The sequence below is a fragment of the Streptomyces sp. NPDC046197 genome, assembly GCF_040646295.1.
Lineage (GTDB): Bacteria > Actinomycetota > Actinomycetes > Streptomycetales > Streptomycetaceae > Streptomyces.
The window spans coordinates 123538-166647 of record NZ_JBEYZY010000010.1 but is presented as its reverse complement, the minus strand read 5'-3'; the positions used below and the strand labels follow the sequence as shown (position 1 = coordinate 166647).

General features: G+C 71.6%; 37 protein-coding genes and 2 pseudogenes. 17 read left to right on the top strand and 22 right to left on the bottom strand.

The annotated features are described in order from the left end of the window. Positions 1-388: 388 nt before the first annotated feature. A pseudogene (locus tag AB0A61_RS16740) lies at positions 389-988 on the top strand (beta-galactosidase domain 4-containing protein); the annotation flags it as partial. Between the two features lie 241 nt (positions 989-1229). After that, entirely contained in the window at positions 1230-1481 is a 252-nt protein-coding gene (locus tag AB0A61_RS16735) for a hypothetical protein (RefSeq protein WP_361292270.1), read from the top strand. An 88-nt stretch (positions 1482-1569) separates the two neighbouring features. Here AB0A61_RS16735 and AB0A61_RS16730 read toward each other — a convergent pair whose 3' ends face one another. Continuing rightward, positions 1570-2865 carry a lipase family protein gene (locus tag AB0A61_RS16730; RefSeq protein ID WP_361292268.1) on the bottom strand — a complete coding sequence of 432 codons (1296 nt, stop codon included), beginning with the start codon at positions 2863-2865 and terminating at the stop codon, positions 1570-1572. Between the two features lie 412 nt (positions 2866-3277). Here AB0A61_RS16730 and AB0A61_RS16725 point away from each other — a divergent pair, with 412 nt between their 5' ends. Further along, on the top strand, positions 3278-4693 hold the full coding sequence (locus AB0A61_RS16725) for a glycoside hydrolase family 16 protein (protein ID WP_361292266.1): 1416 nt from the start codon (positions 3278-3280) through the stop codon (positions 4691-4693). 143 nt (positions 4694-4836) lie between these two features. Here the strand turns inward: AB0A61_RS16725 and AB0A61_RS16720 are convergent, their stop codons facing one another. Then, on the bottom strand, positions 4837-5769 hold the full coding sequence (locus AB0A61_RS16720) for an AraC family transcriptional regulator (protein WP_361292264.1): 933 nt from the start codon (positions 5767-5769) through the stop codon (positions 4837-4839). A 163-nt stretch (positions 5770-5932) separates the two neighbouring features. Between AB0A61_RS16720 and tkt the strand changes: the two genes are divergently transcribed. From tkt to AB0A61_RS16685, 7 genes are read left to right on the top strand one after another with little or no spacing between them, the layout of a single operon-like run. Then, positions 5933-8008: a transketolase gene (gene tkt, locus AB0A61_RS16715; protein ID WP_361292262.1), complete on the top strand. Its 2076-nt coding sequence runs from the start codon at positions 5933-5935 to the stop codon at positions 8006-8008. Between the two features lie 19 nt (positions 8009-8027). Beyond that, positions 8028-9197, top strand: a complete 1170-nt coding sequence (tal, locus tag AB0A61_RS16710; RefSeq protein ID WP_361292260.1) for a transaldolase — start codon at positions 8028-8030, stop codon at positions 9195-9197. Beyond that, entirely contained in the window at positions 9194-10990 is a 1797-nt protein-coding gene (zwf, locus tag AB0A61_RS16705) for a glucose-6-phosphate dehydrogenase (protein WP_361292258.1), read from the top strand. Before tal ends, zwf begins: the two co-directional genes overlap by 4 nt. Further along, positions 10987-11913: a glucose-6-phosphate dehydrogenase assembly protein OpcA gene (gene opcA / locus AB0A61_RS16700; RefSeq protein ID WP_361292256.1), complete on the top strand. Its 927-nt coding sequence runs from the start codon at positions 10987-10989 to the stop codon at positions 11911-11913. Before zwf ends, opcA begins: the two co-directional genes overlap by 4 nt. 1 nt (position 11914) lies before the next feature. Further along, on the top strand, positions 11915-13564 hold the full coding sequence (gene pgi, locus AB0A61_RS16695; RefSeq protein WP_361292254.1) for a glucose-6-phosphate isomerase: 1650 nt from the start codon (positions 11915-11917) through the stop codon (positions 13562-13564). A gap of 6 nt (positions 13565-13570) precedes the next feature. Next, complete coding sequence (gene gnd, locus AB0A61_RS16690; protein WP_361292252.1) at positions 13571-14455, top strand: phosphogluconate dehydrogenase (NAD(+)-dependent, decarboxylating); 885 nt, start codon at positions 13571-13573, stop codon at positions 14453-14455. A 6-nt stretch (positions 14456-14461) separates the two neighbouring features. Continuing rightward, positions 14462-15055 (top strand): histidine phosphatase family protein, encoded by a 594-nt coding sequence (locus AB0A61_RS16685; protein WP_361292250.1) that lies wholly within the window; start codon positions 14462-14464, stop codon positions 15053-15055. A 15-nt stretch (positions 15056-15070) separates the two neighbouring features. On the opposite strand, the gene AB0A61_RS16680 is transcribed toward AB0A61_RS16685, so the two are convergent. From AB0A61_RS16680 to AB0A61_RS16665, 4 genes are all read right to left on the bottom strand, one after another. After that, positions 15071-16993, bottom strand: coding sequence for a glycosyltransferase family 39 protein (locus AB0A61_RS16680; protein ID WP_361292248.1), 1923 nt, complete (start codon positions 16991-16993; stop codon positions 15071-15073). 221 nt (positions 16994-17214) lie between these two features. Beyond that, positions 17215-17556: a VOC family protein gene (locus AB0A61_RS16675; protein ID WP_361292246.1), complete on the bottom strand. Its 342-nt coding sequence runs from the start codon at positions 17554-17556 to the stop codon at positions 17215-17217. 59 nt (positions 17557-17615) lie between these two features. Beyond that, the gene (locus AB0A61_RS16670; protein WP_361292244.1) at positions 17616-18026 is read right to left on the bottom strand and encodes a VOC family protein; all 411 of its coding nucleotides are present in this window, start codon (positions 18024-18026) and stop codon (positions 17616-17618) included. 400 nt (positions 18027-18426) lie between these two features. Then, positions 18427-19023: a TetR/AcrR family transcriptional regulator gene (locus tag AB0A61_RS16665; protein WP_361292242.1), complete on the bottom strand. Its 597-nt coding sequence runs from the start codon at positions 19021-19023 to the stop codon at positions 18427-18429. A gap of 149 nt (positions 19024-19172) precedes the next feature. Between AB0A61_RS16665 and AB0A61_RS16660 the strand changes: the two genes are divergently transcribed. Continuing rightward, on the top strand, positions 19173-20075 hold the full coding sequence (locus tag AB0A61_RS16660) for an NAD(P)-dependent oxidoreductase (protein ID WP_361292240.1): 903 nt from the start codon (positions 19173-19175) through the stop codon (positions 20073-20075). A gap of 6 nt (positions 20076-20081) precedes the next feature. Here the strand turns inward: AB0A61_RS16660 and AB0A61_RS16655 are convergent, their stop codons facing one another. Continuing rightward, the gene (locus AB0A61_RS16655; protein WP_361292238.1) at positions 20082-20543 is read right to left on the bottom strand and encodes a PPOX class F420-dependent oxidoreductase; all 462 of its coding nucleotides are present in this window, start codon (positions 20541-20543) and stop codon (positions 20082-20084) included. A 168-nt stretch (positions 20544-20711) separates the two neighbouring features. Here AB0A61_RS16655 and AB0A61_RS16650 point away from each other — a divergent pair, with 168 nt between their 5' ends. Next, entirely contained in the window at positions 20712-21938 is a 1227-nt protein-coding gene (locus AB0A61_RS16650; RefSeq protein WP_361292236.1) for a serine hydrolase domain-containing protein, read from the top strand. A gap of 102 nt (positions 21939-22040) precedes the next feature. Here AB0A61_RS16650 and ribA read toward each other — a convergent pair whose 3' ends face one another. Further along, on the bottom strand, positions 22041-22700 hold the full coding sequence (gene ribA / locus AB0A61_RS16645; protein ID WP_361292234.1) for a GTP cyclohydrolase II: 660 nt from the start codon (positions 22698-22700) through the stop codon (positions 22041-22043). Positions 22701-22738: 38 nt separating this feature from the next. On the opposite strand from ribA, the gene AB0A61_RS16640 reads away from it, so the two are divergent. Next, positions 22739-23536: a creatininase family protein gene (locus tag AB0A61_RS16640; RefSeq protein ID WP_361292232.1), complete on the top strand. Its 798-nt coding sequence runs from the start codon at positions 22739-22741 to the stop codon at positions 23534-23536. 104 nt (positions 23537-23640) lie between these two features. Here AB0A61_RS16640 and AB0A61_RS16635 read toward each other — a convergent pair. The 5 genes and pseudogenes from AB0A61_RS16635 to AB0A61_RS16615 form a co-directional block, all read right to left on the bottom strand. Further along, a pseudogene (locus AB0A61_RS16635) lies at positions 23641-24600 on the bottom strand (lysylphosphatidylglycerol synthase transmembrane domain-containing protein); the annotation flags it as partial. Between the two features lie 11 nt (positions 24601-24611). Then, entirely contained in the window at positions 24612-25625 is a 1014-nt protein-coding gene (locus AB0A61_RS16630; protein ID WP_361292231.1) for a trans-aconitate methyltransferase, read from the bottom strand. Further along, entirely contained in the window at positions 25622-26806 is a 1185-nt protein-coding gene (locus AB0A61_RS16625; RefSeq protein WP_361292229.1) for a glycosyltransferase family 4 protein, read from the bottom strand. The genes AB0A61_RS16630 and AB0A61_RS16625 overlap by 4 nt, the downstream gene beginning before the upstream one ends. Beyond that, positions 26803-27201: a 6-carboxytetrahydropterin synthase gene (locus AB0A61_RS16620; protein ID WP_019985263.1), complete on the bottom strand. Its 399-nt coding sequence runs from the start codon at positions 27199-27201 to the stop codon at positions 26803-26805. The genes AB0A61_RS16625 and AB0A61_RS16620 overlap by 4 nt, the downstream gene beginning before the upstream one ends. Before the next feature lie 179 nt (positions 27202-27380). Then, entirely contained in the window at positions 27381-28355 is a 975-nt protein-coding gene (locus AB0A61_RS16615) for a zinc-binding alcohol dehydrogenase (RefSeq protein WP_361292226.1), read from the bottom strand. Positions 28356-28464: 109 nt separating this feature from the next. On the opposite strand from AB0A61_RS16615, the gene AB0A61_RS16610 reads away from it, so the two are divergent. Beyond that, positions 28465-29313: a CDP-alcohol phosphatidyltransferase family protein gene (locus tag AB0A61_RS16610; protein ID WP_361292224.1), complete on the top strand. Its 849-nt coding sequence runs from the start codon at positions 28465-28467 to the stop codon at positions 29311-29313. A 72-nt stretch (positions 29314-29385) separates the two neighbouring features. Here AB0A61_RS16610 and AB0A61_RS16605 read toward each other — a convergent pair whose 3' ends face one another. Further along, entirely contained in the window at positions 29386-30117 is a 732-nt protein-coding gene (locus AB0A61_RS16605) for a YcnI family protein (protein ID WP_361292222.1), read from the bottom strand. A gap of 38 nt (positions 30118-30155) precedes the next feature. Next, the gene (locus tag AB0A61_RS16600; protein ID WP_361292220.1) at positions 30156-30851 is read right to left on the bottom strand and encodes a hypothetical protein; all 696 of its coding nucleotides are present in this window, start codon (positions 30849-30851) and stop codon (positions 30156-30158) included. Between the two features lie 194 nt (positions 30852-31045). On the opposite strand from AB0A61_RS16600, the gene AB0A61_RS16595 reads away from it, so the two are divergent. Both AB0A61_RS16595 and AB0A61_RS16590 read left to right on the top strand, forming a co-directional pair. Beyond that, positions 31046-31567 (top strand): restriction endonuclease fold toxin-2 domain-containing protein, encoded by a 522-nt coding sequence (locus AB0A61_RS16595; protein ID WP_361292218.1) that lies wholly within the window; start codon positions 31046-31048, stop codon positions 31565-31567. Between the two features lie 13 nt (positions 31568-31580). Further along, complete coding sequence (locus AB0A61_RS16590) at positions 31581-32036, top strand: hypothetical protein (RefSeq protein WP_361292216.1); 456 nt, start codon at positions 31581-31583, stop codon at positions 32034-32036. 62 nt (positions 32037-32098) lie between these two features. Here the strand turns inward: AB0A61_RS16590 and AB0A61_RS16585 are convergent, their stop codons facing one another. The 5 genes from AB0A61_RS16585 to AB0A61_RS16565 form a co-directional block, all read right to left on the bottom strand. Continuing rightward, positions 32099-32221, bottom strand: a complete 123-nt coding sequence (locus AB0A61_RS16585) for a hypothetical protein (protein ID WP_361292215.1) — start codon at positions 32219-32221, stop codon at positions 32099-32101. Between the two features lie 113 nt (positions 32222-32334). After that, positions 32335-33699, bottom strand: coding sequence for a GH1 family beta-glucosidase (locus tag AB0A61_RS16580; RefSeq protein ID WP_361292213.1), 1365 nt, complete (start codon positions 33697-33699; stop codon positions 32335-32337). A 29-nt stretch (positions 33700-33728) separates the two neighbouring features. Then, positions 33729-34628: a carbohydrate ABC transporter permease gene (locus tag AB0A61_RS16575; protein ID WP_361292211.1), complete on the bottom strand. Its 900-nt coding sequence runs from the start codon at positions 34626-34628 to the stop codon at positions 33729-33731. After that, on the bottom strand, positions 34621-35619 hold the full coding sequence (locus AB0A61_RS16570) for a sugar ABC transporter permease (RefSeq protein WP_361292209.1): 999 nt from the start codon (positions 35617-35619) through the stop codon (positions 34621-34623). Before AB0A61_RS16570 ends, AB0A61_RS16575 begins: the two co-directional genes overlap by 8 nt. A 14-nt stretch (positions 35620-35633) precedes the next feature. After that, positions 35634-36950 (bottom strand): sugar ABC transporter substrate-binding protein, encoded by a 1317-nt coding sequence (locus tag AB0A61_RS16565; RefSeq protein ID WP_361292207.1) that lies wholly within the window; start codon positions 36948-36950, stop codon positions 35634-35636. A gap of 458 nt (positions 36951-37408) precedes the next feature. Between AB0A61_RS16565 and AB0A61_RS16560 the strand changes: the two genes are divergently transcribed. Then, entirely contained in the window at positions 37409-39226 is a 1818-nt protein-coding gene (locus AB0A61_RS16560; protein ID WP_361292205.1) for a coagulation factor 5/8 type domain-containing protein, read from the top strand. A 93-nt stretch (positions 39227-39319) separates the two neighbouring features. Here AB0A61_RS16560 and fusA read toward each other — a convergent pair whose 3' ends face one another. Both fusA and manD read right to left on the bottom strand, forming a co-directional pair. Then, complete coding sequence (gene fusA / locus AB0A61_RS16555; protein WP_361292203.1) at positions 39320-41401, bottom strand: elongation factor G; 2082 nt, start codon at positions 41399-41401, stop codon at positions 39320-39322. Positions 41402-41787: 386 nt separating this feature from the next. Continuing rightward, positions 41788-43032: a D-mannonate dehydratase ManD gene (gene manD / locus AB0A61_RS16550; protein ID WP_361292201.1), complete on the bottom strand. Its 1245-nt coding sequence runs from the start codon at positions 43030-43032 to the stop codon at positions 41788-41790. Positions 43033-43110 lie beyond the last annotated feature (78 nt).

Genomic DNA, 43110 nt, shown 5'->3' with positions numbered 1-43110 from the left:
CGCGGGCGCATCGCCACACCCACCTCAACACGGCACCCACAGCGCGGGCGCATCGCCACACCCACCTCAACACGGCACCCACAGCGCGGGCGCATCGCCACACCCACCTCAACACGGCACCCACAGCGCGGGCGCATCGTCGCGGCCACCGGCGCGCCGGTCACCACGGGGCCGACGTACACGTCGGGGCCGCCCGGTCCGCGGGCCCTCACCGAGCCCGCGCCCGGGGCTTTCGCCGTCCCCGAGCCCGAGACCTTCGCCGGGCCGGCGAGCAGGACCGCGCGGTCACTCGTCCTCGCCCCGATCATGGCCCGCACGACCGGCGGCGCCTCGACGGCGGCGCCGCCGTGCACCTCGCCGGGCGGGCCGTCCGCCCGGAGCCCACGGAGCGGACGGCACCGTCGCGGACCACTGGCCTGCCATCGAGTCCACCCCGGGGCTTCAGGGCGGCTTCATCCGGGAGTTCTGGGACCACGGCATCCTCCAGCGCGTGAGCGACGGCAGAGCGCCCGGGCGTGTGAGCTCCGGGCGGTACGCAAGTGGTGTCGCCGCGCCCGGTCACCGGTGGGCGTACGGCGGCGGCTTCGGCGAGGTGGTCCACGGCGGCGCGTTCGTCGCGGACGGCGTGGTCTTCCCCGACCGCCCGCCGGAGCGCGCGCCGTACGCGCGCCGGGAGATCGCCGCCCCGGTGCGGATCCGGTGCTACCGGCACGAGGGCATCGTGCTCGCCAACCACCAGCACGTGCACGGCCTGGACTGGCTGGCGGGCGAATGGGAGCTGTCCCTCGCCGACGGCCGTACGCTGACGGCCCCGGCCGACCTGCCCGATCTGCGGCCGGGGCAGACGGAGGCGGTGCCCCTGCCCTTCGCGGTGCCCCGTGACGGCGGCGAGGCGTGGCTGACGGTGCGCGTGACCACGGCGGAGCACCTGCCCTGGGCAGCACCGGGTACCCGGGTGTGCGTCTCGCGGGTGCGGCTACGCCCCGCCGCCGCACCCACGCCGACCACCGACACAACCACCCCCACGACCACCCACGGACCCGACCTCACGGCCTCCCCCGGTCCCGACATCGTGGCCTCCCGCACCCCGGCCCCCTCAGCTCCCCGCCCCACCCCCGCAGGCGTCCCGCGCCGGAGTCGGCCACTGCGCGTCGTCTGACTTCCCCACGCCTCCTCGCCCACGTCGCCCCCGTCGCCCGTGTCGCCCCTGCCCCCTTCACGGAGCCCACGTGTGCACTTCAGCCGACCACCCCGAGGACCACACCGCCCAGGCCGGTGCCGGAAGACGCGGCTTCCTCAGGGCCACCGCGCTGCTCGGCGCCGCGGCCACCGCCGGGGGCGGGACGCCACGCGCTGCCGGGCGTCGCCGAGGCGGCACCCGGCAGCGCGTGCGGGGCGCCTCCCTGGACGGCAACGGTGACCCGTGGGCGGACACGTGGTTCTATTCCAACCCCGTGTTCGTCGACGTCGTATCCACCTGATGTGACGTCACCTCTTGGCTCTCACCGGATTACTGGGGGTTTCCGGTCCCCGCGCCGTGGTGGCGCGGCGCGGGGACCTTCAGACCCTTCAGCAGGTGCCGGAGGCGGGCTTGCCCGCGAAGCGGTCGCCGAGCCAGGCGACCGAGTCGTTGACCGCCTGCCCGTCGCCGAGGAGGTGGTCCGCCGGGTACGAGGTCCACGTGGTGTCGACGCCCGCGGCGCAGTAGGCGCGGCGGGCGGCGTCGGCGACCTCGGCGGGGATCACCTCGTCCAGGGCGCCGCGGTACTGCAGGACCGGGAAGCCGATCTCGTAGCGGGCCCCGGAGCCCGGCCGGCCGACGTCGACGCCGAGCCGGTTGGCGTCGACGGCCTGCCCCCAGGTGGTGCCGTCCGGCCCGCTGAGCGCGAGGATCTGCTTCATGGTGAGCCGGTCCTTGGTGTACTGCTGGAACTGGGTGCCCACGAAGCGCGCGACGGTGCCGACCGCGCACAGCGACTCGGCGTCCTGGAAGGCCTTGCGGCCCTGGTCGTCGAGGAGATCGGGCAGCGGCATCTCCGGGTGGGTGAGGATCATGCCGATCACCGCGTCCACCAGGAATCCGGCGAACGCCCCGCCGTCGAGGTGGAGTGCCTCCGCCCGCAGGTCGGCGGGTATCCCCCCGGACGCCGAGCCGACCACCTTCAGCTCCGGGGCGTAGGACCGGGCCAGTTGCGCGGCCCACAGGCTTCCGGCACCGCCTTCGGAGTAGCCCCAGATGCCGACGGGCGCCTCGGGGCTCACCCCGCTGCCCGGCACCCGGGACGCGGCGCGTGCCATGTCGAGGACGGCGTGTCCGGCGTCGGGCCCGGAGACGTACGGGTGCACCTGGCCGTCGAGGTAGCCGGCGCCGTCGGTGGCGGCGACGGCGTAACCGGCCTTGAGCAGCGCGGAGATGTTCGGGCCCTCGTAGGCGTCCTGGTACTGGCCGGCGAGTTGTTTGGAGAAGGCGCACTGCGGTCCGATGCCCAGGGTGCCGGGCACGAACGCGACCAGCGGCCGCTGTCCGGGTCCGGGCCACGGGGCGCGCGGTACGACGACGGTGCCGGCCACGGCGATCCGCCGGCCCCGTGCGTCGGTCGACCCGTACTGCACCTTCCAGGCGGTCAGCGGGGTGCCGTTGCCGACCATCGGCAGGGAGTCGGCCTCGCGGCAGGCGACGACCTCGCCCGGTGCGGCGGTCGCGGGGAGGGGGGCCTGGTAGATCGCGGCGTCCGGGGCGGAGCAGACGGGCTGCTCACCGGCCGACGCGGTCACGGTGGGCACGGTCAGCAGACCGGAGATCAGGGCGCCGGTGCCGAGCAGGGCGGCTCTTGTCGGCAGCGGCTTCCTCGACGGGTGTGACATCGACTCAGACGTCCCTTCTGAGTTCAGCGGTGGGGGGGGATGAACCTACGGCCGCGTAGGTTACGGATGAGTAGGTAGACGCGCATAGTCAACCGCGGACGAAGTGCGGGCACTCGAACCGCACGCCGATGACAACGCCCACGGCGGTCGCGCAGAAGCCCACCGCGACCATGCGCCGGGCGAGAAACGCACCCCGCACGGAGATCCCGGAAATCTCCCCTTCAAGCGCTGAACTCGCCTGCCGACAAAGGAGTTTGTATTGTTTCAAGGCTTGACGACCGGAGGGGCTGAGAGCACATTGGCGGGCGCACCAACCGCGTGAGAGCGCTCCCATGACTGCTCTCACAACCCCAGCGGGCGCACTGGAGCGGCCCACCCCGCGCATCCCCTCCGTACCCGAGAGGCACCCCCCATGAGTGAACCCTTCGGCACCCCCTCCCCCACCCGTCACAGACGGCGTCCCCTCCGGCGGGCGCTGGTCGCGGTTCTCGGCACGCTCGCTCTCGCGGCGGCCGCCGCCACGGCGGCGACACCGCCCGCGAGCGCCTCCGCGCCCACGCCGCCGTCCGGCTGGACGCAGGTCTTCCTGGACGACTTCAACGGCCCCGCCGGTTCCGGCGTCGACACGGCCGACTGGCAGTACGACACCGGCACGTCGTATCCCGGCGGTGCGGCCAACTGGGGCACCGGCGAGGTCGAGACGATGACCGCCGGCACCAGCAACGTCGCGCTCGACGGCAACGGAGACCTGCTCATCACCCCGCGCCGCGACGCGGGCGGCAACTGGACCTCGGGCCGTATCGAGACCAACCGCACCGACTTCCGGCCCCCGGTCGGCGGCAAGCTCCGTGTCGAGGCCCGCATCCAGATGCCCAACGTGACCGGCGCCGCCGCCAAGGGATACTGGCCGGCGTTCTGGATGCTGGGGGCGCCCTATCGCGGCAACTACCAGAACTGGCCGGGCGTCGGCGAGCTGGACATCATGGAGAACGTCCAGGGCCTCAACACCGACTGGGCCACCATGCACTGCGGCACCAACCCCGGCGGCCCCTGCAACGAGACGTCGGGCATCGGCAGTTCGACGTCCTGCACCGGCACCACCTGTCAGTCCGGCTTCCACACCTACGCCATGGAATGGGACCGCTCGACCAGCCCCGAGGAGATCCGGTTCTCCCTCGACGGCGTCGACTTCCACACCGTGAAGGCCAACCAGGTCGACGCGACGACCTGGGCGAACGCCACCGACCACGGCTTCTTCGTGATCCTGAACGTGGCGATGGGCGGCGGCTTCCCGGCGGCGTTCGGCGGCGGCCCGGACGGCGGCACCGAGCCCGGCCACCCGATGGTGGTGGACTACGTGCAGGTGCTGCAGTCCTCGGGCGGTGGCGGCGGCACCACGCCTCCGCCCTCCGGCAACCGCGACGCCTACGGCGCCATCCAGGCCGAGTCGTACGACGGCCAGTCCGGCGTGATTCCCGAGACCACCACGGACACCGGCGGCGGCCAGGACATCGGCTCCCTCGCCAACGGCGACTGGGCCCTGTACAGGGGCGTCGACTTCGGCTCCACGGCGGCGCACCAGTTCTACGCCCGAGTCGCCAGCGGCGCGGCGAACGGGGTCAGCGGACTGGTCGAAATACGCCTGGACAGTCGTTCCAACGCCCCCGTCGGCAGCTTCGCGGTGGCCAACACGGGCGGCTGGCAGTCGTGGCGGACGGTTCCGGCGAACATCGGGCCGGTGACCGGCACCCACGATGTGTACCTCACCTTCACCAGCGGCCAGTCGGCGGACTTCGTGAACGTCAACTGGTTCAACTTCGGCCACTGAATCCAGCCGGAGGAGCGGACCGTGGTCCTAGTGCCCAGGATGCGCGACTCGCTCGTGGGGCGCATGCCCTGGCCGGCGCAGCGGCAGCGGCAGCCGCAGCCGCAGCCGTCGTAGGGTCTGCCCGGCGGATTGGGGCCTGAGGGTCAGCGCAGCTCCGAGCGGAACGTCACCGGCGTCCGGCCCGTGCGGAGTTGGAAGAACTTGGAGAAGTTGGCCGCGTCGGCGAAGCCCACCGCGGCGCCGACGCGGCCTATGGGCAGGTCCGTGTGGGCCAGCAGACGCTTGGCCTCCAGGACGACGCGTTTGTCGATGAAGCCCTTGGGCGTCTCGCCGGTGGCGGCGCGGACCGCGCGGACGAGGGTGCGGCGGGAGTAACCGAGGGCGTCGGCGTAGGCGCTGACGCTGTGGTTGGTGGTGAAGCCCTGCTCGACCGCGTCGCGGAAGAGGGTGAAGGGCGTCTCGTCCCGGCGCCGCTCCGCCTCCGCCGAGCTCGCCGCGAGATGGGCCAGGCGCAGCAGGAATGCGGTGAGCGAGTGGCGCAGCACCGCGGTGTGCAGGCTCAGCGGCAGCGTCTCGGTGTCCTCGTACTCGCGTTGCAGTTGGGCGAGTGCGGCCCTCAGGCCGTCGCGCTGGGCGTCGCCGGGGTGCAGCAGGGGCGGGAGGTCGTAGCGGTACAGGCCGGTGGCCTCGACGGTGGCGCGGGGCAGGAAGCCGGGCTGCATGGTCAGGACGGTTCCGCGGTACTCGCTGGTCTTCGAGAAGCGGTGGACCTGTCCCGGGCGGATCCACAGCACGTCGTCGGCCAAGGCCTCGTACTCGGCGAAGTCGACCATGTGCCGTACGGGGCCGTGACTGAAGAGCATGACCACGTGGAAGTCGATGCGGTGGACGCGGTGCAGGGGCGCCTCGGCGTGCCAGGTGCGATCGATGCCCATCGGGCCGATCTGCATGCCGACACCGCAGACGCTGAGGTCGACCGGGAAGGGGAAGGTTCTGATCCCGTCACCGTCACCGTTGCCGTCGCCGCCCGGGGCGCCGTCCGCTCCTTGGACGGTTCTGTCCGCTGTGTCCTGCATGTTCTTCTCGTGCCGCCTCGATCGCCCGCCGGGCCGTATGGGCCATCAGTGTGTCCCAGTTTCACCACAGGCTGACGCACGACGACCTTCCCGAAGAAAAGTCAGACTTTTAAGTTCGAACACATCCGGCGCCAACACCGCTTCCTTTGAGGACTTCTTGAAGATGAGCACGCAGACACCAGACCGCTTCGAGTGGACCGACCTCGACCGGCGTGCCGTCGACACCGCCCGTCTGCTGGCGGCCGATGCCGTGCAAAAGGTGGGCAACGGACACCCGGGCACCGCGATGAGCCTGGCCCCGGCCGCGTACACGATCTTTCAGAAGGTGATGCGTCACGACCCGGCCGATCCGGAGTGGACGGGCCGCGACCGTTTCGTCCTGTCCCCCGGCCACACCTCGCTCACCCTGTACACACAGCTGTACCTGGCGGGGTACGAGCTGGAGCTGGACGACCTGAGGGCGTTCCGCACGAACGGTTCGAAGACGCCCGGTCATCCCGAGTACGGTCACACCGCGGGTGTGGAGACCACCACCGGCCCGCTCGGCCAGGGCGTCGCCAACGCCGTCGGCATGGCGATGGCCGCCCGCTACGAGCGCGGTCTGTTCGACCCGGACGCGCCCGAGGGCGAGTCCCCGTTCGACCACACCATCTGGGCGATCGTCTCCGACGGCGACCTGGAGGAGGGCGTCTCCGCCGAGGCCTCCTCGATGGCCGGCCACCAAAGGCTCGGCAACCTGGTCTTCCTCTACGACGACAACCACATCTCCATCGAGGGCGACACGGCCACCGCCTTCTCCGAGGACGTGCTGAAGCGCTACGAGGCCTACGGCTGGCACGTGCAGCGGATCCTGCCCGCGGAGAACGGCGACATCGACGTGGCGGCGCTCTTCACGGCGCTGAAGGCGGCACAGGCCGAGACCGGGCGCCCCTCGATCATCGCGATGCGCACCATCATCGCCTGGCCCGCCCCGCACGCTCAGAACACCGAGGCCGCCCACGGCTCGGCCCTCGGCGAGGACGAGGTCGCAGCCACCAAGCGCCTCCTCGGTTTCGACCCGGAGCGGGCCTTCCAGGTGGACGACGAGGTCCTCGCCCACGCCCGGCGGGCCCTGGACCGGGGTGCCGAGGCACACGCCGCCTGGGACAAGCGGATCGACAAGTGGCGCGGCGCCAACCCGGAGCGGGCCGGGCTGTTCGACCGGGTCGTGACGGGCAGGCTGCCCGAGGGCTGGGAGGACGTCCTGCCGGTCTTCGAGGAGGGCAAGGCCCTGGCCACCCGCGCCGCCTCCGGCAAGGTGCTGCAGGCGCTCGGCGAGGTCCTCCCCGAGCTGTGGGGCGGCTCCGCCGACCTGGCCGGCTCGAACAACACCACGATCGACAAGACGTCGTCCTTCCTGCCCGAGGGCAACCCGCTGCCGGAGGCCAACCCCTACGGCCGCACCGTCCACTTCGGCATCCGCGAGTTCTCCATGGCCGCGGAGATGAACGGCATCGCCCTGCACGGCAACACCCGCATCTACGGCGGCACCTTCCTGGTGTTCTCCGACTACATGCGCAACGCGGTGCGCATGTCGGCCCTGATGCAGCTGCCGGTGACGTACGTGTGGACGCACGACTCCATCGGCCTGGGCGAGGACGGCCCCACCCACCAGCCGGTCGAGCACCTGGCCTCGCTGCGCGCCGTCCCGGGCCTGAACGTCGTCCGCCCGGCCGACGCCAACGAGACGGCGATCGTGTGGGCCGAGATCCTGAAGCGGCACACCACCCGGCCGGCCCCGCACGGCCTCGCGCTCACCCGCCAGGGTGTGCCGACCTACGCGCCGAACCCGGACGCGGCCAGGGGCGGCTACGTCCTGCGCGAGTCCTCCACACCGGTGCCGGAGCTGATCCTGATCGCCACCGGGTCCGAGGTGCAGCTCGCCGTGGCCGCGCGGGAGCGGCTGGAGGCCGAGGGCGTCGGCACCCGGGTGGTGTCGATGCCGTCGGTGGAGTGGTTCGAGGAGCAGCCGCGCGAGTACCGCGACGGCGTGCTGCCGCCGTCCGTCAGGGCACGCGTCGCCGTGGAGGCCGGCATCGCTCTGACGTGGTACCGCTTCGTGGGCGACGCGGGACGCATCGTGTCCCTCGAACACTTCGGTGCCTCCGCCGACGCGGCGACGCTGCTCGCCGCGTTCGGCTTCACCCCCGAGAACGTCGCCGCCGCGGCCCGCGCATCGCTGGCCGCCGCGCGCGGCTGATCCGAACGCGACAAGAAAGATGATCACTGTGACCGAAGCAACCGCAACCGCGGGAGCGCTCAAGCGCCTGTCCGACGAGGGCGTCTCCATCTGGCTGGACGACCTGTCGCGGGGGCGCATCACCTCGGGGAACCTGGCCGGGCTCGTCGAGAGCGGGAGCGTCGTCGGCGTCACCACCAACCCGTCGATCTTCCAGGCCGCCATCGGCTCGGGCGAGGGGTACGAGGAGCAGCTTGCCGACCTGGCGGCGCGCGGCGTCACGGTCGACGAGGCCGTACGCATGATGACCACCGCCGACGTGCGCGCCGCCGCCGACGTGCTGCGGCCGGTGTACGACGCGACCGGCGGCCGGGACGGGCGGGTGTCCATCGAGGTGGACCCCCGGCTGGCGCACCGCACGGCGGCGACCGTCGCCGAGGCCAGGCAGCTCGCGTGGCTGGTCGACCGCCCCAACGTGATGGTCAAGATCCCGGCGACCCGGGCGGGCCTGCCGGCCATCACGGAGGTCGTCGGGCTGGGTATCAGTGTCAACGTGACGCTGATCTTCTCCCTGCAGCGCTACCGCGAGGTGATGGACGCCTACCTCGCCGGTCTGGAGAAGGCGCAGGCAGCCGGCCTGGACCTGGCGACGATCCACTCCGTCGCCTCCTTCTTCGTCTCCCGCGTCGACACGGAGATCGACAAGCGGCTCACGCTGCGGGGCACCGACGAGGCCCTCGCCCTGAAGGGCCGGGCGGCGCTGGCGAACGCGCGGCTGGCCTACGAGGCCTACGAGGCCGTGTTCGGCTCCGCCGACCGGGGGACACGGCCAAGTGAGCGCTGGCGCGCCCTGGCCGGCGCCCGTGCCAACGAGCAGCGCCCCCTGTGGGCGTCCACCGGGGTGAAGGATCCGGCGTACAAGGACACGCTGTATGTGGACGAGCTGGTCGCGCCCGGCACGGTGAACACCATGCCGGAGGCCACGCTGACGGCCACCGCCGACCATGGCGACATCACCGGCGACACGGTGACCGGTGGCTACGCACAGGCCCGTGCCGACCTGGCGGCCGTCGAGCGGCTGGGGATCTCCTACGACGAGGTCGTGCAGCAGCTCGAGGACGAGGGCGTCGCCAAGTTCGAGGCGGCCTGGCAGGACCTGCTGGACGCGGTCACGAAGTCCCTGGACAGCAAGGGAGTTGACGCGGAATGACGAAGAAGCCCGCCGACGCGGCGGCCGAGGTCCCCGAGGCCGCTGGGGCCGGGGCCACCGCTGCCGCCGACGACACCAGGAGCCCGGCCGCGGACACTGCCGCCCCGGGTGACGCGGCCACCGCCGCCCCGGGTGACGCTGCCGCCGCCGGGGCCGGTGCACCGGCCGCCACGAAGAGCGACGCATCCGCCGCCACCCGGGCCGGGGGCCGGGCCGCCGCGAAGTCCGGCGGCCCGGGGTCCGACGGGCGGCTCCCGGTCGCGCCGGCCACCGAATGGGTGAATCCGCTGCGTGACCCCCGCGACCGCCGGCTGCCCCGGATCGCGGGCCCCTCCGGGCTCGTCATCTTCGGCGTCACCGGCGACCTGTCCCGCAAGAAGCTGATGCCGGCCGTGTACGACCTGGCCAACCGCGGTCTGCTGCCGCCGGGCTTCTCGCTCGTCGGCTTCGCCCGGCGGGACTGGGAGGACCAGGACTTCGCCCAGGTGGTGTACGAGGCCGTCAAGGAGCACTCCCGAACGCCGTTCCGCGAGGAGGTCTGGCAGCAGCTCTCCGAGGGCATGCGGTTCGTTCCCGGCGACTTCGACGACGACACGGCCTTCAAGCACCTCAAGACGGCCGTCGACGAGCTGGACACCTCCCGCGGCACCGGCGGCAACTTCGCCTTCTACCTCTCCGTGCCGCCGAAATTCTTCCCCAAGGTCGTGCAGCAGCTGAAGAAGCACGGGCTGGCGAACGCGCCGCAGGGCTCCTGGCGACGCGCCGTGATCGAAAAACCGTTCGGTCGCGACCTGGCGAGCGCCCGCGAGCTGAACCGGATCGTGCACGAGGTCTTCGAACCGGAGCAGGTCTTCCGCATCGACCACTACCTCGGCAAGGAGACCGTCCAGAACATCCTGGCGCTGCGCTTCGCCAACCAGATGTACGAACCGGTCTGGAACCGTTCGTACGTCGACCATGTGCAGATCACGATGGCCGAGGACATCGGCATCGGCGGGCGCGCCGGCTACTACGACGGCATCGGCGCCGCCCGGGACGTCATCCAGAACCACCTGCTGCAGCTGATGGCGCTCACCGCGATGGAGGAGCCGATCGCCTTCGATGCCGAGGCGCTGGTCACCGAGAAGCTCAAGGTGCTCAAGTCCGTGCGGCTCCCGCAGGACCTGGGCGTCCACACGGTGCGCGGGCAGTACGCGGCCGGCTGGCAGGGCGGCGAGAAGGTCATCGGCTACCTCGAGGAAGAGGGCATCGACAAGAAGTCGAAGACCGACACCTACGCCGCGGTCAAGCTGGAGATCGACAACCGCCGCTGGGCGGGCGTCCCCTTCTACCTGCGCACCGGCAAGCGGCTCGGCCGCCGGGTGACGGAGATCGCGGTCGTCTTCCAGCGGGCACCGCACTCCCCCTTCGACACCACGGCCACCGAGGAACTCGGCGAGAACGCCATCGTCATCCGCGTCCAGCCGGACGAGGGCATGACGGTCCGGTTCGGTTCGAAGGTGCCGGGCACCTCGATGGAGATCCGGGACGTGTCGATGGACTTCGCCTACGGCGAGTCCTTCACGGAGTCCAGCCCGGAGGCGTACGAGCGTCTCATCCTGGACGTCCTGCTCGGTGACGCCAATTTGTTCCCCCGTCACCAGGAGGTGGAAGAGTCCTGGAAGGTCCTCGACCCGATCGAGGAGTACTGGGACAGGCACGGCAGGCCCGCGCAGTACCCCGCCGGCACATGGGGTCCCCGGGAAGCCGACGAGATGCTCGCACGAGACGGACGGAGCTGGCGCAGGCCATGAAGATCGACCTCACCGACACCACGGCAAGCAAGATCAACAAGGCGCTGGTGCAGGGCCGCCGCGCCATCGGCACCCCCGCCGTGGGCATGGTCCTGACGATGGTCATCGTCACCGACGAGGAGAACGCCTACGACGCGCTCAAGGCGGCCGAGGAGGCCTCGCACGAGCACCCCTCGCGGACCCTGGTCGTCATCAAGCGGCACGTCCGCACCCTGCGGGACCGCACGAGCTCCCGGCTGGACGCGGAGGTGCGGGTCGGCTCGGAGGCCGGCACCGGCGAGACGGTCGTGCTGCGTACCTACGGCGATGTGTCCGACCACGCCGACTCCGTGGTCCTGCCCCTGCTGCTGCCGGACGCCCCGGTGGTCGTGTGGTGGCCGGTGGACGCGCCCGACAATCCCTCCCAGGACCCGCTGGGCGCGCTCGCCCAGCGCCGGATCACCGACCTGTACGCCGTCGAGCGGCCCCTGGAGGTCCTGCAGACCCGCGTGCGCACCTACGCGCCCGGCGACACCGACCTCGCCTGGACCCGGCTGACGCCGTGGCGCTCGATGCTGGCCGCGGCCCTGGACCAGGCCCGGGTGCAGGTGACCTCGGCGGCCGTGGAGGCCGAGGCGGACAACCCGAGCGCCGAACTGCTGGCGCGCTGGCTGGAGGCCCGGCTGAACGTCAGGGCCGACCGCGTCGTCACCGCCGGCCCGGTCGTCACGGCCGTACGGCTCGGCACCGACAACGGGGAGATCGTCATCGACCGGCCGGAGGGTCCGCTGGCCACGCTGACGCTGCCGGGCCAGCCGCCGCGCACCCTCGCGCTGAAGGTCCGGACCACCTCCGAACTCATCGCCGAGGAGCTCCGCCGCCTCGACGCCGACGAGATGTACGCCGTCGCCCTGCGCGGCGAGGGCCTCAAGGAGACCGTCTGACATGTCCCACACCCCCATGCTCAACCGGCGGCCGGAGTGGACCGCCCTGGAGGACCACCGCGCCCAGCAGATGCAGCATCCCAGTCTGCGGGAGCTGTTCGCGGCGGATCCCTCCCGGGCCGAGCGCCTCACGGTGCGCGTCGGTGACCTGCGCATCGACTACTCCAAGCACCTCGTCACCGACGAGACCCTCGCCCTGCTGCAGGAACTGGCCACCGCCACCGACGTGTTCGGCCTGCGCGACGCCATGTTCCGCGGTGAGAGGATCAATGTCACCGAGAACCGGGCCGTCCTGCACACCGCCCTGCGCGCCGCCCCGGACGCGGTCGTCGAGGTCGACGGGGAGAACATCGTCCCCCGGGTGCACGCGGTCCTCGACAAGATGAGCGGGTTCGCCGACCGGGTGCGCTCCGGCGAGTGGACCGGCCACACCGGGCGGCGGATCCGCAATGTCGTCAACATCGGCATCGGTGGCTCCGACCTCGGCCCCGCGATGGCGTACGAGGCACTGCGCCCCTACACGGCACGGGAGTTGACCTTCCGGTTCGTCTCGAACGTCGACGGTGCCGACCTGCACGAGGCGGTACGCGACCTGGACCCGGCCGAGACGCTGTTCATCGTCGCCTCCAAGACCTTCACCACCATCGAGACGATCACGAACGCGACCTCGGCGCGCTCCTGGCTGCTCGGCGGGCTCGGCGGCGACGAGAAGGCGGTGGCCCGGCACTTCGTGGCCCTGTCGACCAACGCGCGCAAGGTCACCGAGTTCGGCATCGACCCGGACAACATGTTCGAGTTCTGGGACTGGGTCGGCGGTCGCTATTCCTACGACTCCGCCATCGGCCTGTCGCTGATGATCGCCATCGGCCCGGACCGCTTCCGGGAGATGCTCGACGGCTTCCGCATCGTCGACGACCACTTCCGCAACGCGCCGGCCGAGGCCAACGCCCCCTTGATCCTTGGCCTGTTGGGGATCTGGTACAACAACTTCTTCGACGCGCAGACGCACGCGGTGCTGCCGTACTCGCACTACCTGTCGAAGTTCACCGCCTACCTGCAGCAGCTGGACATGGAGTCCAACGGCAAGTCGGTGCAGCGCGACGGCCGGCCCGTGGAGTGGCAGACCGGTCCGGTGGTGTGGGGCACGCCCGGCACCAACGGGCAGCACGCCTACTACCAGTTGATCCACCAGGGCACCAAGCTGATCCCGGCCGACCTGATCGGGTTCGCCAACCCGGTGGACGAGCTGAGCGGGGAACTCAAGGCGCAGCACGACTTGTTGATGGCGAACATGCTGGCGCAGGGACAGGCGCTGGCCTTCGGCAAGACCGCCGAGGAGGTGCGTGCCGAGGGGGTGCCCGAGGAGCAGGTGGCGCACCGCACCTTCAGGGGAAACCGCCCCACCACGACCGTTCTGGCGACCGAGCTGACCCCGTCGGTGCTCGGCCAGCTGGTCGCCCTCTACGAGCACAAGGTGTTCGTACAGGGCGCGATCTGGAACATCGACTCCTTCGACCAGTGGGGTGTCGAGCTCGGCAAGGTGCTCGCCAAGCGCGTCGAGCCCGCACTGACCGAAGGCGCCGAGGTGCCGGGGCTGGACCCGTCCACCGCCGCGCTCGTGGCCGCCTACCGCACGCTCAGGAAGAAGTGAACTGATATGCAGATCGGACTCATCGGTCTCGGCAAGATGGGCGGCAACATGCGCGAGCGCCTCCGCAATGCCGGCCACACGGTCATCGGCTACGACCGCAATCCCGACCTCTCCGACGTGAAGACGCTCAACGAACTGGTCGAGCAGCTCGACGCCCCGCGCACGGTCTGGGTGATGGTCCCGGCCGGCACGGCGACCCAGACGGTCGTCGACGAACTCAGGGACCTGCTGCAGGAGGGCGACACCGTCGTCGACGGCGGCAACTCCCGCTGGACCGACGACGAGAAGCACGCCGCCGAGCTGGGCATCAGGGGCATCGGCTTCGTCGACGCGGGCGTCTCCGGCGGCGTGTGGGGTCTGCAGAACGGCTACGCCCTGATGGTCGGCGGCGACAACGAGCACGTCGAGCGGCTCCAGCCGATCTTCGACGCGCTCAAGCCCGAGGGCCCGTACGGCTTCGTCCATGCGGGCCGGGTCGGCGCGGGCCACTTCGCGAAGATGGTCCACAACGGCATCGAGTACGCCATGATGCAGGCCTACGCCGAGGGCTGGGAGCTGCTGGAGAAGGTTCCGTCGGTCACCGACGTGCGGGAGGTCTTCCGCTCCTGGCAGGAGGGCACGGTCATCCGCTCCTGGCTGCTCGACCTCGCGGTGAACGCACTGGACGAGGACGAGCACCTGGACAAACTGCGCGGCTACGCGGAGGACTCCGGCGAGGGCCGGTGGACCGTCGAGGCTGCGATCGACCACGCGGTGCCGCTGCCGGCGATCACCGCCTCGCTCTTCGCCCGCTTCGCCTCCCGCCAGGACGACTCCCCGCAGATGAAGATGGTCGCGGCGCTGCGCAACCAGTTCGGCGGCCACGCCGTCGAGTCGGCGAAGAAGGACTGACGCGCCGTGGGGGACCTGCTGCTGGTCCGCCACGGCGAGACGGAATGGAGCCTGTCGGGACAGCACACCAGCCACACCGACCTGCCCCTGACCCAGCGCGGCGAGGAGCAGGCCAAGTCCCTCGCTCCGCTTCTCACCGACCGGACCTACGCGCTCGTACTCACCAGCCCGCTCGGCCGTGCCGTGCGCACCGCCGAACTCGCGGGCCTGACCGGGGCCGTGGCGGATCCGGACCTGCACGAGTGGGACTACGGCGCCTACGAGGGCGTCACCACCCGCGAGATACACCGCACCCGACCCGACTGGGACCTGTGGACCGACGGGGTGCCGCCCGGTCCACAGGGCGGTCCCGGTGAGTCGCCGCAGCAGGTGGGGCGGCGCGCCGACCGGGTGCTGGCCAGGGCGGACGCGGCCCTGGCCGACCGCACCGGCGACGTGGTCCTGGTGGCCCACGGCCACTTCCTGCGGGTACTGACGGCCCGTCGGCTGGGCCTGCCGCCGGCGCAGGGACGGCTGTTCCAGCTGGCCACCGGCACGGTCAGCCGGCTCTCCACGGAGCACGGGTGGCCCGTGATCGCGGAGTGGAACAGGACACCGTGAGCCGCCCGGTCCGGGTCACTTCCCGTGGCCCGGACCGCAGCGGTACAGCAGTTGCGACTGGTCGCGTGAACCGTAGGCCGCCGCCGGGACGAGCGTGCAGTGGGCGACCGTCCAGCCTTCGAGCGCACCGACGGGCGTAACGGCGGCCCGGCGCCGGAGCGCCCTGACGTCGGCGCGGCGCAGCACGACGTAGCGGAGCCGGCCGGTGTCGATGAGCCGGTGGAAGCGTGCGGGCGTCGGGTACGGGACCTTGCCGGTGAAGCCGCCCATGGGCAGGACGCGGGCGTTGGCCGTGATGATGTAGGGCGCGGCCTGCCACCAGCCGGGTACGGCGGCCAGGTAGTCCGCGCCCTGCCGGTGGGCGGTGAGGTAGGCCAGCAGACGCTCCCGGGCCGGGCCGAGCCGTGCCCGCGGGTTGCCCGGGCGCACGCTGGCGGGACCGACGCGGCCCATGGAACCCGGCTCGTTGTAGCGCGGGGAGAGCGCCGAGGCGGACCACACCGCGGGGACGAGGAGAACGGCGGCCAGTGCGGCGGCCAGGCCCGCCGTGCGCAGGCGGGTCCGGCGGGCCCCGGTCAGCGCCAGTCCCGCCAGACACAGGGCGACCGCCGTGGGGGCCGCCCAGGGGAAGAAGTGCGGGTACCACAGCGTCAGGGCCGTGCACCAGGCGACGTTTCCGGCGAGCACCACGGGCAGCGCCCCGATCCGCCTGCTCGTGGCCCGGCAGGCGCGTACACCGCGGACGGTCCCGGCTCCCGCCAGCGCGGCCAGCGCCACCGCGACGACGCCCATGTAGTAGGTGTGCCCGGTCACGCTGCCGAAGCTGAACACCAGGAAGAACGTGGCCAGCCACACCCCCCACAGCAGCTGGCCCGCGAGCACACGGTCGGTGCGGGGTGCGCGCCGCCGCCACAGGGCGACCGCGCCCCCCACGAGGCCGAACGCGGCCAACGGGTACAGCCACCCGGTCTGCGTGGCGAGGCCGGGGCTGAACATCTTCCAGACGCTGTCCCCCATGCCCGGTCCCGACCCGGCCGCGCGGACCGTCCGGCCGGCGACGATGCTCCCGGTGCCGGCCGCGTCGACACCGACCGCGTCGAAACGGGTCAGGAAGTTGTAGCCGACGACCAGGCCGAACGCCGAGTTGTCGGTGGTGCCGTCGAGGTACGGGCGGTCCGCGGCCGGGGTGATGGTGGCCACCGCCATCCAGGAGGCCGACACCGCGACGGTCGCCGCGCCGGCCAGGGCCAGGTGGACGAGGCGGCGGCGCAGACCCGCCGGTGCGGCGACGAGGTAGGTGACGGCGAGCGCGGGCAGCACCGCCCAGGCCTCCAGCATCTTGCACTGGAAGGCCACACCCACCCAGACGCCCGCGAGCAGCAGGGTGCGCAGGCGGGCCCGCTCGGTGGCCCGCCAGGTGGCCTCGGCCGCCAGGAGCAGCAGCAGGACGAACGGCGCGTCCTCCACGATGGAACGGCCGAGGCCGACGGTCACCGGGGTGAGGGTCAGGAAGGCGGCGGCCAGCAGGCCGGCCGGCACGCCAGCCCAGCGGCGCACCAGCAGATGGATCAGGATCACGCAGGCGACACCCTCGATGGCCTGCGGCAGCACCAGCGCCCACGGGTGGAAGCCGAAGACCAGCGCCGACAGGGCCTGCGGCCACAGGAAGCCGGGGAGCTTGTCGAGGGTGATGGTGTTGCCCGGGTCGAAGGAGCCGTAGAAGAAGCCGACCGGGCTGTCGGTCATGCTGCGCACGGCGCTCGCGTAGAACCCGTGGTACACGCTGCTGTCGATGCCCCACAGCGACAGCAGGGCGGCGACGGCGGCTATGCCGAGCAGTACGGGCCGCTCGTACCGGTCCGGGCTCGGGCAGCGTGTCGACGGGGGTGGCGGCGGCCCGTCGACCCGTACGGCCGACTCCGTGGTGGGGCTGAGCATGACTGGCCCTTTCAGGACTCCCCGGGTATCTCCCCATCCGGGACGCAGGGTGCATTCCGGATGTTGGTGAGTATCTGCCGCTGGAGCTGTACGGAGTCTGAACAGGGCCCGACTTCTAAGGAGATCACACCGGGCTCTCACCCGGCGGTTACCTGACGGCGCCCGAGCACGCCGGCCGCTGGGCCCGGGCCGGTCGCACGGCGGACTGAACCGGACGGACCCTAGGGCCGCGGGTGGCGCGGTTCGTACAGGCCGAGTTCGCCGCCGCCCGGGAGGCTGAAGGCGGTGACGCGGCCCCAGCGCGGCTCCTGCACGGGCCGGGTGAACTCCACGCCCTTCGAGGTGAGTTCGGCGATCGTCGCGTCGAGGTCGTCGCACATGAGCATCAGCTCGAGGGCCGGCTCGCCCTCGCTCGGATGACAGGCGACCTCGGCGGGCGGCGCCGCGAAGATCAGCCAGCCGTGGCCGGCGTCGGCGTACGGCCAGCCCAGTACGTCCCGCAGGAAGGCGCGGTCGGCCTCCGCGTCGCGGGTGTGGACGACGACGTGTGCCCCATTGATCACATGCGGAGGCTAGGACGCGGCGGGACGCGCGGCAAGCACCCGCGGCCGTGCTCCCGGGGCTATGCGTTGGACCAGGACCGCCGGCACAGCACCAGCCGGTAGCCGTCCGGGTCCTCGACCGTCACTCCCCACTCGTTCCAGTACGGGTTGGGCGAGGCCACCCGCCTGCCGCCGTGCTCCTCCAGCCGGGCGACCAGGTCCTCCGGGACCGGGCCGTCCACGTAGACCACGAGGAGGTCCTCCTCGGTGGGGCTCGGCCGGACCGGGGCGGCGGGCTCATGGACGAGTTCCAGGTGCCAGCCCGCATCCGGCCAGCCGACCATCAGCAGATCGTGTTCTCCGGGTTCCGGGCCGCCCTCGGCCCGCCAGATCACGTCGAGGCCGAGTCCGCCGACCCAGAAGCGCTCGGCCGCGGCCAGGTCGAGGGACGGGCGGGCGACGCGGATGTGGCTGCGGCCGTTGACGGGCATGGTGACCTCTTCTCGTGTCGGGCTGCGGATGTCACCGGTGAAGGCGACGCGATCGGAAGCCTAGAAGGACCTTGATCCACGAACCATCGGCCGTCCGCCCTGCACCGCGAGCCCTAGGTCCTGTCGTCAAATCCCCGTCGCCCGCCCTGAGGGCGGCCCCGGCGACGTCATGGCGGTCCCCCCGCTCGAGCGGAGCCGGGAGCTTGGGGGAGCGTGCTCTCGGCGTGCCGGGCCTCGGTCCTCGTACCGAGAGTGCGTGCATGGCGTCGCTGGGCAGGCGGGGATTCGACGACAGGGCCTGGGTCTCAAAGCCGCCGGACGGACCCTCCGGGCATCCGGGGGCCGGCCGTGCGACCCGGGACGCGCCGCCCCGCCCCGTCCCGCCCCGTCCGGCCTGCCTTCAGGACGGGGACACGACGGCCGCGTCCAGGAGGGGGCCGAGTTCCTGGGCCACGGTCGTCAGGGGGCGTACGTCCCGCTCGGCCCGGGCCATGAGGATCGCGCCCTCCAGGGCGCTGATCATCAGCGTGGCGAGGGGCTCGGCGCGCCCGGCCGGTACGCCCATGTCCGTCAGGGCCCCGGCGACGGGCTCCCGCCAGGTCGCGAAGGCGGCCGCCGCCGCGTCCCGCGTGGAGTCGCCGGACGTGGCGCACTCCACCGTGGCCGCGGCGACGGGGCAGCCGGAGGCGAACCCGGCCGTCTCGTACTCGTCGGTCCACTGCCGCACCATCGCGGCGAACAGGCCGCTGGGGGTCGGCTCGGCGAGCCCCGCGAGGAACCGTGCGACCCGCCGGCCCGCGTACCCGCCGGCCCAGGCGACCGCCTCGTTGACCAGCTGTTCCTTGCCGCCCGGGAAGTAGTGCTGGAGCGATCCGCGCGGCGCCTGCGCGTGGGCGGCGACGGCCCGCATGCCCGTGGCGCCGACGCCGTCGCGCCGGATGAGCTGGGCCGCGCTGAAGACCATCCGCTCGCGCGGGCCCCGCTGGGACTGCGTCATCGTCGACCTCCCGCGCCGCGCGCCGTTTCCGCGCCCACTCTATGACCGCCGTCATAGAGCTCGCTACTATGACAGCCGTCATAGCCGTCGCGCCGCTGTCGCGGACAGCGCTGTCGTGAACGGCGTGGTCCCGACCGGAGGGCGTCCTCGTGAACCTCGGTTTCATCGGCCTCGGAGTCATGGGGCAGCCCATGGCACTCCGGCTGGCCCACTCCGGCACTCCCCTGGTCGTGTGGAACCGGACGGCCGCCCGTACCGCCCCGCTGCGCGCGGCCGGCGCCGAGGTGGCCGCCGACGCCGACGAGGTGTTCTCCCGTGCGGACGTGGTCGTTCTGATGCTGGCCGACGACCTCGCCATCGACGCCACCCTGGGCCGCGGCACCGCGGACTTCGCGGCGCGCGTCACGGGACGGGTGGTCGTCCACATGGGCACGACCTCGCCGGAGTACTCGCACGGCCTGGACGCCGACATCCGTGCGGCGGGCGGGAGTTACGTCGAGGTTCCCGTCTCCGGCTCCCGCGTCCCGGCGGAGCACGGGCAGTTGGTGGCAATGCTGGCCGGCGACGAACGGGCCGTTCAGGTGGTACGGCCGCTGCTCGCCCCCATGTGCCGGGAGACGTTCGTCTGCGGCCCGGCCCCCAACGCGCTGCTGATGAAGCTGTCCGTGAACCTGTTCCTGATCACGCTGGTGACCGGGCTCACCGAGGCCTTCCACTTCGCCGGACGGCAGGGGCTCGACCGGCGGCTGTTCCTGGAGGTGCTGGGCGCGGGCCCGATGGCCAGTGGGGTCTCGCGGATGAAGGCGCCGAAGCTGCTCGCCGGGGACTACGCGGTGCAGGCGGCGGTCCTCGACGTCCTGAAGAACAACCGGCTCATCGCCGAGGCCGCCCGCACGTCCGGCATCGCCTCACCGCTGCTCGACGTCTGCCACGACCTGTTCGAGGAGACGGTGTCGCTCGGGCACGGCGGGGAGGACATGGTGGCGGTGCTGAAGGCGATCGAAACCCGCACGGACACCGGCGTGAGGCGCTGGTTCGACGGCACCCCCTAACCCTCGTCAACCCTCGTTGGCGCCGCGTGGGATCCCGTAGGCCCGGTCCACCTTCAGCCGCAGCACCAGGCGGCGGTCGCGGACCATCGCGGCGCGGTAGTCGTCCCAGTCCGGGTGCTCGCCGAGGACGTCGCGGTACAGGCGGATCAGCTCCTCCACGGTCTCGTCGTGCGGGTCCCCGGCGACGGGCGAGAGGTCGGCCGTGCCCTCGGCGACCGTGTAGGCGCGGCGGTCCGGGGTGGTCACGTGGTACGACGCCCGTGGGTCTCGGCGCAGGTTGCGGGTCTTGGCACGGTCGTCGGTGAGCGAGACCCGGATGACGCGTTCGTCCGGGTAGTAGGCGTGGCTGACGTTCGACAGCTGGGGCCGGCCGTCACGCTTGAGGGTGATCAGCACCCCGCCGTGGCCCTCGGAGAGCAGCTGGAGCAGTTCGTCCCGCGCCGGGTCGTGCGTCGCGTCGTGAGTCATACCCCGGACAACCTCACGGGCCGCTCCGCGCATTCCCGGGCCCCCGGCCGCGGACGGTTCGCGTGATCCCGAGGACCGTTCTCGCGTTCCTGCGCGACGATGAGACCGGGGACGTCCCGGCCGGGGTGGGCCGCAGTGCCCCCGGGCGAAGGGAACCGGAGGAGAGCGATGGCACGGCTGCGACAGGACTGCGACCCGGGTGAGGCCGGGCTGGACGCCAAGGCGCTGGAGCGCCTCGACCGGCACGTGGCCCACTTCGTCGACCGGGGGCGCCTGCCCGGATTCCTGGTGTCGATCACGCGGGGCGGCCGGATCGTCCACCTCACCACGTACGGCCTGCGGGACGTGGCGGCGGGGCTGCCCGTCGAGACGGACACACTGTGGCGGATCTACTCCATGACCAAGCCGGTCACCACGGTCGCCGCGCTGCTTCTCGTCGAGGAGGGACGGCTGTCCCTGGACGACCCGCTGGAACGGCACCTGCCGGTCTTCGCCGGTCCACGGGTGTACGTGAGCGGCTCCGGCGACGAGGTACGCACCCGCCCGGCGGCCGGGCCGATCCTGATCCGGCACCTGATGACCCACACCGCGGGGCTGACCTTCGGCTTCTACCACTCCCACCCCGTCGACGCCCTGTACCGGGCGGCGGGCCTGCAGTTCTCGGTGCCGCCGGGCGCCGACCTGGCCGAGACGACGGACGTGTACGCGGGCCTGCCCCTGCAGTTCGACCCCGGCACCCGGTGGAACTACTCCGTGGCCAGCAACGTGCTGGGCCGGGTCGTCGAGGTGGTCTCGGGACAGCCGCTGGACGCGTTCTTCGCCGAGCGGATCCTCGGGCCGCTCGGGATGACGGACACCGGGTTCTGCGTCGCGGACGAACAGACCGGCAGACTCGCCGAGTTGTACGGGGAGAGCGACGACGGCGGCATCGAGCCGATCCCCGGCCTGCCACTGCGCGGCCGCCCTCGTTTCCTGTCGGGCAGCGGCGGTCTGGTGGCCAGCGCGCACGACGTCCACCGGTTCATGGAACTGCTCCGCAGACGCGGCGAGTTGGACGGCACCCGCCTGCTCGCCCCCGAAACCGTGGACCTGATGACCCGCAACCACCTCCCGGGCGGCGCCGATCTGCGTGCCTTCGGCACTCCCGCCCACGACGAGCCCGGCAACGACGGCGTCGGCTTCGGTCTCGGCGTCTCCGTCGTCGTCGACCCGGCGCGCACGCAGGCGCCGTCGGGTCCGGGCACGTACGGCTGGAGCGGTGTGGCGACGACGACCTTCTGGGTCGATCCGAGCCGCGACCTGACGTTGCAGTTCATGACGCAGGTCCGCCCCAGGAGCTCTCTGAAGATCTACCCGGAGCTGAAGCGTCTGGTGCACGAGGCGGTCATGGACTGAGTCCGGGCTCACGCTCGGGCCTGCCACCGGTCCCCGGGTCCCGGAGAGGAAGAGGACGTCGTCGGTCGTTCCCTCTTCCTGTCCGGATCTCCGGGCTCGCCATCAGGACAGGTGCGCCACCGCGTCCAGGTGCGGCAGGTGGTGGTCCAGGCGCTCCCGCTTGGTGCGCAGGTAGGTGATGTTGCTCTCGCACGGCGGGATCAGCAGCGGGACCTGCTCGGCGACCTGGATGCCGTGCCGCAGCAGCGCCTCGCGCTTGCGCGGGTTGTTGGACATCAGGCGCACCGAGCGCACCCCCAGGTCGTGCAGGATCTGCGCGGCCACACCGTAGTCGCGGGCGTCGACCGGCAGGCCGAGGGCCAGGTTCGCCTCGACGGTGTCCAGGCCCTCCGCCTGCAGCGCCATCGCACGCAGCTTGGCGAGCAGTCCGATGCCCCGGCCCTCGTGGCCCCTCAAGTAGACGACGACGCCGCTGCCTTCGGCGACGACGGCGCGCATCGCGGCGTCGAGCTGGTCTCCGCACTCGCAGTGCTGGGACCCGAAGGCGTCGCCGGTCAGGCACTCGGAGTGCAGCCGGACGAGAACGCCGTCGGTGCCGATGTCGCCGTAGACCAGGGCCACTTGCTCGTCACCGCGGTCGTGGTCCATGTAGCCGACCGCCTGGAATTGCCCGTACACGGTGGGCAGGGGAGCATTCACGACGCGTTCCGCGCCGGTCCGCCGCGAGGACTTCTTGCCGAGTACGCCGAGGTTTTCTGTCATGATCTGGATCCTAAGCAGAGACGAAAGGCCGGAAAACAGTGAGTGGTTCGGGAACGCGGCCGTCGGCATATGGTCTACTGCCGGCGGACACGACGGAAGACGTACGGACGCGGGGGGCGGACCTCTCACGACAGGTCGCGGTCCTCCCGGTGGGGAGCTTCGAACAACACGGTCCGTTCCTTCCGCTGGCGACCGACACCCTGGTCGCCTGTGCCATCGCCCGGGAGATCGCGGGCGCGTACCCGGTGCACCTCCTTCCGCCGGTGACGATCTCCTGCTCGCACGAGCACGCGGCCTGGCCGGGGACCGTCAGCATCTCTTCCGTGACTCTTCATTCGGTGGTGCGGGACATCGCGGACTCGCTCCGCCGCTCCGGCGTCGAGGCCCTGGTGGTCGTCAACGGTCACGGCGGAAACTACGTACTGGGCAACGTGGTTCAGGAGGCCTCCGCGCGCGGGGAACGGATCGCGCTGTTCCCGGCCGCGGAGGACTGGGAGACGGCCCGGGAACGGGCCGGAGTGCGCACCTCGCTGCTCACCGACATGCATGCGGGGGAAATCGAGACCTCCGTTCTTCTGCACGCTCATCCCGAATCGGTACGGGCCGGTTACCAGGGCGCCGATTTGGTTGCGGACGACCGGCGTCATCTGCTCACCACCGGAATGTCCGCCTATACCGAATCGGGCGTCATCGGCCGTCCTTCCCTGGGCTCCGCGGAAAAGGGGAAGGAACTGCTGGCGAGCCTCGCCGCCTCCTTCGGGGCGTATTTCTCGCTGCTCACGTCGGCGGACTCGGCCGTGAACTCCGAGCGGGGCGCGGGAAGCGGGCAGGCGTAGCGTTCACCGGCCGCGTGGCCGGGTTCCGGGGCCGCCGCGGCCCGCGACCCGGCTCGTAGGCCGGCACACCAGCGGGCGACCAGGACGACCGCCCCGGGCAGGGCGGCCACGAAGCTCAGCACCCCGTACACCACGGCGACGGCCAGTCCCGTGCTCGCGCCGAGCCCCGCGGCGGCGAACGCCCAGGCGGTGACGCCTTCCCGGGGCCCGAAGCCGCCGACGTTCACCGGCAGCCCCATGGCGACCAGGGCCAGGACGGCCAGCGGCAGCAGCACCAGCGGGGAGGCGGCGCTCCCGGCGACCCGGGCGGCGACGACGAACATCGCGATGTGCCCCGCGAGGACGATGAGGGAGGACAGCGCCACCCCCGGCCCGTTGCGTCGGGACAGCAGCCCCTCGCGCGCCTCGCCGAGGACCCGGCGCAGGGCCCGTCCCCGGCGCGACGACGGCCGGTTCATGCGCAGCGCCACGACGACGGCGAGCGCGCCTACCGCCGCGAGCGCGGCCAGCGGCGCGAGCTGCCGTATCTGTACCCGGACCGGGGACGGCAGGGTCACCAGCGCCGCGATCCCGACGACGGACAACGCGATCTGCCCGGCGACCCGTTCCAGGACCACGGCCCGCACGCCGCGGCCGATGTCCCCGGCGCTCTGCCCGTGCCGCACCGCCCGGTGCACGTCGCCCAGGACCCCGCCGGGCAGGGCCGCGTTGAGGAACAGGGCACGGTAGTAGTCGGCCACGGCCGGGCCGAGCGGCAGCCGGATGCCGAGGCCGCGGGCCACCAACTGCCAGCGCCAGGCGCTGAACACGGTGGTGACCAGCCCGACGGCGAGCGCCGCGGCCAGGGTCGGCGCGTCGATCCGGCGCAGTCCGTCGAGGAAGACGCCGGTGCCCAGGCGCCACAGCAGGACGGCGAGGATGGCGACGCCGGCGACGGTGCCGAGGTGGGTGCGCAGCGCGCGGAAGGCGGAGCGGGAGCGGGAGGTGCGGGCTTGGCCGGTGGGGGCCTGCGGGTGGGAGGGCGCACATTCCTTCACCGGCGCCGGTACCGCCCGGACGTCCATGGTCTGCACGCTCATGCGGCACCGCCGGCCGGCCGGGACAGCGCCAGCAGGTCGCTGTGGTGGACGACGACCTCCAACTCCCCGGCGGCACAGGCCTCGAGGCGCTCCTTCAGGTAGCGGTCGGCGCGCGGCCCGAGTTCGGGACGCTGTTCGACGGCCGCACCGACCCAGCCGCGCAGCCACTGGGCGGTCAGCTCGCGCTGTCCGGGGCCGAGCTGCCACCCGCTCGGCTGCACCCGCACCGTCGCGCCGTGCTCGGCGAAGGCCTCGCAGGCCACGGTGAGCGCGTCGGGGCCCAGCAGCCCGGTGCGCCGCTGGTGCGCGTTGAACGCCTCGGTGATCTCGGCGTCCAGCGGGTGGGCCGGGGTGAGGTCGACGCGGCCGACCACCGACAGCGTCAGCAGTGCCGGGCAGCCCGCTCCGGCGCACGCGGCGGCGAGGGTGCCGATCTCCTCGCGGGTGAGGACGTCCAGCAGGGCCGACGCCGTCACCAGTGACGCGCCGACCAGGGCGTCCGGGGTGAGCCGGGCCACGTCGCCGCGGCGGGTCTCCACGGTGACCCGGCTGCCGTCGGCCGCCGCGCGCGGCGAGGCCACGGCGGCGAAGTGCAGGAGGTAGGGGTCGCGGTCGTGCAGGATCCAGTGCTGGGCACCGTCCAGCCGGGGGGCGAGCCAGCGGCCCATCGAGCCGGTGCCGCAGCCCAGGTCGTGCACGACGATCCCACCGTGCCGCGCGGGCAGGTTGGCGAGCCGGATCCGCAGCGGATCCAGCAGTTCCGCCGAGCGCGCGGTCGCGTCGGCCTGCTCCCGCAGTTGCAGCCACTCGGGCGCGTAGCGGGGCGGCTCCTGCGGGTCGCCCTCGCGGAGCTTGACGGTGGCGCGCTCGCCGGGGCGCGGGGCGGGCCCGGCGCCCGGTATCACGTCGTCCTGCGAGGGGGCCGTCTCGGTGACCTCGCGCGGTCCCGGCTGGCCCGGGATGCCCCCGTCCCGCTGGGCCGCGCCGGTCGAAGCCGTCGTCTTTCTCATGCCGCCCTCCTCGGTTCCTGCGGCAGCCGGCCGAGCACGCCGGCCAGGCTGCGGGCGGTCGTCGCCCATCCGTCCAGGGCCGCGCGCCGGCTTCGCGCGGCCGCCTTGAGACGGCGTCGTACGTCGGCCTCGCCGAACCAGCCGCGCAGTTCGGCGGCGAGGGCCGGGGAGTCCTCCGGCGGGACGAGGATGCCGGGCACCCCGCCGTCGGGAGCGCGGCCGACCGCCTCGGAGACGCCGCCGACGTCCGTGGCGAGTACCGGGATGCCCCGAGCGAGCGCCTCGGTGATCGCCATGCCGTAGGTCTCCGCGTAGGAGGTGAGGACCATCAGGTCGGCGGCGGCGTAGCTGGCGTCGAGTTCGGCGCCGGCCTGCGGTCCGGCCAGCCGCACCCGGTCCTCGAGGCCGTGTTCGCGGATCAGGCCGCGCAGTTCGGCGACGTACTCGGGGTCCTGGGTGAGCGCGCCGACGCACACGCAGCTCCACGGCAGGTCGGTCACCGCGGCCAGCGCCTCCACCAGCCGGTGCTGCCCCTTGCGCGGGGTCACCGCGGCGACGCACAGCAGCCGCGAGACGCCGTCGGTGCCGGAGGCGAGGGGCGCGATGTCGGCGCCGGGTGCGGCGACGTGCACCCGGTCGGGAGCGAGGCCGTGATGGGAGACGAGGCGGCGCACCGCCCACTCGCTGGTGGCGATCACGGCGGGTACCGCCCGCAGCACCTGGCGTTCCCTGGCGTCCAGTTCCGCGGCCACGGCCGCGTCGAGCCCGGTCTCGTCGCCGAGCGGGAGGTGGACGAGGACGGCCAGGCGCAGCCGTTCGGCCTGCGGCAGGACGATCTCGGGGACGCCGCAGGCGACGAGCCCGTCGAGGAGGACGACGGCGCCGTCCGGCAACGCGCCGAGCGTACGCGCGAGTTCCGCGCGGGCGGTCGCGTCCGGGTGGGGCCAGCCGCCGTCCACGGGGTGCCCGTGCACCTGCCAGCCGAAGCCGGGCAGGTCCAGGCTGACGCGCCGGTCGTAGGCGTTGCCGCCGCTCGGCGTGGCCGGGTCGTAGACGCCGCCCGGCAGGACGAAGTGCACGGTGCGCAGGGACATGGGGATGATCCCGACGTTGTCCAGGCCCGCGCGCTGCACGGGCACGTAGGTGAGGGCCGACGCCCGGTCGACGGTCGTGTCGGTCACAGGGCACGCTCGTAACTCGCCCAGGCGACGTGCGACTCGTGGAGGGTGACGGTGAGCCCGGCGAGTCCCTTCGCGCCCTCGCCCAGGGCACCCTTGTGGATCCGCTCGGCGAGCCGGTCGGCGATCACCTTGGCCAGGAACTCCGTGGAGGTGTTGATTCCGGCGAAGTCGGGCTCGTTGTCGAGGTTGCGGTAGTTCAGCTCGCTCACGACCGCGCCCAGTTCCTGGGTGGCCAGTCCGATGTCGACGACTATGTTGTCGTCGTCCAGCTGTTCGCGGCGGAACGTGGCGTCCACGAGGAACGTGGCTCCGTGCAGCCGCTGCGCGGGCCCGAAGACCTCGCCGCGGAAGCTGTGGGCGATCATGATGTGATCGCGGACGGTGATGCTGAACAACGGACGACCCTCCAGGTGCGGCGCGTCTGGTCCCCCCGCTGATCCCTGCCGGGGGATGCCGTGTAGTACGGCTCTTCGCTTCCCCGTGTTCAGTCCACTCTCACTCTTTTCTCAGGTCAGGCCCTCTTGTCGTTCCGGATTGAACGGGTGCCTCGGGCCGGGTCCGCGCGGTGGGCGGGTCAGTCGACGTACCTGACCCGGTGGCACAGGGCCGGAATCTCCCCGGAGACGAGTTTCGGCATGACCTGCGGCAGTTCCTCGAACGCGCTTTCCCCGGTGATGAGGGCGTCCAGTGCCGGGTCGGCGAGCAGGTCGAGGGCGACGGCGAGCCGGTCGGCGTAGGTCCGGTGGGGGCGGGCCGGGGACACGGTGCCGACCTGGCTGCTGCGGATGACGAGCCGGCGGGAGTGGAAGGCCTCGCCGAGCGGGAGAGCGACACGCCGGTCGCCGTACCAGCTCAGTTCGACGACCGTGCCCTCGGGGTCGAGCAGTTCCAGGGAGCGGGCCAGGCCCTGCTCGGTGGCGCTGGCATGCACGACTAGGTCGCACCCGCCGACGGCGTCCTCGGGCGTGGCGAAGCCGACACCAAGGGCCTCGGCTACCTTCGCCCGTGCCGGATCGGCGTCCACCAACTGCACACGCACGCCCGGGAACCGGGCCAGCAGCGCCGCCACCGAGCAGCCGACCATGCCGCCGCCCACCACGGCGATGCGGTCGCCGACCAGGGGTGCGGCGTCCCACAGGGCGTTCACGGCGGTCTCGACGGTGCCCGCGAGGACGGCCCGCTCGGCGGGGACGTCCGCCGGCACCGGTGTCACGGCACTCGCCGGCACGACGTACCGCGTCTGGTGCGGGTAGAGGCAGAAGACCGTACGGCCGGTCAGCTCCCGCGGTCCCTCCTCCACGACCCCGACGTTGAGGTAGCCGTACTTCACCGGGCCCGGGAAGTCGCCCTCCTGGAACGGCGCGCGCATGGCACGGTGCTGGCTGACGGGGACCCCGCCCCGGAACACCAGCGTCTCCGTGCCGCGGCTCACCCCGGACCACAGGGTGCGCACCAGGACCTCGCCCTGTGCCGGGTCCCGGAGCCGCAGGTCACGTATCTCGCCGTGGCCCGGCGAGCGGAGCCAGAAGGCGCGGGCGGAGCGGTTCATCGTCGTCCTCCTGAACGATCGGGAAGTTGTTCACGTACGGAGATGTGCACAGGCCGCGGACAAGGTACGCGGCGTTGATCGACTCTGTCACTCGGCCGGAGGGTGTGCGGTGGCCCTGAACAACACTTACGACGCGAGGCTGGTCCAGCAGGAGCCCGCCGTGGGAGCGGGCGTGCAGATCCTGTTGCTGGCCCTGCTCGGCACGGCGATCGGCATGGGGCCGGCGGGCTGGGTGACCGGTCTCGTCTTCGCCATCGCCACCTGGGCGGTGCTCTCCCGGGCGGTGCACCGCTCCCGGCTTCGCTCGTTCGGCGCCGCGAACCGGGTCACCCTGGGCCGGGCCACTCTCGTGGGCGGTGTGACGGCACTGGTCGCGGACTCCTTCGAGAGTTCCCCGCCGGTGTCGCTGCTGGTCGGGCTGACGGCTGTCGCGCTCATCCTGGACGGGGTCGACGGCAAGGTGGCCCGCCGCACCGGCACCTCCACCGCGCTCGGCGCCCGCTTCGACATGGAGGTCGACGCCTTCCTGATCCTCGTGCTCAGTGTCTATGTCTCGATGCAGCTCGGCCCGTGGGTGCTGCTGATCGGCGGCATGCGCTACGGCTTCGTCGCCGCCGCCCGCGTCATGCCCTGGCTGAACGCGCCGCTGCCCCCGAGCACCGCGCGCAAGACGGTGGCCGCGCTCCAGGGCATCTGCCTGTTGCTGGCGGGCGCGGATCTGCTGCCGCGGGTGGCGAACCTGGGTGTGGTGCTGCTGGCCCTGGCGCTGCTGGTGTGGTCGTTCGGGCGGGACGTGCTGTGGCTGGGGCGGGCCTCACGGGTGCGGGACACCGCCTCGGCGGTGGAGCTTCGAGAGGCTGCTGTGGACATGGAGGGGATGCGCGGGGCCGCACGGGCGGTCGACGGGGCCCTGGAGGCCTCCGTCGAGGAGGTGCTGGAGGCGGCGACGGCCGCCTGACCTCCTGCGTCGCAAGAGGGGCCCGGATCACGGGGATGTGATCCGGGCCCTTTCGTGTGGGACGTGTGGTCGTTACGACCGCGGCGACCGCGTCCGTACGACCGCGAACGCGGCCGCGGCAAGGCCGAGCACGCCCACGACCAGCCCGGCGACGCCCAGGCCGCGGGCGGTGGAGTCGCTGGAGGAGGAGGCGGGGGCCGCCGCGGAGCCGGTGGCGCTCTTCGATGCGGAGGGTGCCTCCTCGCCGCCCTTGGCGGTGAGCTTGAGGACCGGCGCCGGGTTCTCCGGCTCCTCGCCGCCCTGGGGCTCCTCGATCCAGCGGACGACCTTGCCGTCGGAGTAGGTCTGCAGCGTCTTGAAGGTCAACTGGCCGGTGTCGTCGGGCAGCTGGCCGAAGGCGACGTTGAAGTCCTGGTACTGGCCGGGACCGATCTTGCCTCCGGTCCAGGTGATCTCGGAGACGGCGTCGGTGATGGTGCCGTCGTCGGTCTTCACCGGCGTCTTGAGCTTGCTGGTGGTCACCTTCGCGGTCCAGCCGTCCTGCGGGGTGACGAGCACGCCCAGCACCGGGTGGTCGGTGGGCAGGTACACCTGGATCTTGGTGGTGCTCGCGTTGTCCTCCTCGTTGGGCACGCGGAAGGTCAGCACGCCGTCCGTGGCGCCCTTGGCATAGCTGTCGGGGTGCACGGTGACGTGCGCGGAGGCGACGCCCGCGGCGGCGAGGACTGCGGCCGCGGCGAGAGCGGTGACGATGCCGACGCGGCCGACGGCGGCGCGGCGTGAGGTGGTGCGTGTCGTGGACATGAGTGAACGGATCTCCGTACGGGAAGGGAATGTGAAGGTCAGACCGGGTACGGGATCCGGGCCGGCGGTCCGCGCCGGCTCATGGCGTGACGCAGCACGAGCTGCCGCAGCGCGAACGGCCGCGCCGAGGCGTGGGGCCGATGACCGGCCGGCGCGGGCAGCGGGGCGGGCGCAGCCCGCCACCAGGCCGTGAGGGCGGGCGCGAGAGCGACAGCCCGGCGCAGCAGCGACCACAGGGCCGCCTCCCCACGCCGCAGCCACCAGGACGCGACGAGTGCAGCGAGGACGTGGGCGGCCGCGGCATGCGAGGTCAGCACGTGCGCAGGCGTGACGGCGGCCGTGGCGGGGGCGTGCAGGGCGGCCGTGGCGTGGGCAGAGGTCAGGACCTGGGCCGCCGACGCATGCGGGGTGCCCATGCGCATGCCGTGGCCGGGCATGGACCCCATGACGGCCCCGGGAGGCATACCCGGCATGGTCGTACGAGCACGTACCGCGTCGAAGGCGAGGTGCAGTGCCGCCTGGGTGGCGAGCGTCGCCGCGCCGATCCCGGGCAGGGACCGCTCCCGGCCGCCGAGCAGCCACCCGGCGACGAAGACACCGAGGAACCCGGCGCCGTCCGCCCAGGCCGACGGCATGTCGCCCATGGCCAGCCCGTGCCCGGCGGCGGCCAGGAGCACGCACACCGCGGCGAACACCGCGGCCCGCAGGCTCCTCACCGCCGACGACGCGCTCATGGTGATGGATCTTCCCACGGACAGGAGGTACGTGTGCCGTCCACCGCCCGGTTCACTCCCGCCGCGGCAGCGGCACGATGGCCGCGCACAGCACCGTGACCAGTATCGGGTCGGGCAGGTGACTCACCGCGACCAGTCCCAGCCAGGACACGTCCGCCGCGAACAGCCTCCGCCGGGGCGAACGTCTGCCAACTGTGGCACGGTCGATCCCCTCGGCCGACAGATCCCCGCGCTCAGCCGCGCAGAAGATCAATACGGGCGGCTTCGCCGGAGGCGGTGGTCCCACGAATCCCAACAACGCGTACCAGTTGCGGGTGGCGGGCTACCCCGAACGCGAAGTTCCCCTTGACGGGCACAAGCGCGGTCTCATGGTGGACGGCATCCGCCCGGTGGACGGTTACCTGGTGGAGGCCAAGCACGTGCAGGACCCAGACCGCAAGAGGCGCAGCTTCCGCAGTATCGAAAGGGTCAACGAGACACTGGCCAAGCCTGTGAAAGTGGACGACAGCGGCAAGCCCAAATGGGACCCGGTCATCGACTCGATGTACGGCGACGACAGCCGTGAGCTCACCCGCTACAAGAAGGCCATGGCCAACCCGGCGAACTCGGAGATACGCGGGCTTGAGATCGTGACCAATGGCGAAGACGACGCCGCTTACTGGGAGTCCATGATGCTCATGAACGGTGTCACCGGATCCGCTCGATACGTGCCGTGAGAACGAGGAAACTGTGTCAGCACCACGCAACGTCAGGACCACCTTCGGTTTCTATCCGCCCGAGGACGGCGGCGCCTCATGGCAAGCGGGCCTCGAGACGTTCACCGACGCGGTGGAGAGAGACTTCGCCGACTCCGTGCTGGAACGCCGAGTCGCCCCACTGCGTGGCGTTGAGGTGCTGGACTTCGACATCGAGGTGGCTCCCGACGTCTGGGGCACCGGCACCGCGGCGATGCCCTCACCCGAGTACACGTACATCACGCTCGGCAACGTGACCGCCGACGAGGCGGCGGTGTTCGCCCAGTGGCTCCGTGACTCCTACGTCCCCTCCCCCACCGGCGTGAGGTTCATCAGCAGCGCGGCCATGGAGAACGGCGACGAGAACCCGTGGTCCCTGCCCGCCACCGGCGACGCAGCCGCGATCACGGCCGTGATGCGCGACCACCTGACGGCGGCCGGAGCCGAGTGACGCCCTCCTTGGGCGGTCACCGGGCGACTCTCCCGCAGGCGCCACGGAAGCCGCACATGGAGTCAGGTCGAGACCGGCACCCAGCGGTACTCCTCGGCGGCCTCTTCATAGGCGCGCAACGGCTCCAGTTCCGCTCGCAACAGGTCGGCGTCGCCCGACGGTAATGTCAGCGACGCCCGCCGCATGGGCGACAGGTGCGGAAGGAGGCATTGGTGATTTCGCGGAGCGCGCGTGCTCCCGCACCCGCGCCCGCGCCCGCGCCCGCCGCAAGCGGTGTGCCCCCTGTGAGGGGTGTACCTCAGGCGGCCCGGCGGCCCCGACCCCGGTGCGCGCGCACGATCTCCGCGTACCGGTGCCCGGTGCCCTTGATGGTGCGGACCTGGGTGCGGTAGTCGACGTGGACGAGGCCGAAGCGCTTGTCGTAGCCGTACGCCCACTCGAAGTTGTCCAGCAGCGACCAGGCGAAGTACCCGGCCAGCGGTGCCCCCTTCCGGGCCGCCGACGCGCAGGCGGCCAGGTGCCGCACCAGGTAGTCCTGGCGCTCGGGGTCGTCCACCGTGCCGTCGGGGCGGACCAGGTCCGGGAAGGCGGAGCCGTTCTCCGTGACGTAGATCTTCCGGGCACCGTACTCGTGGGTGAGGCGGAGCAGCAGCGTCTCGATGCCGCTCGCGTCGATCTCCCAGTCCATGCCGGTGCGCGGCACGCCGAGGCGGCGCGCGGAGCGGACACGGGGCGCCGGTCCGGTCGGATCGTCTGCGACCGTGGCCGGGAAGTAGTAGTTCAGGCCCAGCCAGTCCAGTGGGGCGGCGATCGTGTCCAAGTCGCCCGGGCGTTCGGGAAGTTCGACGCCGTACACCTCGCGCATGTCCGCGGGGAAGCCGCGGCCGTGCACCGGGTCCAGCCACCAGCGGTTGACGTGGCCGTCGTGGCGGCGGGCGGCCGCCACGTCCTCGGGACGGTCGGTCGCGGCGAAGACGGTGGAGAGGTTGTTGACGATGCCGATCCCGGTGCCGGGGGCGGCCGCGCGGATCGCCTGTGTGGCCAGACCGTGGCCGAGGAGCAGGTGGTAGGAGGCACGGACCGCGGCCGTGAGATCGGTCAGGCCGGGCGCCATCTTGCCTTCCAGATGGCCGATCCAGGCGGAGCAGGACGGCTCGTTGAGGGTGGCCCAGTGGGTGACGCGGTCACCGAGGCGTTCGGCGACGACGGAGGCGTACACGGCGAAGTGCTCGGCGGTCGCCCGCTCGCCCCAGCCGCCCCGGTCCTGCAGCACCTGCGGCAGGTCCCAGTGGTACAGGGTGACGGACGGAGTGATACCCGCCTCCAGGAGCCCGTCGATCAACTCGTCGTAGAACGCCAGGCCCTTGGGGTTCACCGGACCGTCGCCGCCCGGCTTGACCCGCGGCCAGGCGATCGACAACCGGTAGGCGTTGGTGCCGAGTTGCCGCATCAGGCCGATGTCCTCGCGCCAGCGGTGGTAGTGGTCGCAGGCGACGTCGCCGTCATCGTTGTTGTCGATCTTTCCGGGGGTGTGGCTGAAGGTGTCCCAGATCGACGGCGTGCGGCCGTCCTCGGTGACGGCTCCCTCGATCTGGTACGCCGATGTGGCCGTGCCCCACAGGAAGTCGTGCGGGAGTGCGGCGAGGTCGATGGCGTCGGACACGGAAGTCCTTTCGGGAAACGGGGTGTCGGTCACTTGACCGCTCCGGCGGTGAGACCGGCGACGAGGTAGCGCTGCAGCAGCAGGAAGCCGGCGACCACGGGCACGCTGACGACGAGCGAGGCGGCCATGATCTGGTTCCAGTACACGTCGTACTGCGTGGAGTAGCCCTGCAGGCCGACGGCGAGTGTGCGGGTGGTGTCGTTCGTCATGACCGAGGCGAAGAGCACCTCGCCCCACGCGGTCATGAAGGCGTAGACGGCGACGGCGACGATGCCGGGGACGGCGGCGGGCACGACGACCCGGAACAGCGCGCCGAGCGGCCCGCAGCCGTCCACCAGCGCCGCCTCGTCCAGGTCGCGCGGCACCGAGTCGAAGTACCCGATCAGCATCCAGATCGAGAACGGCAGCGAGAAGGTGAGGTAGGTCAGTATCAGCCCGCCGCGCGAGCCGAACAGTGCGATGCCGGTGGCGTTGCCGATGTTGACGTAGAGCAGGAACAGCGGCAGCAGGAAGAGGATGCCGGGGAACATCTGCGTGGACAGCACCGTGACCGTGAACACGCGTCTGCCGCGGAAGGTGTAACGGCTGACGGCGTATGCGGAGAAGACCGCGACGACCACCGAGCAGACGGTCGCCGCGACCGCCACGATCAGCGAGTTCACGAAGTACTGGGCGAGCGGGACCGTCGACCAGATGTCGATGTACGGGCGGATCGTCAGCCCGCTGGGCAGCCAGCGGAACTTGCCCGTGACGTCCGCGAGCGGCTTCAGGGAGCTGGAGACCATGACGTACACCGGCACCAGCACGAAGCCGGTGAGCAGGGTCAGGAAGATCCGCCGGGTCCAGAGGAACGAGCGCGGCGGCGCCATCGGGGAGCGGGGGGCCGCGGCGGCGCTCGGCGCCCGGGTCGTCTGCGAGGCGCTAGACATCGGCCGGCTTCCTTCCCCGTGAGGTCAGCAGCAGATAGACACCCGTCACCACCAGCAGGAACAGCAGCAGCAGGACGGACATCGCCGAACCGGTGCCGAAGTTCCAGGTGACGAAGGAGGCCTGGTAGATGTGGACCGAGATGAGGTCCGCGGCCTCCGGCGCGGCCTTGCCGAACAGCACGTAGGGCGTGTTGAAGTCGTTGAACGTCCACAGGAACAGCACCAGGATCAGGACCTGGTTGACCGGCCGCAGCGAGGGCAGGGTGATGCGGCGGATCTGCTGCCACATCCCGGCGCCGTCCAGGGCGGCGGCCTCGTACAGCTCCTTGGGGATGTTCTGCAGCCCGGCCATGACGATGAGGAAGGCGAACGGCCAGCCCTTCCACACCGACACCGTCAGCAGCGCGACGAAGCTGTTGTTGCCGATGAGCCAGAAGGACCGCTTGCCGGTCAGGTGCAACTGGTCGTGCAGGACGTGGTTCACCAGGCCGTTGTCGTGCTGGAACATGAACACCCAGGTGATGACGGCCGCGTAGACGGGCAGCGCGTACGGCACCAGGAAGAGCGCTCTCAGCAGGCCGCGGCCGCGGAAGGTGTCCTGCATGCAGATCGCGGCCACCGTGCCGATCAGCCAGCACAGGCCGACCGACAGCAGGGTGAAGCCGACGGTGACCAGGAAGGAGTGCAGCAGGGCCTGGCCGACCGGCGCGTTGAAGTCCACCGACATGCGGTAGTTGGCGAGGCCGGACCAGGGCGCGGTGCCCCAGTCGCGGATGTAGAACTGGGTGAGCTCCTTGAAGCTCATCACGATGCCGATGACCATCGGCACCAGGTGGACCAGGAGTTCGAGCAGCAGGGCGGGCAGAAGCAGCAGGTACGGCAGTGCGGTGCGCCGGATCCGCCCGGTGCGGCGGCGGGGGCCGCGCGCCGCACCGGGGGAGATCTTGCGCACGGTCCGGGCACCGGCCTCCGCGGGAACGGTGGTCGTCATGACGGTGTCCGTGCTCACTTGGCCGGCATCTGCTGCTGGGCCTTCTCGAGCTTGGCCTTCACCGAGTCGGTGGTCACCGCGCGTCCGGCCGCGGCGTCGGCGAACAGTTCCTTCACGGCCGTACCGACGGTCGTCTCGAACTGCGACTCGTCGGCCACCTGCGGCAGCGCGGCGGCGCTGGTGGCCAGGGTGCTCTTCAGGACCGCGTTGGCCGGGGTGTTGAACGCCGGGTACGACTGGGCCGACCTGACCGGCGGGATGGAGCTGTAGGCCTCGTTGAGGATCCTCTGCTCGTCGTCGCTGGTCATGAACTTCACGAACTTGGTGGCGCCGTCGAGGTTGCGGGTGTTCTTGAAGACGGCCAGGTTGATGCCGGCGACCATCGAGTCGACCTGCGTGCCGGTGCCAGGGGTGCCGGACTGCACGGGCACGGGGGCGATGCCGTAGGCGTCCTCGCTCATGCCCTGCGACTTGAGGTTGGCGGAGGCCGACTGCCACAGCAGCATCGCCGTCCTGCCCTTGGCGAAGTCGCTCACCGACTGGTTCTGCGCGTACTCGGCGTTGCCCTGCGGGATGGCCTTGTCCATGGCCATCAGGTCGACGTACTGCTTGACCGCGGTGACCGCGCCGTCGGCGGTGAAGTCGGGCCTGCCGTCGGCGGTGAAGAAGTCGGCCCCGTGCTGCTTGGCGAAGACGAAGACCTGGTGGATGTTCTCGGAGACGTTGGAGCCCTCGGCGCCGAGCACCTGCTTGCCCCTGGCCTGGATCTTCCTGCCGTCGGCGATCAACTCGTCCCAGGTGGCCGGGGGTTTGGCGATCCCGGCGTCGGCGAAGATCTTCTTGTTGTAGTAGAGGGCGTACGCCATCGAGTACAGCGGCACGGCGGCCGGGTCCTTGCCCTGTGCGCCGGTGGAGCCGAGCGCGGAGTCGACGAAGCGGTCCTTGCCGCCGATCCGGCCGAAGTTGCCGGAGTCCCAGGGCAGCAGGGCACCGGTGGCCTGCAGGGAGGCGCTCCAGGTGTTGCCGATGTTGAGGACGTCGGGGCCCTGGCCGGAGGTGGCCGCCGTGAGGATCCGGTTGAGCAGGTCGGACCAGGGCACGACTTCCAGCTTCACCTTGATGCCCGTCTGTTTCTCGAACTTGTCGAGCTCCGGCTGGAGGACCTTCTTGTCGATCTCGATGCTGGCGCCCTGGTTGGAGGCCCAGTAGGTGAGGGTCTTCGGCGAGTCGTCGGACCCGCCGCCCGTCGACGAACCACCTCCGCAGGCCGAGGCGGCAAGGGCGAGAGACAGCGTGACGGCGCCTACGGCCGCGGCTCGGATGCTGCGCATGGCTCCTGGTGTCCCTTTCCGGGAGTCGAGAACCGAGAGGATGGTTGCGGACGCCGACACCCGTTCGACTTCCGAAGTGTGTCCTCATGGCTTAATTTAGGACGTGAGTTAAACCTTTCGCGGAGGAGTCGTCAAGGGATCCGGCACACGTGAATCGGCTGCCGGCGGCGGCGGATTGGGTACGGTCGGCGGTATGCGGCCGACGGACGGCAGATGACCTGCGGCGGGAGAGCGTCGGGCGCGTATGCAACGGTTGGGTCTCGACGCTGCGGCAGACCGCCCGCAGCGCCGGTCGGCCATCTCCCGGAACGCTCGGCCGACTGACGGTCACTCAACTTCGGTCTGCGGAACCGCGGTCACAACTCTTGACGCATCGTTCACACCGATGAAGCATTCACCGGCGAGAGAGCGCTCTCGAACCCCACACCGTTCACTTCCTGAACCAGGAGAGCCGCCCCATGCCCCCTTCCTCCCCGGATGCCCCGGCCCCACGGCCGCCCGCCCTCGACCGGCGAACCGTGCTCGGCGCCGCCGCCGCGGCCGCTCCCGTCCTGGCGGGACTGTCCTCCCCGCCGGCGTCGGCCGCACCGGCCGCGGCCGCCCACCCGGCCCGCGGCAAGCCGCGCGCCCTTCCCGGTGGCGGCGACCTCGGCCCGAACGTCCTGGTCTTCGACCCGTCCACGCCGAACATCCAGGGCCGCCTCGACGAGGTCTTCCACCAGCAGGAATCGGCGCAGTTCGGCACCGGCCGGTACGCCCTGCTGTTCAAGCCCGGCACATACCACGGCCTGAACGCCCAGATCGGCTTCTACACCTCGATCGCCGGCCTGGGCCTGTCCCCCGACGACACGACCATCAACGGAGACGTCACCGTCGACGCGGGCTGGTTCAACGGCAACGCCACGCAGAACTTCTGGCGTTCGGCGGAGAACCTGGCCCTCGTCCCCGCCAGTGGCACCAACCGCTGGGCCGTCGCACAGGCGGCCCCCTTCCGCCGGATGCACGTACGCGGCGGCCTCAACCTCGCGCCGTCCGGCTACGGTTGGGCCAGTGGCGGCTACATCGCCGACAGCCGAATCGACGGCCAGGTCGGCCCGTACTCGCAGCAGCAGTGGTACACCCGCGACAGCGCGATCGGCAGCTGGCTCAACGGCGTGTGGAACATGGTGTTCTCCGGCGTCGAGGGCGCCCCCGCGCAGAGCTTCCCCAACCCGCCCTACACCACGCTCGCCACCACTCCCGTCTCCCGCGAGAAGCCCTTCCTCTACCTCAACGGCGACGAGTTCCACGTCTTCCTGCCCGAGCAGCGGACGAACGCGCGCGGGGTCACCTGGGGCAACGGCACACCGAGGGGCACGTCGCTGCCCCTGTCGCGGTTCTACGTGGCGAGGCCGGGCGTGACGGCGGCGACGCTCAACCAGGCGCTGGCACAGGGCCTTCACCTACTGCTGACGCCGGGGATCTACCACGTCGACCAGGCAATCCAGGTGGATCGGCCCAACACCGTCGTACTGGGGCTGGGTTACGCCACACTCGTCCCGGACAACGGCGTGAGCGTGATGAAGGTCGCCGACGTCGACGGCGTACGCCTGGCCGGATTCCTCATCGACGCCGGACCGGTGAACTCCGCGACGCTGCTGGAGGTCGGCCCGCCCGGCGCGTCGATGGACCACTCGGCCAACCCGACCACCGTGCAGGACGTGTTCGTACGGATCGGCGGGGCGGGCGCCGGAAAGGCCACCACCAGTATGGTGATCAACAGCCGTCACACCATCGTCGACCACACCTGGGTGTGGCGTGCCGACCACGGCACGGGCGTCGGGTGGGAGACCAACCGGGCCGACTACGGCATCGTCGTGTGCGGCGACGACGTGCTGGCCACCGGCCTGTTCGTCGAGCACTTCAACAAGTACGACGTCCAGTGGTACGGCCAGCGGGGCCGGACCATCTTCTTCCAGAACGAGAAGGCCTACGACGCCCCGGACCAGGCGGCCGTTCAGAACGGCCCGGTCAAGGGCTACGCCGCCTACAAGGTCGGCGACGACGTCACCACGCACGAGGGCTGGGGCCTGGGCAGCTACTGCTACTACGACGTCGACCCGACCATCGTGCAGCACAACGGCTTCGCCGCACCGGACAGGCCGGGCGTGCGATTCCATGACCTGCTGGTCGTCTCGCTGGGCGGCAATGGGCAGTACGAGCACGTCATCAACGACACGGGGGCGGCGACGTCGGGGACTTCCACGACGCCGTCGACGGTGGTGTCGTACCCGTGACGGCGGTGCTGTGTCCCCGAAGTCCGTGACGTGGTGACGTGCAGGTGCGGGTGGGCCGGCCCCTCCCCGGGTGGGAGGGGCCGGTGTACCCGTCTACCGGGATGGGGCCTGGGCCCGAGCCGGTTCCGGTGCCGGTGCGTAACCCGCGGGCCGGGTGGTGAAGGTGCCACGCCCCTGGGTGCGGCTGCGCAGGCGGGTCGCGTACCCGAAGAGTTCGGCGAGCGGGACGACCACGGTGATCACCGCGGTGCCCGCGCGCACGACCTGCGCGGAGACCCGACCGCGCCGCGCCGACAGATCGCCGATGACACTGCCCACGGCGTCCTCGGGCACGGTGACCGTGACCTCGGCGACCGGCTCCAGGAGGGCCATCGTGCACGAGCGCAGTGCCGCACGGAGCCCGAGCCGCCCGGCCGTGCGGAACGCCATGTCCGAGGAGTCCTTCGGGTGGGTGGCCCCGTCGGTCAGCGTGACCCGCAGACCCGTCACGGGGTGACCGCCCAGTGGCCCTTCGGACAGGGCGTCCCGGCAGCCGGCCTCCACCGCCCGGACGTACTCCTGCGGCACGCGACCACCGACGACGGTGGACCGGAAGGCGAACTCGGTTCCCTCGTCGCCGTCGTCGCCGTCGTCACCGAGTGGCTCGACCTCCAGGACGACATGGGCGAACTGCCCTGCCCCGCCGTCCTGTTTGACGTGCCGGTAGAGCACTCCGGACACCCCGCGCACGACGGTCTCCCGCAGCGCCACTCCCGGTCTGCCCACGTTGACCTCGATCCCCTGGTCCCGGCGGACCTTCTCCACCGCCACCTCCAGGTGCAGTTCTCCCATGCCCGACAGCAGTGTCCGACCGCTCTCGGGTTCCGTCCGGACGACCAGCGAGGGGTCCTCCTCGGCCAGCCGGGCCAGTGCCGACGCGAGCCGGCCGGTGTCCGTGCCGCTGCGGGCCTCGACCGCCAGGGAGACGACGGGTTCGGCCACGCCGGGTGGTTCGAGGGCGAGCGGAGCAGCGGGGTCGCACAGGGTGGAGCCCGCGCGGGCGGACTTCAGCCCGGCCACGGCGACGATGTCCCCGGGCAGCGCCCGGTCGAGGGGTGTCTGCCGGTCGGCCTGGACGCGCAGAAGCCGTCCGATGCGCTCGGTGCGCCGCGCGCCCGTGTCCCACACCGTGTCTCCCTTCTCAATGGTTCCCGAATACACGCGCAGGTAGGTCAGCCGCCCGGTGGCGGTCGTGCTCACCTTGAACGCCAGCGCCGCGAACGGCGCCGCCGGGTCCGCGGCCCGCTCCTGTTCGGTGCCGTCATGCGTCCCGCGCACCGGCGGCACGTCCAACGGCGAGGGCAGGTAGGCGAGTACGGCGTCGAGCAGCGGCTCGATCCCGCGGTTGCGGTAGGCCGAGCCGCACAGCACGACGACCCCGTCACCGGTACGGGTCAGGTCGCGCAGCGCGGAGGCGAGGGTGGGCGCGCAGAGCGTCTCCCGCTCGCAGAACTCCTCCAGCGCGGCCGGGTGCCGTTCCGCCACCGTCTCCTCGAGGAGCCGGCGCCGTCGCAGCGCCTCGTCGCGCAGGGCGTCCGGCACCGGACCCTCGTGGGCCTCGCTGCCGTCGGCCGCCCAGACCAGCGCCCGCATACGCACCAGATCCACGACGCCGGTGAAGCGGTCCTCCGCGCCGATCGGCAACTGCACGACCAGCGGGGTCGCATGCAGCCGCTCCCGGACGGAGGCGACGGCGGCATCGAGATCGGCACCGGCGCGGTCCATCTTGTTGACGAACGCGATCCGGGGCACCCCGTACCGGTCGGCCTGCCGCCACACCGACTCGCTCTGCGGCTCGACACCCGCCACGGCGTCGAAGACCGCAACCGCCCCGTCGAGCACCCGCAGTGCCCGCTCCACCTCGTCGGCGAAGTCGACGTGCCCCGGAGTGTCGATCAGGTTGATCCGGTGCCCGTCCCAGGTACAGCTCACCGCCGCCGCGAAGATGGTGATCCCGCGGTCGCGTTCCTGCGGATCGAAGTCGGTGACGGTGGTGCCGTCGTGCACCTCACCGCGCTTGTGGGTGGTCCCGGTGGCGTAGAGGATCCGCTCGGTGAGGGTGGTCTTGCCGGCGTCGACGTGGGCGAGGATGCCCAGGTTTCGGACGGCGGTAAGGGTGCTGAGGTTGGTACGCACGGCCCGTGGCCTTTCGAGGTGTTGCGGAAAAGGGCAGCGCGATTGCGTGACTACGGCGGAGAAGGGACCCATGCCGCCGTCGGGCGGGCGTGGGCCGGAAGCCCAAGGGGACTGATCAGCCGTTGTTCGTCACGGGCATCCGGTACCGGCCGCGCAGCGGGCACCGGACGCACGAGGACACCAGGATCACCTCGAACCGCGACGGGGGAACGACCACAGCGGTGCGCTCACGCACGGCAGGCTCCCCTCAGGTACGGCAAGGATGCGCTGCCGCTTCGGGGCGGCGCGCGATGTCGGGTCGACAGTAGGCGAGGACACGAGCAGGGGACCACGGATTTTCCCGCGCAGCGGCGGACATGCCGACGGCGGTGGGCGGCACAGGCGGCTCACCAGTCGTGCACGGTCCCGTCCAGCAGCCTGTTGACCGGCAAGTACGCTGGCTGGTAAGGGAAGTGACGGGCCGCCTCGGTGTCGAGGTCGACGCCCAGGCCCGGGGTGTCGGACGGGTGCAGCAGCCCGTCCTCGAACCGGTAGGAGGTACGGAACACCTCCAGTGTCTGCTCGGAGTGCCGCATGTACTCCTGGATGCCGAAGTTGTGGATGGCCAGGTCCAGATGGAGCGCGGCCGCCATGCCCACCGGGGAGATGTCGGTCGGGCCGTGGATCCCGGACCTGACGCCGTGCACATCCGCGAGGTCGAGCAGCTTCTTCATCGCGGTGACGCCACCGGTGTGGGTGACCGCGGAGCGCACGTAGTCGATCAGCCGCTCGCTCAGCAACATGGTGTAGTCGTACACCGAGTTGAACACCTCACCGATCGCCAGCGGTGTCGTCGTGTGATGCCGGATGACGCGCAGGGCCGCCTGGTCCTCCGCAGGTGTGGCGTCCTCCAGCCAGAACAGGTCGTACGGTTCCAGCGCCTTGCCCAGGCGCGCGGCCTCGATCGGCGTCATCCGGTGGTGTCCGTCGTGCAGCAACGGCAGTTCGGGGCCGAACTCCGCGCGGACGGCTTCGAAGACGGTGGGAACGTGCCGCAGATACGCGCGCGTGTCCCAGGTCTCCACCGCCGGGAGGGGCCGCCCACCGAGCGCGGCCCGGCGCGCGGGCTCGTAGTCGTAGCGTTCTCCGCCGCCGGCGCCGGAGGCGGCCACGCCGTACACCGAGTCCAGGCCGGGGATCCCGGTCTGGATGCGGATGGCACGGTAGCCGAGCTCCAGGTGCGCGCGCACGGAGTCGAGCAGTTCGGGCACATCGCGGCCGGAGGCGTGTCCGTAGGCCAGGGCGCCGGTACGGGACGCGCCACCGAGGAGCTGGTAGAGGGGCATCCCGGCGGTCTTGGCCTTGATGTCCCACAGCGCTGTGTCGACGGCGGCGATGGCCGCCATGGTCACGGGACCACGGCGCCAGTACGCACCGCGGTAGAGGTACTGCCAGGTGTCCTCGATGCGGGAGGCGTCGCTCCCGATGAGCAGGGGCACGACGTGACTGTCCAGGTAGGACTGGACGGCCAGTTCGCGGCCGTTGAGCGTGGCGTCGCCGAGGCCGGCGACGCCGTCCTCGGTGGTGATGCGCAGTGTGACGAAGTTCCGTCCCGGGCTGGTGACGATCACCTCGGCGGACACGATCCGCATGGTGGGGCCCCCTTCTGTCGGTCGTTTCAGTCGGTCGCTCGGCGACCACGGCGCCGTGCGGCGGCAGGGTGCGGTACG

Bases quoted from the DNA above. Each gene is read 5' to 3' on its own strand.
- AB0A61_RS16730 (WP_361292268.1), bottom strand. From the start codon at position 2,865: ATGTCACACCCGTCGAGGAAGCCGCTGCCGACAAGAGCCGCCCTGCTC.
- AB0A61_RS16725 (WP_361292266.1), top strand. From the start codon at position 3,278: ATGAGTGAACCCTTCGGCACCCCCTCCCCCACCCGTCACAGACGGCGT.
- AB0A61_RS16720 (WP_361292264.1), bottom strand. From the start codon at position 5,769: ATGCAGGACACAGCGGACAGAACCGTCCAAGGAGCGGACGGCGCCCCG.
- tkt (WP_361292262.1), top strand. From the start codon at position 5,933: ATGAGCACGCAGACACCAGACCGCTTCGAGTGGACCGACCTCGACCGG.
- tal (WP_361292260.1), top strand. From the start codon at position 8,028: ATGATCACTGTGACCGAAGCAACCGCAACCGCGGGAGCGCTCAAGCGC.
- zwf (WP_361292258.1), top strand. From the start codon at position 9,194: ATGACGAAGAAGCCCGCCGACGCGGCGGCCGAGGTCCCCGAGGCCGCT.
- opcA (WP_361292256.1), top strand. From the start codon at position 10,987: ATGAAGATCGACCTCACCGACACCACGGCAAGCAAGATCAACAAGGCG.
- pgi (WP_361292254.1), top strand. From the start codon at position 11,915: ATGTCCCACACCCCCATGCTCAACCGGCGGCCGGAGTGGACCGCCCTG.
- gnd (WP_361292252.1), top strand. From the start codon at position 13,571: ATGCAGATCGGACTCATCGGTCTCGGCAAGATGGGCGGCAACATGCGC.
- AB0A61_RS16680 (WP_361292248.1), bottom strand. From the start codon at position 16,993: ATGCTCAGCCCCACCACGGAGTCGGCCGTACGGGTCGACGGGCCGCCG.
- AB0A61_RS16670 (WP_361292244.1), bottom strand. From the start codon at position 18,026: ATGCCCGTCAACGGCCGCAGCCACATCCGCGTCGCCCGCCCGTCCCTC.
- AB0A61_RS16665 (WP_361292242.1), bottom strand. From the start codon at position 19,023: ATGACGCAGTCCCAGCGGGGCCCGCGCGAGCGGATGGTCTTCAGCGCG.
- AB0A61_RS16655 (WP_361292238.1), bottom strand. From the start codon at position 20,543: ATGACTCACGACGCGACGCACGACCCGGCGCGGGACGAACTGCTCCAG.
- AB0A61_RS16650 (WP_361292236.1), top strand. From the start codon at position 20,712: ATGGCACGGCTGCGACAGGACTGCGACCCGGGTGAGGCCGGGCTGGAC.
- ribA (WP_361292234.1), bottom strand. From the start codon at position 22,700: ATGACAGAAAACCTCGGCGTACTCGGCAAGAAGTCCTCGCGGCGGACC.
- AB0A61_RS16630 (WP_361292231.1), bottom strand. From the start codon at position 25,625: ATGAGAAAGACGACGGCTTCGACCGGCGCGGCCCAGCGGGACGGGGGC.
- AB0A61_RS16615 (WP_361292226.1), bottom strand. From the start codon at position 28,355: ATGAACCGCTCCGCCCGCGCCTTCTGGCTCCGCTCGCCGGGCCACGGC.
- AB0A61_RS16605 (WP_361292222.1), bottom strand. From the start codon at position 30,117: ATGTCCACGACACGCACCACCTCACGCCGCGCCGCCGTCGGCCGCGTC.
- AB0A61_RS16600 (WP_361292220.1), bottom strand. From the start codon at position 30,851: ATGAGCGCGTCGTCGGCGGTGAGGAGCCTGCGGGCCGCGGTGTTCGCC.
- AB0A61_RS16585 (WP_361292215.1), bottom strand. From the start codon at position 32,221: ATGCGGCGGGCGTCGCTGACATTACCGTCGGGCGACGCCGACCTGTTG.
- AB0A61_RS16575 (WP_361292211.1), bottom strand. From the start codon at position 34,628: ATGTCTAGCGCCTCGCAGACGACCCGGGCGCCGAGCGCCGCCGCGGCC.
- AB0A61_RS16570 (WP_361292209.1), bottom strand. From the start codon at position 35,619: ATGACGACCACCGTTCCCGCGGAGGCCGGTGCCCGGACCGTGCGCAAG.
- AB0A61_RS16565 (WP_361292207.1), bottom strand. From the start codon at position 36,950: ATGCGCAGCATCCGAGCCGCGGCCGTAGGCGCCGTCACGCTGTCTCTC.
- AB0A61_RS16560 (WP_361292205.1), top strand. From the start codon at position 37,409: ATGCCCCCTTCCTCCCCGGATGCCCCGGCCCCACGGCCGCCCGCCCTC.
- manD (WP_361292201.1), bottom strand. From the start codon at position 43,032: ATGCGGATCGTGTCCGCCGAGGTGATCGTCACCAGCCCGGGACGGAAC.